Genomic DNA, 57,671 nt, shown 5'->3' on the forward strand with positions numbered 1-57,671 from the left:
TGATCCCCCTGGCGGCGGGAGACGGCTCCTCACGCACGGGACCACCGCTGCCGGCGACCACGGTGGCGGTGTTCCTCGTGGTCCCCGACGAGCCACGGGCTGCGGGAACCACGGCGAAGGCCACGTCCGGGGTTCGGGCCCGAGGCTGCCCGGCCCCGCCCGGGAGCGGCCCTCCGGGCCGCTCCCGGAGGGCCGGCTCACGCCGGGGGTTCACCGTCCCAGGCGGTTCACGGCGAACTCGAAGGGCCTGACCCGTCCCCCGGGGAAGTCCAGCGCCGAGCCGCAGCGGGCAAACCGCGTGCCACACCGTCCCGTGCGGCGGGCGAGCGCCGGACAGACGGCCACCGCTCCCGCGTCCGCGCCGCCGCAGCGGCCGACGACGTCGGCCCCGCCCCCGAACCGACCGCGGATGCCCGGCTGCCCCTCGACGCCGCGACACGGACCGTCGTCCCGCTCACCCACCGCGCTGCCCGGCCGGGCCGCAGGCGAACCGGGCGAGGACACCTTCACCCTGGAGGCGCGTGGACGCCGGCTTCGTGACCTGGGCGGTGCGCGGTACGGGATAAGCGGAGGCTGTCCCGGACTGTCCGGGACGTGTCCCGGACGCCGGGACGCTGGAGTCAGCGGTCCGGGCCTCCCTAGGATCCGGAGACGTCGCGAGCCGGACACGGCAGAGGCAAAGCCGACGGCTGCTCGCCGCTCCCGTGGAGCGGCACGCGCGACGTACCCCGACGCACCCCATCCCTGAGGAGGAGAACCATGTCCAAGGTGCTGGAGACCATGGGCGGCAGGCTGCTCGGCCTGTTCGTGCCCAAGGTGGAGGCCGCCGCTTCCGCCCAGGCGTGTCAGTGCTTCAACGAGTGCTGGCAGTGCGCGCGCAGCGCGTGCTGCGTCAACACCTACTGCGGCTCCATCAACTGCTGGCGGTCCTGTCCGGCCTGCTGATCCGGTGACGTGACCGGGGGCACCGGCGTGCGGCACCGGGCGGAACGCCGTGCCGTCTCCCACCGGTGCCCCCGGCTCCCGGTTCCGGGCTCCAGCTCCGCAGGAGGTTCCGTGCAGTACCTGGAATTCGGCATCCGCTGCCTGATCGGCACGGTGTTCCTGACCGCCGCCGTCGGCAAGACGGCGAGCGGACGTTCGTTCGCCGCGTTCACCTCGTCCCTGGAAGACCTCGGGCTGGTGCCGCTCCGGGCCGTCCGCCCGGTGGCGGTGGCCGTCGTCGCGGGCGAGGGGCTGGTGTGCCTGCTGCTCGCCGCGCCGTGGGCGCGTCTGCCGGCGCTCGGTCTGACCGGGGCGGCGGTTCTGCTGCTGGCCTTCGCGACGGCCATCGCCTGTGCCGTGGCCCGGGGCACCCGTGCGGTGTGCCGGTGCTTCGGAGGAGCGTCCACCAGCCCGCTCGGCGTGCGTCACGTCGTACGCAACGTCCTGCTCGCCGGGCTCGCCCTGGCCGCGGCCGAGGCCATGCCGCGCCCGCACACCGGTTCCGCGCAGCCGGCCGGGCTGCTCGTGGCGGCGCTCGGCGGGCTGCTCGTGGGCGGCTGTGTCGCCGCGCTCGACACCATCGCGAGCCTGTTCCGGCCCATGGGCCCCGTAGGTACCACCGGGTCCCGGCGCCCCGTCCGCCCGGGACGGTGAGCCGGGTCCGCGCCACCCCCCACCCACTCGCGCACAGGAAACGGAGAACCACCGTGCCCATCGTCATCGCCGTCCTCGTCCTTGTCGGGCTGCTGTGCCTCCTCGATCTGCTGCTCACCGTCGGTGTCGTCAAGCGGCTGCGGGAACACACCGAACTGCTCACCACCCGGGGCGGCGCCCGGCTCTCCCTGGCCACCGGGGACGAGGTCGGGGAGTTCTCCGCGGTCACCGTGGACGGGGAGCGGGTGCACGACGGCATGATCCACAGTGAGACCGTCGTCGCCTTCTTCTCCCCGACATGCGGCCCGTGCAAGGAGAAGCTCCCGAAGTTCGCCGAGTACGCGAGGAGCGTGCCGCGCGGACGCGAACAGGTCCTCGCCGTGGTGATCGCCGACAGCCCGGAGGAGGCGGAGGCGGCGACCCCGATGCTGACCGCGCTGCGCCCGGTGGCGCGCGTGCTGACCGGCCGGGACGCCGACGCCGTCGCCGGGGCCTGCAAAGTGCAGGGCTTTCCCGTCGTCCTCAAGGTCAACCGGAGCACGGACGGCCGTCTGCTGGTCATGACCGACCAGGTCGACGTGGACCGTCCCGCCGTCGCCGCCCGTTGACCGGCGTCGCCGTCCACCGCGCCATGACGCGCAAACGCCCCGCCGTGCCGCACCCACGCCCCGACCGGGCCACCGCCGCCGAGTCCCCCGACGACCAGCGCGCGCTCCGCCTCCGGCCGTCCCGTGTCCTGGACGCGGTGCGGATGGTGGCGCGGGCGGCACCCGGCGTCCTCGCGCTGTACACGGGGCCCGCGCTGGCCCTGGGGTTCCTACCGGTGGCGGCCGCCTGGTCGCTGAAACTCGTCGTCGACCGCCTCGCCGCCGGTGCCACCGTGAGCGCCCTCCTGCTCCCCGTGGCCGTGTTGACCGCGACCGGGGTGGCGACCGCGGCGCTGCCGCACCTGGCGCACTACCTGCGCACCGAGATGGACCGCCGGGTCGGGCTGTACGCCCAGGACCGGCTGTTCCTGGCCGTCGACCGGTTCCCCGGGCTCGCCCGCTTCGAGGACCCGCTCTTCCTGGACCGTCTGCGCCTCGCCCAGCAGACGGTGGTGGCCAAACCGGTCGCCGGCCAGGCGGTCGAAGGAGCCCTGGGTGTCGTCCGGTCCGCCCTCACCGTCGCCGGCTTCCTCGGCTCCCTGTTCGTGATCAGCCCGCCGACGATGGCGCTTGTCCTGCTCGCCGCGCTGCCCGTGCTGGCGGCCGAACTCCTGCTGTCGCGCAGGCGCGCCGCCGCCGTCTGGGAGATCGGGCCCGACGAGCGGCGCCAGTTCTTCTACATGGGTCTGCTCGCCAACGTCGAGGCGGCCAAGGAGATCCGCCTCTTCGGCACCGGCGCCTTTCTGCGCGGCCGGATGCTCGCCGGCCGGCGCAGCGCGGACGCCGCCCGCCGGTCGGTCGACCGGCAGGAGGTGCGGACGCGCGCCGGACTCGGCCTGCTGTCCGCGTCGGTGGCGGGCGCGGGGCTGCTGTGGACGGTCGCCGGGGCCCGGGGAGGCGGACTCACCCCCGGTGACGTGGCGGTCTTCCTGGCCGCCGTGGCCGGGGTCCAGACGGCCCTGACGGCGCTCGCGGGCGAGGTCGCGACCACCCATCACGCCCTGCTGCTGTTCGGGCACTACCTGGCCGTGGTGCGGGCCGGGCCCGAACTCTCCTCGCCCGCCGAGCCCCGCCCGCTGCCGGAGCTGCGGCGCGGCATCGAGCTGCGCGACGTGTGGTTCCGCTACGCGCCCGACCATCCCTGGGTGCTGCGGGGTATCGACCTGTGGATCCCCGCGGGATCGTCGCTCGCCCTCGTCGGCCTCAACGGCTCGGGCAAGTCCACGCTGGTCAAGCTGTTGTGCCGGTTCTACGACCCGGTCCGCGGGAGCATCCGGTGGGACGGCGTCGACCTGCGCGACACCGACATCGCCGAGCTGCGCCGACGCATCAGCGCGGTGTTCCAGGACTACATGGACTACGACATGACGGCTGCGGAGAGCATCGCGCAGGGCGACCTCGGCGCCCTGCGCGAACCGGAGCGCCTGCGAAGGGCGGCGCGGCGGGCCGGGATCCACGAGGTGGTGGCGGCGCTGCCGCACGGCTACGACACCCTGCTCTCCCGGATGTTCTTCGCCGAGGCGGACAAGCGGAACCCGGACACCGGGGTCATGCTGTCCGGGGGGCAGAGCCAACGGATCGCCCTGGCGCGGGCGTTCGTGCGCGACCGCCGCGATCTGATGATCCTCGACGAGCCGTCCGCCGGGCTCGACGCGGCGGCCGAGCACGAGATCCACACCTCGCTGCGCACCCACAGGCAGGGGCTCACCAGCGTCCTCATCTCGCACCGCCTGGGCGCCGTACGCGAGGCCGACATCATCGTCGTGCTCGACGGGGGACGGATCACCGAGCGCGGCAGCCACAGCCAACTCCTGTGTGCGGCGGGGCGGTACGCGGAGCTGTACGCCCTCCAGGCGGCGGGTTACCGCCACGAGGCGGACCCGGATCCGGCCACCGCCCCCGACGCCTCACCGCACATCGCCCGAGCGGTCCCCGTCCCCGCGCACCCCGCAGAGGAGAAACCACGATGAGTCCCGGCAGCGGCCCCGACGTCTCGCGGGCCCAGGCGTCCTGGGCGGAGACCGCCCCCGACCGGGCCCGTGTCCGCGCCCGGCGCGCGCGCCGCACCCGGACCGCTCTGCTCGCGTCGGACGTGGCCCTCTGGGCGGGCAGCGCCGTGCTCCTGTGGCCCGTGCACAGCCCCGGCTGGGGAGCCGGGTGCGGGGCGGCAGCCCTCCTCCTCACCGCCGGGCTCGCGCTGGCGCGGGCAGCGGAACTGCGGCTGGTGGCGGTCGTCGTCTCGGGCCGGAGCATGGAACCGGCCTACCACGACGGGGACGGCGTGCTGGTGCGTCGCGGCCGTACTCCCGTGCGCGGGGCGGCCGTGGTGGTGGAGCGTCCGCCGTACCAGGCGCCGTGGCCGGACCCGCCCGTGTCACGGACCGCGCCCGCGCACCGGATCTACGCACGGCAGTGGTTCATCAAACGGGTCGCGGCAGTACCGGGCGATCCCGTGCCCCGGTCCGCACTGCCCGCGCTCCGGGACACCCCGGAGCGGGCCGTCCCCGAGGGCATGCTGGTCCTGCTCGGGGACAACAGCGAGCAGAGCTACGACTCGCGCCACGTCGGCTACTTCCCCGCGGAACGCGTGCTGGGCGAGGTGGCCGGTCCGGATCAGCCCGCACGCCGGATGAGGAACAGCTGACGGCCCTTGCCCTCGCAGCGCTGCATCACCGCCTCCGCCCCGTGGGCAGAACTGGAACCGGCGATGCCCACACAGCCGCTTCCCTCGACCCGGAGCACGAATCGGCCACGCCTGAGCTCGCCCGACGGCTCGATGGTGAACAGGCTGCCGTCCGAGCAGACGTCCATCGGCTCCAGCAGTCCCGCGCCGTCTCCGTCGGTGAGCGCCTTCAGACAGCCCCTGCCGTAGTCGGGGTGGTACCACACGATGTGGTACCTCCCCTCGCCGGCCGGCTCCAGCAGGGTGCTCTGCGGCGCCGCCTCGGCACAGGGGCGCTGCACCGCGACGAGCGGTGTGTACCGCCAGTCGCGGACCCGGCCGTCGGTCAGACACAGCTCCGGGTCCTCCGCGATCCTGATGGTCACCCAGCCGCCGGGCGGTGTCGGCCGGCCTCCGGCCGGTACACCGGACGGCGGGCCGACGGCGCGGAGTTGCCGCCACGGCGCCTGGTCCTGACGGAAGGCCACGACGACCCCGAGGGCGATCGTCAGCAGCGCGGCGGCGACAACCGTCAGAGCCCGCCGGTGCCGGCCGAGGCGCGGGCGCCCAGGGCCGGTCCCCGGTCCGGGAGGCGCGACGTCACCGCTCCCGCCGTCCTCCCGCGTGCCCCGGTCCACCGGCGGCCGAGCAGCGTCGTCCACCGCGCCGGACGGCACAGCCGGCGCCTCCGCCGACAGCCACGACGCCTCCTCCGCGGGCGCCGAGGGCCGTACGACCCGGTCCCGGGCCGCGCACCACAGCGCGACCCGCTCGCCGTCCCCGCACGCGCGCACGAAGGCCGCGAGCAGCTCCGGCCCGGGCGGTCGGTCGCGGCTCAGCATGGTGCAGAGGCTGCTGCGCGGGAGTACGTCCCCCACGGCGGCGGCCCGCTCCTCGAGCCGCCGGTACGACAGCCCGGAGCGGGCCTTGAGTTGCCGCAGCAACGTCATGAAGTGGGCTACGTCCTGGACGTCCTCGAGTTCACCGGCGTTGTCCCGTTCCATGGGATGAATGGTCACGGTGGCCGCTGATCGCCCACAACGACCATGCCCGCCATTTATCGGCTTCCGCGCGAAGGGGCCTGTACAGGGCCACGGGGCGGGGTTGTCGGCCGGCGGTGCGGGGTTCGCCGTGGCCCGTTCCTTCCGGTCGGGGGCCTGCGTCAGCCGGCGGACGGGACGACGACGACCTTGCCGTGCACCGCGCCCTCCGCGGCACGCGCGTGCAGGGCCGGCAGTTCGGCCAGCGGCACCCGCTCGGCGACGTCGACGCGCAGCTCACCGCGGTCGATGAGCGACACCAACCGCGCCAGCTGGCCGGCGTCGCTGCGGACGAACAGGTCGACGCCCCGTACGCCGCGCTCCTCGTCGCCGGGGGCGGGCATCCACACCGTGGTGTTCACGACGACCCCGCCCGGACGGACCAGGGTGACCAGCGCGGCCAGCTCGGCCGGATCGACCGGTGCGAGGTTGAGTGCGACGTCGACCGGTTCGGTCACCGCCGCGGTCACGGCGGTCGTGGTGTGGTCGATGACCTCGTCGGCGCCGGCGGACGTGACCGCCTCGCCGCTGCGCGGTCCGGCCGTGGCGATGACGTGGGCACCGGCGTTCTTGGCGAGCTGCACGGCGTAGCCGCCGACCGCGCCGCCGGCGCCGTTGATCAGCACGCGTTGTCCGGCCGTCAGACCCCCGTGGTCGAACAGCGCCTGGTACGCGGTCAGGCTCACCAGCGGGAACGCGGCGGCGTCGGCCAGGGGGACGCTCTCGGGGGCCGGGACCAGGACCTCGGCCGGTGCGATGACGTATTCCGCCGCGGCTCCGTCGCCGTCCATCGGCAGGAAGCCGACGACGTCGTCACCGACCGCTGTGCCGTCGACGCCCTCGCCCAGCGCGTCGACCGTGCCGGCGACGTCGATGCCGGGAGTGTGCGGCAGCACGACCGGGATGGGCCCGCGCATGAAGCCGCCGCGGATGTTGCCGTCCACGGGGTTGAACGACGTCGCGGCGACGCGGACGCGGACCTCACCGGCTCCGGGGACGGGCAGCTCCACGTCCTCGTGACGCAGGACGCCGGGGTCGCCGTACTCGTGGAAACGCACTGCCTTCATCTCGGTTCTCACCTTCGCTGCGAGCCAAGTTACTTCGAATTCGAAGCAACTGGTGAGGACGATACATCTGCTTCGAATTCGAAGCAAGTGTTGCCGGTCACGGTCCGTACGAGCGCATCGCCGCGGCGAGTCGGGCGGCGGCCCGGTCGACGCACACGACCGCCCCACGTCGCGGCGCGTCACGGCCTGCCGGTCGGCGGGACCTGCGGCGACGACCGCGGGCACAGGGTGGGCCGGCACGCCGGTCAGGCCGTCCCCGAGGACGGTGAAGAACGAGTCGGACACCTCGCTCGGGGGACGCGGCGGGCACGGGGGTCTCCATCACCAGACCGCCGGCCGCCACTACCAGACGAGGCGGACGCGCATGGCCGGCGCCGGCGCTCCCGACGGCCCGGGCCACCGCACTTCACGCGGCGGTGCCCACCCCGCTTCCGTGGGCGCCGGCGTCGTCCCCCTCCCCGCGACCCCGCGCCGCACTCCCGCCCGGTCTCCGTGTCCGGTGGTGCTCAGTCGGGCCCGGCGCCGCCCGCACCGTGCCCTCGCGGGGGCACGGCACCGGGCCGACGAGACCCTCGCGTCCGCCCGGTCCATCCGCAGTAGACTCCGGGCATGCCCGATCCATCGCCGTCACTCGACCCCGTGCAGCTCGGTGCCTATTTCGACCTCATCGAAGTGACCAGCCTGCTCCGGCACGCGGTCGAGCAGCAACTGCGCGAAAGCGGCGATCTCAGCTACGTACAGTTCCAGCTGTTGGCCCGCCTCGGTGACTCGCCGACGGGCACCCACCGCATGACCGACCTGGCCGACGGTGTCGTCTACAGCCGCAGCGGCCTGACGTACCAGGTGGGTCTGCTCGAGAAGGAGGGCCTGGTCGTCCGCGCCCCCTCGCCGGACGACGAGCGGAGCATCACCGTCACCCTCACCGACGCCGGACGTGAGCTGCTTGCGAAGGTGCTGCCGGGTCACGTCGAGGTGGTCAGCGGCCTGTTGTTCGAGCCGCTTTCGCGCGAGGACGTGAAGACTCTCGCCGATCTGCTGGCACCGGTGCGCGACCACATGCGCTCGACGCCGCCCCGCTCGGCCGCACGTCGCCGCCGCAAAAGCGGAGCGTGAGGACTCCACGGGCGTCGCGGCCCCGGCGACGGAACCGCGCCCGTGTCGCCCGGTGCTCTCTGAAGGCACGGATGGCCGCCGCCGGTGAAGGGGCGGCGCGCGGCGGCCTCGGACACGGTGGCGCGTGATCCGGGGGCGGTGAGTTTCCGTGGCCGGTGACAGGTCGGCGTCGACGGGGCGGGCGCTCACCGGGTGACGACACCGGCAGCAGCCCGCGCGCGGTGATCCTGGAGGGCGGATCCTAGTAGCTGTCGTAGCTCGGCCTGCCGGTCGGCCGGTAGACGCCGATGACGGTGCCGCCCTTCGTCGTCGTGACGCCGACCGGCTGCAGCGCGGTGGGGATCGCTCCGTCGGCGAACAGCCGCTTGCCGGTGCCGAGGACCACCGGGTGGATGGTCAGCCGGTACTCGTCGACGAGGTCGTGCCGCATGAGGGTCTGGGCGAGGTCACCGCTGCCCACGACGTTGATGTCGCCGCCGTCGGAGGTCTTGAGCTTGCGCACGGCCTCGACGGTGTCGCCCTCCAGCAGCGTGGAGTTCTGCCACTGGAGGGATGCCAGGGTCCGGGAGGCCACGTACTTGTGCATGGCGTTCATCCGGTGGGTGAACGGGTTGCCGGGGTCGGCTGTCGGCCAGTACGACGCGAAGATGTCGTACGTCTTGCGGCCGAGCAGCATCGCGTCGGAGGCCTCGTACCAGTCGGCCACGGCCGTGCCGACCTCGTCGTCGGACGCCGGCTTCTGCCAGCCGCCGTGCTCGAAGCCGCTCTGGGTGTCCTCGTCCGGACCGCCCGGTGCCTGCATGACGCCGTCCAGCGTCAGGAACGTGCAAACGATGATCTTGCGCACGGTGCGCTCCCTTCGTCGACGGGTAGACAACGCGCTCGCCGGAAACTCATCGGCGATGTCCGGCCGGCGGCCACGTCGGCCGGGATTGCCTCCGGCCCGGGGCCGGATCGCGTGACTCCCCAACCTTTCCAGCCCGATACCGCAGTGGGTCGCAACTGACCGATGAGTCAGTGCGGGAAGCAAAAGTTGGCCGGAAGTGGTCCGACGTCTGCGGTTCGGACCATTGACCGACGAACCGTGGGCCGCAACGCTGGACCGAACCAGGCGAACGAGTCACTGAACTCAGTCCATGGCTGTGAACAGATATCCGCTACTCCTCCGATGTTTCCGGGCTTGCCGTCCTATCGAGAGGGAGGAACATGAGACGCCGTCGTCTTCGAACGGCACTGACCGGGCTGGCGCTCGCCGGTGCGGCCCTGACCACCCTGCCCGCGGCCGTACCCGCGCCGCCTGCCCCCGTCGGCCCCGCCGCGGACCGTCCGGCCGTCGCCACCGACTGGTCCACGGCCGTCGTCGACTCCACCATGGCCCGCTACACGCCGAGCACCATCGGCGGCTGGTCCTACCCCGTCGGTCTCTACCTCTACGGTCAGTACCTCACCTACCGGCGCACCCACGACGCCCGCTACCTCACCTACATCAGGAGCTACGTCGACCGGTTCGTGAAGAGCGACGGCTCCGTCGACCAGTCCTTCAACAGCCTGGACAGCATGCAGGCCGGCCGGTTGCTGGTGATCCTGCACCACGAGACCGGGCAGGACCGCTACCTGAAGGCCGCCAGGAAGATCCGCGACCGCCTGAACACCTACCCGCGCACTGCCGACGGAGGCTTCTGGCACGCGGACACCTCCAGCCGCGCCCACCAGCTCTGGGCGGACGGCGTCTACATGGTGAACCCGTTCCTCGTCGAGTACGGCGAGGAGTTCGGTGACAGCGCCTACACCGACCAGGAGGCGGCCCGGCAGCTGTACGTCTACGGCACTCGTCTGCAGGCCGCGAACGGGCTGCTCAAACACGCCTACGACGAGTCCAGGAGCGCCGGCTGGGCCGATCCGCGGACCGGGCTCGCCCCCGAGCACTGGTGCCGGGCCGTCGGCTGGTACTCCATGGCGCTCGTCAACGTCCTGGACGCCATACCGGCGAACCAGTCCCGGCGCCCGCAACTCCTGTCCATCTTCAGCAAGCTGGCCGTCGGACTGGAGAAGTACCAGGACCCGGCGACCGGCCGTTGGTTCCAGGTGATGGACAAGGGCGGCCGGTCCGACAACTGGACCGAGACCTCCTGCTCCAGCATGTTCACCTACGCCCTCTCCCGGGGCGTACAGCAGGGCTACCTCGACCCGCACTACGCCGCCGTCGCGCGCCGCGGCTACCAGGGCGTGCTGGCGAAGCTCTCGGTCGGCCCGGACGGCCGCACCGGCCTCGCCGACATCTCCATCGGCACCAACGTCGGCGACTACGCGTACTACGTCGGCCGCTCCCGGGCCACCGACGACTTCCACGGCCTGGGCGCCTTCCTGATCATGAACGAACAACTGCGAGGTGATTAGTGTCATGAACACGTCCAGAAGGGCGCTGCTGGGCGCTGCGGTCGCGGGCGCGGCCGGGGCGGCCCTGGGGCTGCCGGCCACCGCCCACGCCGCCTCCTGGCAGCAGAAGTGGGCCCCCTCCGCGAGCAGCGACGGGCTCGGCGCCTTCGAGACCGTCGAGGACGACCGGGCCGATTCCCACCCCGCCGGCCATCCGCACATCCTCGCGACCGGTGACAACTGGCGCTTCACCATGCACATGGTCGACCGGGACACCTCGACCGACCGCCAGCGCCAGGAAGTCACCGGGCTGCGCACGAGCTCCGGCAGCTACCTGAAGTGGAACGAGGGCCAGACCTGGCGGGTCACGTACTCGATGTACATCCCGAGCTCGCTGAAGGCGACCACCACCTTCACGCACATCATGCAGATGAAGCAGCCCGGCAACGGCACCTCCCCGATCGTCACGCAGTCCCTGCGCAGGGTGAGCGGCCGGCAGACCATCGAGCTGACCCTGCCCGTCTCCGGCACCCTGATCGGCCGCACCGACCTGGATTCGCTGCACGACACGTGGACCGACGTGGACTTCCAGATCAAGGTCGGCAACGGCTCGGCGGGCTCCGTCCGCTGGATCCTCAGGTCCGGCGGACGGACCCTCATCGACGCCTCGAAGGCCGGCGTCGACACCTTCCTGGCCGACCGGGTGCGCCCGAAGTGGGGCATCTACCGCTCCCTCGGCGACACCTCCGGGTCGCTGCAGGACACCTATCTCCTGCTCACCGACCTCCGCGGCTACCAACTCGTGTGAGGAGCCACCACATGAAACCCCCCACCGGTCCGTGCCGCCGAGCCGCGGCCGTCATCCTCTTCGTGCTCGCCGTCGTCCTCGGCCTCAGCCACCCCGCGGCCCCCGCCGCGCCGCGCACCGCAGCCCGCGCCGCCACCGAGTACGACGTGCGCGACTACGGCGCCAAGGGCGACGGCTCCGCCAACGACAGCCCGGCCATCGACAAGGCGATCACCGCGGCGAACGCGGCGGGCGGCGGCACCGTCCGCTTCCCCGCCGGCACCTACAAGTCCAAGAACACCCTGCACATGAGGAGCCATGTGACGCTCCGGCTCGACAAGGGCGCCACTGTCCAGGGCTCCAGTGCCGACAGCTACGACAAGGCCGAGTCCAACCCGAACGACGCCTATCAGGACTACGGGCACAGCCACTTCCACGACGCGATGATCCACGGCGACAAGCTGACCGACATCGGCTTCGTCGGCCAGGGCGTCATCGACGGCGGGGGCAACCTGATCACCGGCAACCCCAAGTCCGGCGAGGCCGACAAGATCATTTCGCTGACGCGCTGCGACGGGCTCAGGATCGGCGACGGTCTCACCCTGCGCCGGGGCGGTCACTTCGCGGCCCTCGTCAACGGCTGCACCAACGTGACCTCCGACCACCTGACGATCGACACCGCGAGCGACCGTGACGGCTGGAACGTCATCTCCACGACCAACGTCACGATCACCAACGCCACCATTCACGCCAACGACGACGCTCTGGTCTTCAAGAGCGACTACGCGCTCGGCGCGAAGCTGCCCAACGGCCGTGTCCGGGTGAGCGACTCGACCCTCGGGGCCAAGTGCTGCAACGCCCTGATGTTCGGCTCGGAGACCTGCGGCGACTTCTCGGACTACCAGTTCGAGAAGATCCGCATCGACGGCGCGGACAAGTCCGGCCTCGGCATGGTCTCGATGGACGGCTCGAAGATCTCCGACGTCCACTACCGCGACATCACGATGACCGGCGTCCACTCGCCGATCACGCAGAAGATCGGCACACGAAAGCGGTGCGGCAACGGTCCCGGCGTCGGGTCCATCAGCGACGTCACGTACGACGACATCACGGCGACCGGCAGCAGCCCCTCCTTCAGCCCGACCCTGTGGGGCGAGTCCGGCCACCGCATCAAGCGCGTGACCTTCACCGACGTCAACATCACGGTCCCCGGTGGCAACGGCACCATGTCGACGGGCGTGCCGGGCAACGACCCCGAGGACTACAACCCGAAGAGCATCGGCACCCGGCCCGCCTACGGCTGGTACCTCCACAACGCCGACGACGTCCGGTTCACCGACAGCTCGGTGAGGTCCGCCTCGGACGACGGACGGCCCGCGTTCATCGCCAACGCGGCCGACGGCATCCGTCTGGACCGGTTCACCGCGCGGAAGGGCGGCGACTCCCCGTTCGACGCGGGCCTCCAGGACGTCAGCGGCTACTGCCTGACGGACAGCCACAACACCTCCGGTGGTGCCCTGCGGGTGTCGGCGAGCGGTTCCAGCCAGGACTGCACGAGTACGGCGGTGGAGCCGCCCGACCTGGAGAACTCCCGGCAGGACTTCCTCCGCAACTCCGTCGGCGGGCTCTTCCTGCACTGGGGCCTGCGCACCGCACCCGCCCACACCAGCTGCACGGCCTGGGAGAACGACGTCACCGACGGCGGCTGGACGCCCGGTTACTGGGTCGACGAGGCGCAGAAGCTGCACACCCAGTACCTGGTCCTCGCCACCTTCCACAGCCGCCTCGGCTACGCCCGCCCCTGGCCGTCCAAGATCCCCGGATCCTGCTCCACCAAACGGGACTTCCTGGGCGAACTGATCACGGCCGCCAAGGCCAAGGGCATGAAGGTCATCCTCTACATGACCAACGACCCCCAGTGGCACGACGAGGGCGGCCACGAGTGGCTGGACTCGGCCGCCTACTCCGCCTACAAGGGCAAGAACACCGACCTGACCACCAACGACGGTTTCGGTCAGTTCAGTTACGACAACTTCTTCGAGGTCATGGACCGCTACCCCGACCTCGGCGGTTTCTGGATCGACAACGACAACCCGTACTGGGAGAGCCACGACCTGTACCAGCAGATCTACGACAAGCGCCCGGACTACACGCTCAGCAACAACAACGAGGACACGCCGATCATGGACATGATCAGCAATGAGCAGAAGACGGGCATGACCCCGGCCTACGACTACCCCCAGGCCCTCTACACCGCTCAACCCCGCCTGACCGAAGCCGACTTCAAACTGCCCTCGACCGGAGCCTGGTGGTACGACGGCTCCGACCCCTCCGTCGACCGCATGCTCACCCTCGGCCGCCTCGTCACCAACGCCGGCTCGTCGGTCAAGGCGCTGATGGCCGAGACGGCCCAGGTCAACGGCAAGTTCCCGTCGAACCAGGCGTCCTTCAACACCTTCGCCAACACCTACCTCGACCCCATCTGGGAGTCCCTGCACGGCACCGAGGGCGGCGGCTACATGTACGGCGGCCTCAAGCCCGGCGCCTGGAACGACGGCGCGTACGGGGTGACCACCATCGCCAGGAACGACCCCGGCCGGCAGTACGTCCACGTCCTGACCCCGCCCAGCACCAGCACCCTGCGTGTCCGGGACAACGGCTACCGCATCGCCTCCGTCACCAACCTCCGCACCGGCAGAGCGGTTTCGTGGTCGCAGTCGGGCGGTGTCCTGACCCTGACGGGGCTCGGCGACTGGGACCCGTACGACACCGTCCTCAAGGTGACCACGGCCGGCCGCCAGGGCATCGTCACCGGCGTCAAGGTCAGCGCGAGCGCCTCCGCGAGCGGCCACGGCGCGTCGGCCGCCGGTGACGGCGACTACCTCACCTACTGGGACAACGACAAGACCCTGCCCGTGAACCTCACCTTCGACCTCCGCTCGGCCAAGAAGGTGCAGTACATCGGGCTCAACCAGCGCGAGGACTCCGTGGCCTACGCCCGCTCGGACACCGAGCAGTCCGCGCGGATCAAGGACTACAAGGTCTACCTGAGCAACGACGGCTCCACCTGGGGGAGCCCGGTCAAGTCCGGCCAGTTGCCGAGCCGCCGCGGAATCCAGGGCATCGACCTGACCGCGGCCAACGCCCGCTACGTCCGCCTCGAGGTGGACACCACCTGGGCCGCCTCCAGCGACTCCGCCCGCTACAAGCGCCTGCGGGTCGACGAGGCGTGGATCGGCACGGCGTACGCCACACCGGCGAACGGGGGACGGTCATGATCCGTGTCAGGTCGCTCACGGCCGCGACGGCGGGCCTGCTGCTCGCCGCGGCGGTGCCGCTCGTGGGCACCGCCCACCCGGCGGCCGCCTCCGACAACGGCCAGTCCGTCCGGCCCGCCATGGGCTGGTCCAGCTGGAGCTTCGTGCGCCGCCGGCCGACCGAGGCGAAGATCAAGGCGCAGGCCGACGCGCTGGTCTCCAGCGGTCTGAAGGACCACGGGTTCCTCTACGTCAACCTCGACGACTTCTGGCAGAAGTGTGACGGCGACGGCTTCGTCGTCGACACCTACGGCCGCTGGGCCGTCGACACCGCCAAGTTCCCGGACGGCATCGAGGGGCTCGCCGACTACGTCCACTCCAAGGGCCTGAAGTTTGGCTTCTACGTCACCCCGGGCATCGCGAAGAACGCCGTCACCAAGAACACGCCGATCGAGGGGACCTCCTACCACGCGAAGGACATCGCGGACACGTCCAGGACCGAGAAGAACTACAACTGCAAGAACATGTACCACATCGACTACTCCAAGCCGGGCGCGCAGGAGTTCGTCAACTCCTGGGCCAGGCAGTTCGCGTCCTGGGGTGTCGACTACCTGAAGATCGACGGGGTGGGCAGCGCCGACATCCCCGACGTCCAGGCCTGGGACAAGGCGCTGCGGGCGAGCGGACGGCCCATCAACTTCGCGCTGTCCAACAACCTGCCGGTCGCCGACGCCTCCACCTGGCGGAAACTGGCGAACAGCTGGCGCACCCAGGGTGACGTCGAGTGCTACTGCGGGCCGGGGAGCAACGGCAGCGGCTATCCGCTGACGGACTGGTCCCACGTCGCCAAGCGGTTCGACTCGGCCGCCTCCTGGCAGCCCTACGCGGGTCCCGGCGGCTGGAACGACCTGGACTCGCTGGAGATCGGCAACGGCGACCAGGTCGGCCTGACGGCCGACCAGCGCCGCTCGCACCTCACGCTGTGGTCGATGGCGGCGGCGCCACTGCTCCTGGGCACCGACCTCACCCGACTCGACCCCGTCGACAAGGCGATGCTGGCCAACGACCGGCTCATCGGCGTCGACCAGGACGGCGTCGCCGCCAAGCGGATCGTGAGCAACGGTGTCCAGCAGGTCTGGAGCAAGAGGGAGAGCGACGGACAGTACGTCGTGGCGCTGTTCAACACCGGTACCTCGGACAAGGCCACCGTCGCCGTGAACTGGTCCCAGGTCGGGTTCGGCGGCTCCGGCGACGTGACCGACCTCTGGTCCGGTTCCCACAAGGGCGTGATCGCGGACTCCTACAGCGCGACCCTGCGCCCGGGCGAGACCCGGCTCATCCGGGTCGAACCCGTCGGCTCCCCGGACGCGAGGGCGTTGCCGCTCGCCGGTCCCGGCCGGGGCAGCGCGCCGGCCGGGACCGACTACCAGGCCGAGGACGCCCTGATCTCCCAGGGCACCGTCGCCACCAACCACACCGGGTACACCGGCACCGGCTTCGTCGACTACACCAACGGGCGGCTGCGGTGGCGATGCCGGCCAGGCCTGTCCCCGGAGTTCGCCACGGCGGGCTGTTGCGGTGGTCGTTCACGGGATCACCCGAGGCCGTTCCAGAACGCGCAGTGGTGGTGGAGCTGTGTCGTGCCGAGGGCGACGACGTGGTCCGGCGCCAGGGAGAGCACCGTGTGCCGGGGCCAGTGCGGTGAGGACGGGCCGTTCGGGTCGGCGCCGCGGGCGAAGCGTGTCCAGTATCCGATCATGGTGTTGGCCAGCCGGTGCTGCGCCGCGGTCAGGGCCCGGGGACGGCCGCCCAGGTCGAAGAGGTACGGCAGTTCGCTCGCGTGCGGTGCGCCGAGCGGGAAGGGCGGCGTGCCCGGGGTGAGCGGCGGGGCGTGTTCGTCGGCGAACTCGTAGCGCCACACGGGCACCCGGGCGGCGAGCAGCCCGCCGGTGCGCGCCGTCGGGCAGGCGAAGTTCGCGTCGCCGATGACCGCGCCGAACACCGGGCCGCCGTCGGTGCGGTGCACCGGGTACTCGCGGACGATCGCCCTGGCCCCTCCCGGTTCGGGGAAGAAGGAGGCCACGACGTCGGGCCAGGTGCGCGGGGTGACGGGATGGCCGGCCTGGATGATGCCGGCGGCCCACCCGTTGCCCTCGTCATGGGTGTGGCCGATCAGCACGGGGACGCGGTGGAAGCGGCCGTCGGCGATGGCCGCCGCGGGATCGCGGGGCAGCAACGGGGTTCCCGTCGCGGGCTGTTGGTCCGCGCTCTGGGCGGCGAGCAGACGGGCGACCTGCACGTGCCGCAGGCAGGTCAGGACGTCGTGTGCGGAACCGCAGCCGGCCTTCGCCGCGAAGCGCGCGCCCGCCGCACGTGCCGCGGGCAGCGGGACGGAGGAGGGCGCGAACGGTCGCTCGGGACGCCCCGTGCAGGGACCGCTCTCGATGATCGCCCGGTCGAAGAGCCCTGCCGCTGCGGGTGAGACGAGCTGGGCGCAGACGCTGTAGCCGCCCGCCGACTCGCCCGCCAGGGTCACGTGGTGCGCGTCGCCGCCGAAGGCGCCGATCCCGGCGCGCACCCAGCGCAGCGCGGCCTGCTGGTCGGCCAGGCCGAAGGTGCCGGAACCGGGCAGCCCCGCATGGGCGAGGAACCCGAGTGCGCCGAGGCGGTAGTTGACGGTGACGACGACCACGTCACCGCGGACGGCCATGCGATGTGCGTCGTACGAGCTGCCCGCTCCGGTGGTGAACCCGCCGCCGTGCAGCCACACGACGACCGGCCGGGGGTGTGCCGGTCCGGCGCCGTCGGGCGTGGTGACGTTCAGGTGGAGGCAGTCCTCGCCGGTGCTGCCGGCGGGCACCTCGCCGGCCGGTTGCGGGCAGGCGCTCGCGGGACGGGTCGCGTCCCGTGTGCCGGACCAGGCCGCCGCGGGCGCGGGTGGCGCCCAGCGCAGGGGCCCGACCGGAGCCGCCGCGTAGGGGATGCCCTCGAAGGTGCGGTAGCCGTCACGGTGGACACCCCGGACCAGGCCGTGATGGGTGCGGACCACCGTGGCGGTCGGGTGGGACGGCGTGGGTGGCGCCGGGGACCAGGCCGTCGTGAGGACGGCGGTCAGGGCGCAGACCAGGGCGGTCAGGACGCGGTGCGTGGTCATCGTCTCCCCGTTCGGTCAGCTGCCGCCCATGCCGCCCCGCGCGGCGATCATGGTCATGGGAAGGGTGCGTACCGCCTTCTCCAGGCCCGGCGCGAGGGTGGCGAGCGTTCCCGTGCAGGTGTCGATGCGGGCCCGGAAGACCTTCCGGTCCCGCCGGGACACCAGGGACCGGACCCCGCCCGCCGCGGCCAGCGCCAGCAGCGCGGCGTCCGCTGCGGGGACGTCCCGCACCGGGCCGCTTCCGTGCAGGACCGCGGACAGGCGGGCGCGGAGCGCGTCGGGCGCGCCGCGGTCCGTCACGCTCAGACGGCGTGTGCCCAGGCGGGTGCGGGGCGCCTTCGCGGTGAGGAGTCCCGCCGCGACGAGCCGGTCCTCCACGTCCGTCAGGGTGCGTGCGCGGTGCCGGCGCACGAGGTGTTTCCAGCCGTGGCCGTCGGCGGCGTCGCGCAGAACGCCGTCCAGGACGGGGTTGCCGGTCGGGTCCGTCCCGGAAACGGTGACCGTGCCGTCGTGCTCCTCCAGTCTGCCGCGCAGCGCGAGGTCGATCAGGGCGGCGGCACGGACCAGCAGAGCCGCGCGGGAACGGTCGCGGGGACCTCCGGCCGCTTCGTCGTGGACCAGCAGGTACAGGGTGTGGGGCAGGTCGTCGATCACAGCTCGACGGTAGGGCCGGCACCGTCGGTGACACATCGGCCGTGGGAGGGGGGCGGCACTGGGAACACGGGCGGAGTGCGGCCCGGGTCTCCTCCCTGAGGAGGAGGCGGTCAGGGGCGTCGTGGCCGTACGAGGCCGTGGTCGTAGGCGGCGACGACGGCCTGGACGCGATCGCGCAGGCGCAGTTTGCGCAGCACCGCGGTGACGTGATTCTTGACGGTGGCCTCCGACAGGCCCAGCCGCTCGGCGATCTCCGCGTTCGACAAGGCCTGCCCGATCAGGGTGAGCACCTCCCGTTCGCGGACGGAGAGGTCCTTCAGGGAGGGCGGCGGCGCCGGGTCGGGGGTCGTGCGCAGGAACCGGTCCAGGACACGGCTGAGGACGCTGGGGGCCAGCAGCGCGTCGCCCCGCGCGGTGACGCGGATGGCGTCGACGAGCTCACCGGGGCGGATGTCCTTCAGCAGGAAGCCGCTCGCCCCGGCCCGCAGGGCGGCCACCACATCCGCGTCCACGTCCCAGGTGGTCAGCACCAGGACCCGGGTCCGGCTCCCGCTCGCCGCGATCTGCCGGGTCGCCTGGATACCGTCCAGGACGGGCATGCGTACGTCCATCAGGACCACGTCGGGGGCCAGTTCGCGCGTCAGCCGCACCGCTTCCCGGCCGTCCGCCGCCTCACCGACCACCTCCAGGTCCTCACGGGCGTCGATGATCAGGCGGAATCCGGTACGGACCAGGGCCTGGTCGTCGGCCACCACCACCCGCAGTGTCATCAGGCACGCTCCACCGGCAGCCGCGCCGTCACTTCGAACCCGCCGCCGGGCCGTGGGCCGGCGTGCAGGCTGCCGCCCACGAGCCGAGCGCGCTCCTGCATGCCCACCAGTCCGCGCCCCGCTCCGGCCCCGGCCGAGAACACCTGAGCCGTACGCCCGTTGTCGACCACCGTGATCCTCACGCAGTCCCCTTCGTCCGTCACGCGCACGCTGACCTCGTCGGCGCCGGCCGCGTGGCGCAGCGCGTTGGTGAGGGCCTCCTGGACGATCCGGTACGCCGCCAGGTCCACCGCGGCCGGCAGCCCGTCGGTGGGCCCCTCGTGGTGCACGTGTACGGTCATCCCCGTCGCGCGCACCGTGTCGGCGAGCTCGTCCAGGCGCGCGAGCGAGGGCCCCGGCCGACGCGGCTCCCCTGCCCGGCCCTCGTCCGCTTCGGGGCCCAACGCCCGTAACGTCAGGCGCAGTTCACCCAACGCCGAGCGGGCAGCCGTCTCGACGGCCCGCAGCGCCTGGCGGGCCTGGTCCGGCCGCTCGGTGAACACGTCGTCCGCGGCGGCGGCCTGTACGACCATCACCGACAAGGTGTGCGCCACCACGTCGTGCACGTCACGCGCGATCCGCGCCCGCTCCTCCGCCACGGCCCGGCGCGCCTCCGCCCTCACCCGCTCCTGCTGCGCCCTGCGCCACTGCCCCAGGGTCCACGCCAGGACCACCGTCAGCACGTAGACCGCCGGTCCCGCACCGCCGCCCGTCCCGAACGCCAACGCGACCGGCAGGCACATCGCCGCGAGCGCCCCCGACGACACCCGCCGTGGCCTGGTGGCCGACAGCACGCACAACGTGACCTGCGCCGCGAGCAGCGCCCCCGTCAACGTCACCGCGGGCAGCAGTGCCCACACCGCGATCCCCGTCACCGTGTTCGCGGCCAGTACGAGGACCGGGGCGCGTGTCTGCCACCTCAGGGCCACGATCTGTACGAGGACCAGTGCCGTGGCCGCGATCAGCCGGCGGCCGTCCTCCGCACCGGCGACGGACACCGGGATGCCCAGAGCGGCGACGACCACGCCTGCCGACCCGCCCCACAGCGCCCGGGCCGTCCTGGGCGGCAGCTCACCCCGCGTCTCCCCGGCGAACGCGTCGTTCTGCCGGCCTGTGCTGGCGTCCACATGCCGACCTTATCCAGCGATGCGGCGATGACAGCGCTTCCGGGTCGACGCGGGCGTCCGGCGGACGCCGGGCTCAGGCCAGCAGAATCTCGAAAACGATCACCGCCGCCAGCACCACGTAAACGACACACGCGATGTAGTTCAGTACGGCCGTCGCTTTTGCCGAGCCGGTGAGTCGTGCGTGAAAGAATCCGGACAACACTCCGATGCAGCCGTAGAGAATCACCTCCATCAGGACGTTGACTGCACCGAGAACCGCCATCTGTAACTCCGCGTTCTCCGCATTTCCCGTGAACTGCGGGAGCACCGCGAGGTAAAAGAGGATTATTTTCGGGTTCGTCAGGCTGACCAACATGCCGCGCAGGTACCACCTGCCTGCCGTGACATCGCCGTGCCCGTCGATCGCACGCCGCGCGCTGCGCATCGTCACGTACGCCAGCCACAACAGATAGGCTGCACCCAGTATTCTCACCGCATCAAGCACCGGTGGGTGCGATTGGGCTATTTCCCCCATCCCGGCAACGACGGCGGCGGCGTAGACACTCATACCTGTTCCTATACCGAGGATGGCCCTCAGCGCGGACAGGCGACCACCTTCAAGGCCCACTGCGAGCATGTAGGCCATATCGGGCCCGGGCGGAGCGAGAAAGAGCAGGATCACCGCGGTATAGCTCGGCAGTACCGTCGGATCCACCATCGTCAACTACCTCCGGCTTCGGCGTGGCGTGCCAGGAGCCCCTCGACGCCGGCAGTGCTCGATCCGCGCCTGGTCGCCCCCATCGCTGGCCGGAGGCCTGCTGCCGCTCCCGCTTCCATGAGCGTCGGTGGAGGAGGGCCGGTGTTCGTTGCCTACCAGCCCTCCCACCTCTTCGTGCACGTCAGCCGGACCACGTTCCACAGTGCGGTGGGCGGCGCCGGCGCGGCCGGCGGCCGCTCCGGCTCCGGCGAAGACCGCACCCTGGAACCTGGCGGCGAGGTGCACCTCGCGTCGGGAGCGGTCCTCGCCGGTGGCGTCCCGGGGCGCCCCCGTGGCGGCCCAGCATCGTCACGTCTGCCTGAACAGCGCTCCCGCGGCCGTGCCGCCGACGACGCCGGGAGCGGGATCGACCCGCCTGTGGGCGATCTTCGACGCCTTCACCGGCTCAGCCCTTCCGGCGGCGGCAGGCCAGCCACACCCCGACGGCCGCACCCGCTGCCGCCAGCAGCACCTTGCGGTTGTCCCGCGCCAGCCGCGCCCCCTGGGCGGTCTTCTCCCGCACCGGCTCGGGTGCCTTCTCCTCCCACAGCCGACCGGCCTGGGCGGCCTTGGCGCGGGCCTGCTCGGCGGCCTGGGCGGCCTTGTCCCTGACCGGATCGGGCAGCCGGTCCTGTGCCTGGTGGGCCAGGCCTGCGGCCTTCGCCTTCAGTTCCCCGGCCTTGAGGACGGCCTGCTCCTTCAACTCGTCGGCCTTGAGGACCGCCTGTTCCTTGACCTCGGCGGCCTTCTCCTGGGCGCGGGCCTTCACGTCGGTCTTCGCTGCGAGCGCCTCGACCGTCTCCCCGAGCTCGGCGCGGGTCTGTTCGACCTGCTCGCGCAGTTCCTCGGGGCTGGTGGCGGTGGGCTCGTCGTGCGGCGGCTGGGTCATCGGTGCGCACTCTCCTTGATCTCGGCCACGTCGGCCTTCACGTTCTCGACCGTCTGCTCGGGCACGGGCGGCGCGGCCTGGTCGACCTGCTTCTTCCCACTCATGGCCAGCGCCGCGGCGATCACACCCAGCACCGCTGTGACGATCAGCCCGGCTGCCCACACCGGCAGCGCCACGGCCAGCGCGGCGATCACGGTGGCGACCAGCGCCTGCGCCATCAGGAAGCCGACCACGCCGGCCCCGCCGAACAGACCGCCACCCTTGCCGTAGCGCCTGCCCTTCGCCTTCATCTCCGCCTGCGCCAGGCGCAGTTCGCCTCTCACCAGCTCGGTCAGCTGCTGCGAGGCCCGCTGCACCAGCTCGCCCACCGGCTCCTGGTCCAAGCGGTCCCCGCTCAGGCCGGACCCGGCGTGATGCGGCTGCGTGCTCGACACGGCGGTCACCTCCCGTTCCTCTGCGTTCCTGCGGGCCGGACCGTACGGGTCCGCCCGTCCTCCGGGCCCGGGAGTACCCCGGCCCGGCGAGTTCAGGGCATGGCTGTGCGGACTGATCGCATCCCGAGACGATCAGCGTGCCGCGGGGCTCGCCCCGCTCGTACGCACGTTTGCTCGCAGGTGGTGGCGGCTACCCGGACAGGTAAGCCTGCGTCGCGGCGAGGGACGGCGTCGTCGGGACCGCGAAGTGACAGACGGACAAGGGGTTGGTCGTGATGACCGTCGCGGCACAGGGCGGCGGGGGCGGTTCCAGCGGCCTCTACGACGTGCTGGAACTCATTCTCGACCGCGGGCTGGTGATCGACGCGTACGTGCGCGTCTCCCTTCTCGGGATCGAGATACTCAAGATCGAGGTACGGGTCGTCGTGGCCAGCGTCGACACCTACCTCCGCTTCGCCGAGGCGTGCAACCGCCTCGACCTGGAAGCGAGGCCGGGGAAATCCGCCGGACTCGCGGAACTCACGCAGTCCGGCGCCCGCGGCAAGACCGGACAAGCCCTGCCCGGCGCCGAGAAGTCCGGCACCTTGCAGGGTGCCCGTGACGAGGGCCGGGAGCGCCGGGGCGACCGGGTCGCGCGCGGGAAAGGGGAATGACGGGCGCTGGGCCAGGGTGAGGCGGCCGCCGTTGTCGGGGGCGCCCCCGATCCTCGACGCGGTCCGTCCCGTACAGCGACACGCCCGCCACAGGCAGCGGCGGCGCAGCAACGGCCATCACGGCGACAGGTCCCTCCGGTCCCCGGGGCCGACGGCACCTGGGCGGGTGCCACCAGGTGTCCGATCACCAGCCGCCTCTTGTGAAGGTCTGGTGTGCGGAGGGCTCACGGGAGCGGGTCTCGCACTTCCGAGCACATAAATCGGGCCGGCCGAAGCATCCGAAAGGGCATGGAGTGCGTGATTTACCAGGAGCGGACGGGTGAGTACGAGCAGATCGACTGCCGACAGGCGGACGCCGGGTGCGAGGCCACCCTGGACCGTCTCGCGGGCTTGAAGCCGGACGAGTTCGCCTGGATCCGCGTGCACGATCCGGGCCAGGAGGAGCTGCAGCGGCTGGGCGAGCACCTCGAGCTGCATCCACTGGCCATCGAGGACGCGGTCCAGGCCCACCAGCGGCCGAAGCAGGAACGCTACGGCGACGTGCTGGCCGTTGCGGTGAAGACCTTGTGGTTCGTCGAGCGGACCGCGGACGTGGAAACCGGCGAAGTGATGATCTTCCTCGGACCGTCCTTCGCGCTGACCGTGCGGCACGGGGAGAACGATCCCACCGTGGAGGCCGCGCGCCGCCTCGCACAGCAGCCGGACATGGCACGGCTCGGACCGGTCGGTGTCCTGCACGCGGTGACCGATGTGATCGTCGACGCGTACGCCGAGGCCGCCGCCCAGGTACGCACGGACCTGACGGAACTGGAGCGGTGCGTCTTCTCACCCGCACGGGACGACCTCACGGAACAGATCTACTCGCTCAAACGCGAGGTGGTGGAGTTCCGCGACGCCGTCCAGCCGCTCGTCCCTGTCATGCAGCCCTTCACCACGGCGGGGGGCGACTGGCCACGGCGGGTCGTGCCGTACTTCCGTGATGTCGCCGACCACCTCACCCGCACCGACACCGAAGTCCGGGCGATGGACGACCTGCTCGCCTCCGTCCTGGACGCCCACCTCGCGAAGGTGAGCACCTGGCAGAACGACGACATGCGTCGCATCAGCGCCTGGGCGGCCATCTTCGCCGTTCCCACCATGGTCGCCGGGATCTACGGCATGAACTTCGCCCACATGCCCGAACTCGACTGGCGCTACGGCTACCCGTGCGCGCTCGCCGTGATGGCCCTCGGCGCCGGACTGCTGTACCGGGCCTTCCGCCGCAACGGGTGGCTGTGACCGTGGCGCGCCGCGTCAGCGTCAACCGGCTGGAGGAGACTGTCGCCAGGTGAGAGGTGGCCGCAGGACCGTCCCACGGGGCGGGCCGGCCCCGCACATGCGTGCTCGCGGTGGACCGGCTCGCCGGACGCCCGGAGACCGCAGGAGGCCCCGCTGGCGTCCGGTGCCTTGTTCGTTCACGCCACGCCACCCGGGGTATACGAACCCGTGCGTCCCTGCGGCCACCTGGCAAGAGGAGGTTTCCGATGGACCTGGCCGAGCTGCTCGCGGATGCGATGCGCCGGGAGTGCCTGAGTTGCGAGGCGCTCGCGTATGCGGCCGGAATCCGCATCCCGCGGATCAAGGCGTTCGTCGAAGACGGAGCCGCAGGGCCGATCCGCCCGACACCGGAAGAACTCACGGAGCTGGCCCAGGTGCTGTCCCTGCCGCTTCCCGACGTGCTGGCGGCGAGCCGGGGCCGTCGCACCGCGGCCTACGCGGGCCACCCCGTGTGACGGGCGAGCCAGGCGCCGGGGCCGCACGGTTACCGCGCCGAGACGGTTACCGCGCCGAGGCCGTCATCGGGTACTCGATGCCGTACGGGACGGCGGACGAGACGCGGTCACGCCTCTTGCACCACGTCCGCGTCGGCCGTGGTCTTGCCTCGCCTGCCGCTGCTCCGTCACATCCGTCACAGGGATGACGCGCCCGCGCGGTCGACCAGGCCACCGCTGTCCCGACCGTGCCGGGCCGGACCGCCGACGGACGCACGGTACTGCGGAACGCCTCCGCGCACACCACGTCGCTCTACAGAGGCCGGCGTCCGGAGACGGTGCCGGTCGGGTCGTCGGCCAGGGCGATGCGGGCGGTGATGCGCTTGCCGACCGGCTCGCGCTGCGCCTCGAACCCCTGGGCGACGGCCATGACGATCTCCAGGCCGTGCTGGCCGACCCGGCCGACGTCCGCGGCCCGTGCGATCGGAAGGGTCGGGTCGGAGTCCCACACGGCGACCTCCACCGTGTCACCGGTGACGCGCAGGTCCAGCAGCACCGGCCCGGGGGCGTACTTGTGGGCGTTGGTGACCAGTTCACTCACCACCAACTGGGTGAGGTGCATGGCACGCTCCGAGACGGGCAGGCCGTGCCCGGCCTGAACCCGAGTGAGGAAGCGGGCGGCCAGGTGACGGGCGTGCGCGATGTCCGATCCGTCTCCGACCAGGGCCACGCTGGTCTGTATGACCGGCCTGTCCGGTGCCGTACCGCCTGCCGCCACCGGGTCTGTTTCCATCACGGCTGCCATTCGCTCCCCGTTCGTGTCTCCGCCCGTTTACCCCGGCCTATCGGGATCACACCGTCCTCTTCCTGTTGGATCGGCCACACGCCGGTATCGCCCCTACCACGCCGGGCGGCGCTGCGCCGAGGGCCGGAGTGTGTCAGGATCACCGGCATGTCTGAGGCAGAGATGACGGGTACCGAACACGCCGGACAGACCGGGCAGCTGTCGGTCGGGACCACCGTCACCGACGGCATCCGCGTGCTGGCCCTGGCCGGGGAAATCGACCACCACACCGGCGACACCCTGCGCCATGCCCTGGACGCCTCCGGCACTCCCCGCCCCCGCGTCGTCGTCGACATGCGCCAGGTCACCTTCATGGACTCCAGCGGCATCAACATCCTCATCGCCGCCCACCAGGCCCTCGGCGAGGCCGGCGGCTGGCTGCGCCTGGCCGCTGTCGGCGCATCCGTGATGCGCACCCTCACCCTCATCGGCGTCGACGCCGTCATCGACTGCCGCGAAACCCTCGGCCAAGCCCTCACCGACTGACCGCCGACCGGTCCCCGGCCGGCGAAGTCGTCCGTGCGGCCTGGCTGGTGTGCAAAGACGGCGCCGGCCGAGCCGGCCTCTGGGGCGGCCCGACGCTCAAGCGACGGCGTGCGCAGGACATCTGACGGGCCGTGGCCGCCCACCGGGCCCGACTCGTCGCTGCCCGTGGGCTAGGTTCCGGTTCCCTACGTCCGCGTCGACGCCTCCGTCCGGTGAATCCCGTCCTGGGCGCATGTGGGGCACCTCCTCCCCTGCTCCGCCACGTGCCGGGGCCGCTCTGTACAGCACGCACGGCGCCTGGAATGCCCGCCCTGCTCCCCCACCACCCGTGCCGCACCCGTAACCGCCCCGACTCACTGGCGCGACCTGGGTTTACCCGGCGTAACATCCGGTGCGGTGATCACGCTGATGGTAGGTGACAGCTCCGCTCGCCCGTTGCGGACTGTCCGGCCACGGGCGCCTGCCTCCACTCGTCCGAGTGCGAACTCCGCCCCTGCGCCCCGTGCCCGCCATCGACCTCGCTCTCGCAGGAACGGAGTGCACTCAGACCTACCTGCCTTGTGGGAACTTGCGCCTCTTCTCGCCCGGGTCGCTCCTCTGACCGCCGCCACGGTTCACAGAAACAACACGTGCTTTTGATACCCACGAAAGTCCGGTCCGCCGGACCCCGGCACGCCCGCACCGTGACCCACGGTCGGGTTCGCGGTGTCTATCTGCCGCGCCTCGCGGATGCCCTCGCCTCCTCCATGGCCACCTACGGCATTCCCCTGCTGGTACTGGGCGCGACCAAATCGTCGTCGCTGACCGGGATCGCCTTCGTCATGGCCTGGGCTCCGCGGCTGTGCACGTTCGCCCTGGCCGGCCTGGCCGTCGACCGTTTCGGGCCCACCCGGGTCTTCCGGCTGGCCGCCACGGCGCGTGCGCTCGTCACCGCTCTCGCCGTGCCCGCCCTGGCGACGGCGGACGACGCCACCACCCCGGGGCTGGTCATGCTCCTGGCGGCGTGCGCGGGCTGCCTCACCCAGTTCAGCTTCATCGCGGCCGAGAGTGTCGGCGCCGTCGCCAGCCGGGACGCCGGCGACACCGCGCACCGCCTCCAGTCCGTGCTGCTGGGCATCGACCAGGCAGCGGCCCTGGCCGGCCCCGCGGCAGGCGGTCTCCTCCTTCAGTGGGCCGGGTTCAGCGGCATGCTCACGGCCATCAGTGGCTTGTCGGTGGTGTCGGCCGCCATCACCCCTGCCATGCACCGGCCGTCCGCGCAGGCAGGGGAAGCGGCCGTACCGGCCGCCAGGGGATGGCGCACCGGCTGGGCGACCCTGCGTGCGCTGCCGGCGCTCACCTGGCTGGTGGTGGGGCTCGCACTGTCCAACCTGGCGCTCGGCCTGCTGGAGGCGGCGACCCCGGTCATCGTGGTGCAGCGACTCGGCCGGTCCAGCGCCCTGGTCGGGGTGGTGTGGTCCTGCGCGGCCGCGGCCTCGCTGCTCGCGGTCGCCGCCGGCCGCGTCGCGATCGACCGGTGGGGGCTGCAGGGGGTGGGCCGCTGCGCCGCCCTCGTGACCGTGGTGCCGTGCTTCCTGATCGCGCACACGGGCTCGTACCTGACGTACCTGGCCCTGATCGCCCTCTTCATGGCAGGTGACAGCGTGCTGGCCGTCGTACTGCGCACTCTTCGCTCCCACCTCATCCCCGCCGAGGTGTTCGGCAGCACGCTGTCCGTCACCGTGCTGATCCTGCTCGCGCCCTACCCCGTCGCCGGCATCCTCATGGCCCTCATCGACCCCGCCGCCCTGCACACGACGATCACCGTCTGCGCCGCCCTGCAATGCCTCGGCCTGGCCTGCGCCTTCACCCGCGGCACCCGCCCCCGGCCGCGCCACGCCAGGCATCGGAAATGAGGACGACCTGAACTCCTGCCGCGGAGGGCGGCCGGCCGATCGGCAGCGGAGTGGTGTGCCGGTGTCCCCTTGGGGCCGGCGCGGGACGTGCGGGTGTTCCCCGGCACGGCGCGCCCGCGGCCGAGACGGCGCCGCCATCGACGTGGCCGGTACGGGCCGAGGCAGTCCGCTTGCCGTCAGGCGGCAAGTGCACGGCAGGTGCTGGGGTAGCAGCCCATGATCTCGTGCAGGCCGACCAACTCGATGATGCGCAGGACCGGTTCGACGGGGCCGGCCAGACGCAGCCAGCCTCCGGCGCGCTGTGCGGCGTGGTGGGCGGTGATGAAGGCGTTGATGCCGCTGGAGTCGATGAAGGTGACGGCGCTGAGGTTGATCACGGTGCGGGCCGTGGCCGCACCGCGGGGGAAGAGGAGGGTGTCGCTGAGGTCGTCGACGTTGTGGTGGTCGATGGCGCCGTGCAGCGTGACGATGCTGACGTCCTCTGCGGCGGCGGTCTGTTCGGATGGCAGGTGACGGGGACGGGCCCCGGGGTGGGATGGCATGGCGCCTTCGGTGAGCTGTCGCGGGTGAGGGGGCTACTGCCTGGTCCGGACAGGATCGGCCGGCATCTGTCGAGGATAAGCGGCATCTGTCCGTGGCGTCTGCGATGCACCGAATCCGGTCGGCCTGGCGGGTATACGCGTGATAATGCTTCGCCGTCGGCCGCGCCGCCCCATGCCGGCACCTGACGCGAGCGGTGCGGGTGTCAGGCGGTGAAGGAGCGGACGTAGGCGAGGGGGCGTTCATCGAGGCCCGCATCGGTTCCGCGGTGCGCAGGGGCTGGCATTCGCAGGGCTGGCTGCCGCAGGGTCCGGCTCAGGAGGCTGCCGCCCTGCGGGGCGGTGAGCAGGGCCTATGACAGCGCGTCGAGGTCGGCCTCAGGCCTTCCCGAGCCTGCTCGTCGGTGGGGCTCGGTTCGCCGGCCAGGGAGGTCAGCGCGCAGCTGACGGTGGTGTCGACGTGACTCACCCGGACCGCGTCGCCGGCGCGTCCGCCGGCGCGGCTGTGGCGGCGCGGGTATCCCGAGGAGTCCCGTTCGGCGCGGTACGCGCGGCGCAACGAGGGTCGGCCCCGGCGCGGAGCGCGCACGCTCTACGCGGACCGCGGCTGCGACGCCGACACGACGGCTACCGCGAACAGGTCAGCGTGCCCGCGGTACCGTGCGCAGGGCCCGCATGACCGGCCGGCCGCGCGTGAGGAGGGCGGGCGCCGGAGGTCCGGCCGCCGGACCACTCGTCGTACGAGTCGGCCTACGACGGGCCGACCGGCACACCCACGCCTCTCTACGACACGGACCGGATCGCGGAGATGTCGAACTGCAGTCGGACCTTCTCGCTGACCATGGCGCCGCCCGTCTTGAGGCGCTGGTTGTAGGCCAGACCCCATTCGGTGCGGTCGATGGTGGTGGTGCCGTCGAAGCCGGCTCGCTCGTAGCCGAACGGATCCAGGACCGACCCGAGGTAGTCGAGTTGCAGGTGGACGGGCCGGGTGACGTCGCGGATGGTCAGGTCCCCGGTCATGCGGAACGTCCCCCCGCCCTCGTGGCTGGTGGAGGTGGAGCGGAAGGTCATGTCCGGGTAGCGACGCGCGTCGAAGAAGTCCGGCCCGATGATGTGCGCGTCCCTCTGCTCCACGCCCGTGTCGACGCTGGCGACCCGGATGACGAGCTCGGCCCGCGACTCGGAGGGCCGGCCTCCGTCGAAGTACAACGTGCTGTCGTAGTCGGTGAAGGCCCCCCGGACCGTGGTCACCATGGCGTGCCTGACGGAGAACCCGATGCGGCTGTGGGCGTGGTCGATGGCCCACAGCCCGGTCAGCGCCTGGAACGCCGGATCGAGCGCGACACTCCGGGGTGCGGCCGCCGTGTCCGGGGCGCCCGGCCCGGCAGGCGTCGTCGGGTCGATGACAGCGCTCTGGCGGCGACTGAAGATTCCCATATGCGTGAGCCCTTTCCATCAGACCGCTCCGTGCTATCACGGCTTCGCCGGCACTGCCCGGCCGGATGGGCGGTCTCGTCTGGTTTCCATGCGGTCCACTGCAAAGCTCCACAGGAACAGCATGTTGTGGGGGGGCGCTGCCGGGCGGGCCGTATCGGCACACCGCGAACGGCTCGGAGGCGTCTGCCGGGCCGCGGTCCGCGTCTCGCGTGCCCCCCGTGAGGCGCTACTTCGGCGGCGTGGGGGTGTCGTGGGTGTGGTACATCGCCTGTACGTCCAGCTCCAGTTGGACGGTCGGACCGACGACGGCGATGCCGCGGGCCAGCATGGAGCGCCAGTTGAGTGTGAAGTCCTCGCGGTGCAGCTCCGCCTTTGCGAGAGCCGCGCAGCGCAGTTCCTGCTCGTAGCCTCCGTTGACCGTCCCGAGGTAGGTCGTGTCGAGTCCGACGGAGCGGCTGGTGCCGTGCATGGTGAGCGTGCCGTGCAGGGTCCACTTGGAGCCGCCGCGGTAGGCGAACCGGGTGCTGGTGAAGTCGATGTACGGGAAGCGTTCGACGTCCAGGAAGTCGGCGGAACGAAGGTGGTTGTCGCGCGTGTTGTTGCCCGTGGAGATGCTGGAGGCGTCGATGCGCACCGAAACGTGTGAGTCCGCCATATTCGGTGCGATACGGATGCCGCCCTCGAAACGGGTGAACCGCCCATGTACATGGGCCATGCCCACGTGCTTGGCGATGAACCGGATCGCGGTGTGCGGAGGGTCGAACAGCCAGGTCCCCGCCGTGGGGAGTTCCAGCTGTCGCGCGGGCTCGAGCGCGACGCGCCTCTGGGGCAGCGCCACCCCGGCGGCGATGTCCAGCTCCTCGCGGGCGGGCGACAGACCCTCGGCCACGGTCAGCACGCTGTAGGAGCCCGGTGACAGCGTCGCCATGAAGTAGCCGTGGGGGTCCGTGGTGCCCCGCGCGGCCACCCGGTGGCTGTCGAGCGCGGTCACCGTGACCTCGGCTCCGCCCATGGGCTGCCCCGTGGGATCCACGACCACGAAGCCGAACGCCCCGGCATCGGGCGGCAGCGGGACCGAGAGGCTCGGCACGGCACCGGCCGCGCCGCGGGAACGCCGACGCTGGAGCAACCTGAGAGCCATTGAGTTCACCTTTCTCACATGCGTTACCGCCAGACGGTCCGCTCGGCTGCTTGCGTTCGCGGTCGCCAAGAATCACCTGCGGCAGCGGGACGGGCGCGAAGCGAACAGTTCATTGGCGATCATAGAGCCGTCCCTGCGCGGGTTCCGGGCCACAGCATCGAGGCTGCTCAACGCCCTGCGGGGGGCTGTCAGGCCAGCATTCAGGTCTCCGACCGGCCATATCGCGGTAGCCCGGCTTCATCTCTTTGCGACAACGCTGTGGTGAAGGGCACAGAAGCGGACCGCGATGTTCACAGGCAGTCTGCGGTTTCACCACGGACCCCACACCGGCGGCACGTGCAGCCCGGCCGTTCGGTGCTCCCTGCGAGGTGGCGACGGCGGTCCGTTGTGCCGAGCCGTCATCGAAGACCGACGGCCTCCGGCAGGCCGGTGTGAGCGTCGGGTGTGACGGAGCCTGTGGGGGTGCCGACCGGGGACGACCCCGGGTGTGACGGATCCGCTCGCCAGGCGGTGGGCCGTCGAGGACTCGTGACACGGGCACCCCGCGCAGCGGACCGGCCCCGAGCAGTCGGGCGGCGGCCTTCTCACTGCGCACCCCGCCCCCGGCGCCGGGGCACGTCACTGCCCCGGCACACCTGTCTCCGTTCCTCCGCCGTGGACGTCGGGAGCCGTGCGTCAGAAGCACTCCCGACCGCCCCCGCTCCTTCTACAGTCCTGTAGATTCAATCGGGAACGTCATCGTCTCACCGAGGAGGAGAGCAGTGGGAGTTTCCCTGTCCAAGGGTGGCAACGTCTCGCTCAGCAAGGAGGCGCCGGGTCTGACCGCCGTCCTGGTCGGACTGGGCTGGGACGTGCGGACCACCACCGGTGCCGACTACGACCTGGACGCTTCGGCCCTGCTGCTCGACGCGTCCGGCAAGGTGCTCTCCGACCGGCACTTCGTCTTCTACAACAACCTGACCAGCCCCGACGGGTCGGTCGAGCACACCGGCGACAACCTGACGGGCGAGGGCGAGGGCGACGACGAGACCGTCAAGGTGAACCTCGCCGCCGTACCCGCCGAGGTCGACAAGATCCTCTTCCCCGTGTCGATCCACGATGCCGAGAGCCGCGGTCAGAGCTTCGGCCAGGTCCGCAACGCCTTCATCCGCATCGTCAACCAGGCCGACGGCGCGGAGATCGCCCGCTACGACCTCTCCGAGGACGCCTCCACCGAGACGGCGATGGTCTTCGGCGAGCTGTACCGGAACGGTGCCGAGTGGAAGTTCCGTGCCGTCGGCCAGGGATACGCCTCAGGGCTCGCCGGCATCGCCGCCGATTTCGGCGTCAACGTCTGACGGGCGGCCCCTCCGTGTTCGGACTGAGCGAACTCGCGATCATCCTGATCGTCGTCATAGCCGTCCTGGCTGCCAAGAAGCTGCCCGAACTGGCCCGTTCGGCGGGCAAGTCGGCACGCATCCTCAAGGCCGAGGCCAAGGCGGCGAACGACGGACGGCCGACGGCGCAACCGCGCGTGATCCGCGGAGAGACCATCACCCGCCAGGACGCCTCCGCGGCTCCCGACGCGGGCCACCGGCCGGCCACACCGCCCGCCGACGGGAAGCCGGAGCGGCACTGAAGCGATGGGCAGGCGGTCGGCACCTGACGGGTGACCGCCTGCCCATCGCACCGGGGCCGCTGTCGCCACGATGGACCCGCCGCCCGAAACAAGGATCATTCCCAGCGAATTACTCATCAGGGACCCGCTTCGTACCATCACCGCGCTGAACAGGATCAAGACGCGCCATGAACATCCGGCCGCCGCTCCGATAGCATGTTCGAACTCGCGCCGACTGCCCCTCCTGCCGACACCTGAATCCATGCCACCCAGCGCGAAAAGTGACCCTGTATAACTACCCACCGCATCGGCCAGACAGTTGACAACTAGAACATCGCGGAAGTTTCCCCGAATAAACGGGATAACGACACCCGCCGCGTGGCGTCAACCACGCGCGATACTGTGGGCCACGGTTGGTGTGGCGGCACTCGGTTTCCTCATCGCCCTGGAGATCTTCGCGCGTCGCCGCGCCGGCATACCGGGGCCGTTGACCGAACAGGCGAAAGAGACGATATTCGCGCCCAAGCCGGGGCCGCTGTACGCCGGTCTGGCCCTGACGATGGTGGTGCTCACCTGGCGGCAACGGTTCATCGCGGCCGGCGCCGCGATCGGCATCGACGTCGTCTTCGTACTGGTGCGTCGGGCGGTCGACGCCAAGGTGGCCGACGGTCATCTCTTCGGCAACGGCGCGTTGTGGGTGATGTTGGGCTACGCGGTCATCGCCGTCACGCGCCGCAGCGGCCCGGAACGTGTCCTGCTGCTGAAGGGCGTCGGGCTGGGCCTGCTGCTGGCAGTCGGCCGTAAGACGGGTGACATCTGGCTGCTCATCACGGCGAAGACCCGCCCGGTCGTGCTCGATCAGTACGTGGCGACCGCCGATCAAGCGCTGGGCAATCCCTCGTGGCTGCTGGGCCGGATACTCCAGGCCACCGACCCGATCGGCACACACGTTCTCGGTCTCGTCTACGCCCAGCTCGCGGTGGCCGCGGTCGTCGTCGCGCTGTACCAGCTGCGCGGCGTCGGGGTCGAAGGCCGCTTCCCGCGCCACCATCTGGTGCGCACCTTTCTGGTGATCGGCCTCCTCGGGCCGGGCATCTACATGCTCTTCCCGGTGGTCGGACCCGTCTTCGCCTACGGCCCGGGCGCCTCCGGAACCGGCGGCGTGCACTGGGCGGTGGCCGACCTGTGGCCCCACACGCCACCGCCCGTCACCGCCCCGCACCCGATGTCCTACGACGAGATCACCCCTCGTAACTGCATGCCCAGCCTGCACACGGCGTGGGCCACCGCGATCTTCATCCACACCCGCAAGGGCCCGCGGACCCTGCGGTACGCGGGCACGTTCTGGCTGGTCGCCACGCTCGGCGCCACGCTGGGCTTCGGCTACCACTACGGCACGGACCTCATCGCCGGCGTGGTGTTCGCGCTCACGATCGAGGTGGCCCTGCGCTCGCTGGACCGCGGCTGGGACCGCTCAGGCGTCCGGCTGGTCGCTTACGGGACGGCGGTCTTCGCCGTGCTCCTGGTGTCCTACCGGTATCTGCCGACGGAGATGGCCGGACGCCCTTGGCTGTTCGGGCCGCTCCTCATTCTGGCGATGGCGTCAGTGATCCACCGTTACGTACGCATCACCGAACTCTGGGAACCGAAAGCCGCGCCGGCACCACGGCCGGACCCGCGACCCGAGCTGGTCTGAGGCACCGGTCCAGCCGGCTTCGGATCGAACGCGTTGCCGCCATTGCCGTACGTCGGCGTTTCGGCCAACCCTGTCGTATCGACGCTTCCTTGCGTACCAAGGGTCGGTGCACTGCGCACCTTCACCGATCCGCTCGATTCCGGGCTCCGCACGACGACCGAAAGAGCAGGTGTTCGAAAGCGCGTCGGCGTCGTTGAACCCGACGACACCGGCACGACTTCCCAGAAGGGGGCACGTTGACATCAGCCCGACCCCCCAGGACCCGAGACCTCGTTCACCGGCACGCGGCCGAGAACGCACCGACCGCGGCCCCTCCCCCGCCGGACAGGGGAAGCCCGACCGTGCCGAACGGCGCCGCCGCCGTCCATGGTCACACGCAAGGCGGTCCTCATGCGCCTTGATCCCCAGGCCACCGACACGAGCGGCCTGCGTACCGCCCTGGTCGGCCGCCTCGTCTCCGCGGGGGTCCTCACCGACCCCCGCCTCCGTGCCGCCCTGCTCCGCGTGCGCCGTGAGGTCCTGCTCCCGCACGCGTACGTGCGGGTCAGCGACCCGGGCGCCGATCCGGTCGACTGGCGCCTCCTCGACGGCTCCCACCCCGAGGACCGCGAGGAGTGGCTCGCCCTGATCCACGGTGACGAGTCGATCCTGCTCCAGCGCGACGGTGAACCCCTCGACTCGCTCGCCCGCGGGCCGGTGACCGGCGGTCACATGACCTCGATGTCCTCGTACACGCCCGCCACGGTCGAGGCACTCCAGGTCCTGGGGCTCGCGCCGGGTCTGCGCTACCTGGAGCTCGGGACCGGTCCCGGCGTCTGCCTCGCGCTCGCCGCCACCATCACCGGCCCCGGGCTCGCCACCGGCGTGGAGCGGGACGCGCACATGGCGGCCTTCGCGCGGCGCAACCTCGACCGGCTCGGCGTGGGCGCGACGATGGCCGAGGGCGACGCGCTCGACGGGCTCGAGGCCCGGGCGTCGTACGACCGGATCCACTCCGGCATCGGCGTGCCGTGTGTCCCGCCCGCGTGGGTGGAGCGGCTGGCGCCCGGCGGACGGTTGCTGACGACGCTCGCGACCCGGACGCCGAGCTGGCCCGGACAGCTCCTCGTCACCCGCTCGCACCGGGGCCGGGACGAGGCCGTGCTGCGGGGCCGGCCGCGGGGCTACCGGCCGATGCTGGGATACCGGTGGCTGTCCGCCCTGGACCACCGCGCGCGGATCAAGGCCGACCCCGGCACTGCGCGGCCCACGCCGCTCGCCCCGCCGCCCGACGACGCCTACGGCTTCTGGCTCGCCGCCGCCTACCTCGCGCCGGGCCTGGTGCGGGACTTCCAGGCCCGGACGATGACGATCGTCGCCCCCGAGGACGACTCCTGGGCCGTGGCCGGCCCCGCCGACGGGACCGTTCGCGTCCACGGACCGCGCGATGTGTGGGCCGACCTCGAAGACCTCCACGCCCGCTGGGAGGAGGCCGGCCGGCCGGAGACGTACCGGGTCGACCTCACCGACGCTGCCGGAGACCAGCACGTCGCCTCGGGCACGGGGCCGAGGGCACTGACCTGGACGCTGCCACGCCTCGCCTCCGTGCCCCGGCCGGTGCCATGACCTCGCCCGCACAAATCGCCGTTGCGTCCTTTTCGGCTCGCTGCTGGGAAGCTGCCTGTCGACGACTGAAGTTGAGCTTGCCGGCCTTGACCGCGGTGGTGTCCGCGCCATGCAGAAGGTCATCCGTTCGACAGGGGCAACAGTCATGCCGGGCCCGGGGGCCGGCGGTCCTCTCGCTTGGAGCCCGTCCGGCCTGTCACGGACGTATGTCTCATCCGGTCATGCTGAGCAGAGACTTCAGGAAGAGATGTGGTCATGACGACGTTGCACGTCACTTTGCTCAATGCGCTCCGCGAGGTTCCGGCCGTGGAGCTGCCGCCCTTCGGCCCCGTTGCCGGTGGCCGCCCCTCGCGCCACTTCGCCCTGGAACTGCACGTACCGCACGAGCGGCACCAAGAACTGGAGGCCGAGCTGCGTTCAGCCTCCGCACCGGACGGGGAGCCTCTGCAGGGACGTGATGCAGCCTGGCGTGTGGTGGGCGGTTGGACAGTCACCTCACACGGGCGCAGCCCCGAGCTCTACACCTATCGGGTGCAGATTCAGGAGGCGGAGAGCCCTGCGCCCGCTCAAACGGCTGCGGTCGTCGCCGAAGGTGGCGAGCCACTCGTGGGGTTCAGGCTGGAGCTGGTCGTCCTCCCGGTCTCCGATGTCGATCGCGCCAAGGCCTTCTATCAAGCGGTGGGGTTCCGCCTGGACGGAGACCACATCAGCGACGAATCATATCGAGTGGTACACATGACGCCTCCCGGATCTCCGTGCTCGATCCTCTTCGGAACCAGGGTGACAACGGCCCTGCCCGGCACGGTCCGGGGACTCCATCTCGTCGTGACCGACATCGAAAAGGCGTCCTTGTACCTTCGTGAGCGGGGGGTCAAGACGGGTGAGATCTTCCACGACACCTGCGACATGTTCCACCGTTGCACCGGCGAGACGCGGCGCAGCGGCCCTCATCCCCAGCGGCTCGAATACCGCTCGTACGCCACGTTCGACGACCCGGACGGAAACGAGTGGGTACTGCAAGAGGTGCCTGCGTAGCCCGGCCCTCTGAGCAGCGTCTTCGAGGGCACCCCGGACCCGGTGACACCACCCCCAGCTCAACGGTGGAGGAGGTCTGTCATGCCGGGCCCGCAGGACGGCGGCCCTCTTGCACGACCGCGAAGAAGACAACGGGGGCGGCGCCGACCCTATGAGGCCTACTTGCCGAGCCAGAGGTCGGGGCCGAAGACCTCGTAGTGGATGGCGGACGGGTGCAGGCCCTTGGCCAGGAGCTGGCCCCGCACCGCGCGCATGAAGGGCAGGGGACCGCAGAGGTAGGCGGTGGTGTCATCGGTGAGGTTCAGCTCGTCCAGGGCGACGCGCCCGCCGTAGACCTGGGGGCCCGCCGCGTGGTGTGTGTCGTTCTCGTACCACACGTGCAGGTCGGCGCCGGGCATCCGGTCGACCAGGTGTGCCTGCTCGGCGCGGTGTATGTGGTGATGCGGGCTGCGGTCGGCGTGGATAACCGTGACGCGGCGCGCGGCGTCGGTCCGGCCGAGGTGGTCCAGCATCGAGAGCATGGGGGTGATGCCGATGCCGGCGGAGGCGAGCAGGAGCGGCGTGCGGGCGTCGGGCAGGGTCAGGTCGCCGGCGGGCAGCGACACGTCGAGAACGTACCCCTCCTTCGCGTTCGCGTGCAGCCAGGAGGAGACCTCTCCGTCCGGGACGGTCCCCTCGGCGGAGCGTTCGCGCTTGACGGTGATCCGCCAAGCGCCGCGGCCGGGAGCGGTGGAGAGGCTGTACTGCCGGATCTGACGTGCGCCGTCGGGCAGTTCCACCCGGACGCTGACGTACTGCCCTGGCTTGAAGGGCCGGACGGGCCCGCCGTCGGCGGGGCCCAGGACCAGCGAGACGGCGTCGGGGGACTGCTCGTGGCGCTCGGTGACGACCATCTGGCGCCAGACGTCACCGTCCGCGACGCCGGCGGCGGCGTAGAGGCGGGCTTCGGCTGCGATCAGCGCATTGGCCATCAGCCAGTACACCTCGTCCCAGGCGGCGGCCACCTCGGGCGTGACGGCGTCGCCCAGCACCTCCGCGACGGCGGCCAGCAGGTGACGGCCGACCAGCGGGTAGCTGCCCGCGGTGATGCCGAGGGAGACGTGCTTGTTGGCGATGCGGGACAGGACGGCGTCCGGACGTTCGTCGGGCCGTTCGACCAGGAGGGTGGCGAAGGCGGCGACCGCTCCGGCCAGTGCCTCCCGCTGCACTCCGTTGACCTGGTTCGTCCGGTTGAACAGGTTGAGCAGCAGCTCGGGGCGTTCTTCGAACAGCCGCTGATAGAAGCGATCGGTGATCGTGGTGAGGGAGGCTCCCACGGCGGGGAGTGTCGCCCGGACGACAGGGACCGACTGCGCAGACAGCATCAGACACACTCCTGTGTTCGATGTTCCGAATATTGGTATATGAGATGCATATTCAAGGTCGCTCCCGGTCCTCTGCGGGCCCCTGCCGGGAGCCCTGCGGGCAGAGGAGGCGCCTCGCTTGGTCAGCCGACGGGTGCGGCGCCGAGGGTGAGCAGCACGGGCCCGGCCGGCGACTTCACCAGGTCCGCCACGGTCACGGCGTCGAGCGAGGCGTAGAAGGCCATCTGTGCCTGCCGCAGCGCGTTACGCAGACGACATGCGCCGGAGAGGGGGCATGGGGTGTCGCCCTCGCACACGACGACCTCTCGGTCGTTCTCCAGTGTTCTGATCAGTTCGCCGACACCGGTGTCCCGGCCCGCGGCGGTCAGCGACAGTCCGCCGTGGCGTCCGCGCCGCGCCTCGACCACCCCGAGGTGCCGCAACTCCGCCACGGCTTTGGCCATGTGCGTGTACGGCACGTTCATGGACTCGGCGATCCGCCGCGTGGTGACCAACTGGTCGCCGTCCAGGACGGCCAGCCGCATCACTGCCCGGAGTGCGAGATCCGTGTATCTGGTCAGCCTCACGAGAATCACCTTAACATTGTTTCATCTTAGATTCGTATTTAGATGGTGTGATCCGGACCTCTCCGTCGGGCCCCGGTTGCCGACGTGCCCGCCGCACGCGGGGGCGATCGATGGCTTCTGGCGGCGTCCCGACCCGCAACACCGCACGAGCCATCGGCGAGGGCGTGCGCAAGGCCCGCGAGGCGTTCGGCGCTCTCTGAACCACCCCGACCGACAAACGGCCAGGCCAGCTCGACGGCGCCACCGTCAACCATCTGCTCGCCTGCGAAATGATCATTGTCGACGGCCGCAGAATCCGCGCCGGCCAGAGCGAGAACCCCGGCAGCGCCTCGTTCTGCCCCCCGACGGGAAGCTGACCCGTACGGCACTACACTCACCGAGCCCCCCGTCAGAACCCGCGAAACAAGAAGGCCGTGTTCATGATGCATGCAGCAAGGGCGATCGACACACGACACGGTGACCGGACGCAAACCCGGGAGACTGCCCGCGACTCCGGACCGACGGCGTCGGTGTTCGCCAACTTCCGCCAGTACCTGATGGGATGGGACGCGGAGAGCCACCCGGGGCCCGAGGTCGATCAGTTCCGCAGCGGGCTCGCCACCCCGCAGTTCAACGGTGTGGTGCGCCTGCGGTCCACGTCCGGGGTGGGGCCGGCCGTGGCGGCCGTTCGCAGGGGCCTGGCGGATCTTCCCTGGTGGTGGTGGGTCGGGCCCGACAGCCCCGAGGACACCGCCGAGGCCCTGCGGCGCCACGGCGGACAGGAGCTCGCCGTCCTGCCGGTGCTGGCGAGGCCGCTCGGCCACCCGGTCGAGACGTTCGACGCGACCGGTCACGACGGTGCACGCGGCAACCTGCGGGTGGAGACGGTGCGGGACGCCGAACGACTGGAGGAGCTGGTCCGGACGTACCGGACGTCGATGGGTATCGCGCCCGGCCTGGAAGCGGAGATGGTACGCATCGAGTCGCAACGCGAGGACAACGCGGACATCGTCCGGCTGGCCGCGGTACTGGACGGCCGGGTGGTCGGGTCGACGGTGGTGATCAACGCTCACGGGGTGGCCGGGATCTTCCTGGTGCACGTTGCCGAGGCGCACCGCCGACGGGGCATCGGTGCGGCGTTGACGGTCGCCGCGCTCCGGACGGCGCAGGAGAGGGAGATGCGCTCCGCCGCGCTCGTGGCGAGCCCGGCGGGGGAACCGCTGTACCGGCGTTTCGGCTTCACGACGCTTACCGAGTACCGCCTGTTCGGCTTCCCGGCCTGAGCCGTCCCGCCCGCGGTGCGCAGCAGTGCCGCCGCACACAGGTCGAAGACGTGGTAGGCGCGTCCGTGTCACGGATTCACCCGACGCCCGGTCATGGTGGGAGAACCCTGTCACCATAGTGTTGGTCGATGGTGGGAAGCCGCCGGACCGTGTCGAGGACTCCAGTGAACGCATTACGTCACCGCACGATGCCGGCCGCTCGCAGGCGCCCCGGACGCACATCGGCTGCCACGTGGCCGGTCTGTGCCGTCCTGACCCTGGTCGTCCTCGGCATCTCACTCCCGCACGACGACGCCGACAAGGGTGTCAATCGTGTCGGCGCCGGGCGTACGTGCCGTTCCGTCCTCCCCGTCGACCAGGAGCTGTCCTGCGGCACGTACGGTTTCGGTGACCTGCGTTACGTGTGCCCGGCGCCCGACGAGCCGTGGCACTGTTCGAGGACCACACAGGTGCAGATACGCAACACCGGCCCGTCGACCGTGTACGTCACCGTCATCCACGGCCCGCGTCCCGGCGAGCGTCGGCAAGGCCCGGAGCGGGAGATCGCCCCTGGTCACACGGCTGGCTTGCGTCCTGGGAAGGGAGACCTGTTGTTCGATCTCACCCTGCGTGGCGCCGGCCCGGTCAAGACCGTGACGGTCGTCTCCGCGCGCTGACGCCCGTCCGCGTCCTCGCCGCAGTGCCGTGTGTCGCCGGGACCCCGCGGTTCAGGAGGCGGACCGGTCGGGCGGCCCCGGGCGCCCGTCGCCGACAGGGTGGCCGGGGCGACGCCCGGGCCCGCGTCGGCACTGACGGCGTCCAGCCGGCCGAGACTGCGGGCGCCCCGCGGCGGGTAGGCCGGTACGCCACGACACCCGCGAGCGGGCACGGGCGGAACGCGGTGAGGAGAGGATGACGAAGTGCCCGGGCCACGCGCCATCGGGTACGACACCGGGACGGCCGGTCGACGGTACGAGGTGATCCCTGCACAGTCAGCGCTGCGGCAACGCCCGGAACGACGCCCAGGGGGTGCGGCCGTGCAGGGTGAAGTCGGCCCGGACGGCCACGCCGGCCTGCATCAGGTCGGCGCTCAGCCGACGGCGCCACCACGGTCGAGGGCTCGCCGGGCACCGGCTCGGCGTCTCTCGGCGCCGGGCGCAGGCGGTCAGACGCAGGGAGCGGGATGCCGCCGCCGACCAGCCTCCGTGTGCACCCCGCCCCGGCAGTCGCCGGATCAGGCCCGGCGCGGACGACTCACGGATTCCCGCGCGGAGCTCCCCGGCCCCCGCGAGAGCCTGGAGATCGTCAGCGGCGGGCCGGGGCAGGGGAATCAGATGAGTTCCAGCCCGCCGTCGACGGTGATCACCTGACCGGTCGCATGACGTCCGGCGGGATCGGCCATACGAAGGATCCAGTAGGCCACCTCATCAGCGCTCGCGATGTGGTGTGTGGGGATACGGTCGCGCTCGTAGGCGTACATGTCCTCGGCGGCCTCCGGCGTCAGGCCGGCGTGCAGCATGACGTCGGTCCGGGTGGGGCCGGGAGCGACCGAGTTGACCCGGACACCTTCGCCGGCGAGTTCGAGGGCCCAGCTCCGCGTCATCTGCTCGACGGCCGCCTTGGTGGCCGAGTAGTGCGCGCCACCCGCCATGGGGCGATGGCCGTAGGTACTGGAGAGGTTGATGATCGAGCCGGAAGTCCGCCGTAGGTGAGGCAGGGCCTCGTGGGCCAGCAGGCTCGGAGCGACGACGTTGAGTGCGAGCAGATCGACGATCGTTTGCTTGTTGGTCTCCGCCAGTGGCATGACCGCCGTCGCGCCGGCGTTGTTGATGAGGTGGTCGAGGCGGCCCCAGCGTCCCACGGCGGTACTGACAACCTTGGCAGGTGCTCCTTCGCCGCAAATGTCGATCGCCAGGACGTCGATGTTGTCATGGGCCGCGGCCGTCTCGTTCAGCGGCGCCTCACGTCGCCCCACGCCCAGTACGTGGGCGCCGGCCTCGGCGAATGCGATGGCCGTGGCCCGGCCGATGCCGGATCCGGCGCCGGTGACGATCGCGACATGGCCGGAGAGGTTTCGGTCGAGGGGGTCGGCAGGCATGAAGCCCTCCTTGTTCGATGTTCGTTGTACATAGAACACTATGGAAAAGCATTGTGTGCTCGTCAAATGGCACATGGCGGGGTAACGACCACAGTCGTGGGTACCGCGGCGGTCCACCCAGGTCAGGAAGGACATTCGCCGGGCGATGGACTCGTGGTGTGTCACACGCGACAGAGACTGGAGCATGCTTGACACCGAACGACGCGATCGTTCGGCACCGTGGCACACGGCGCATGAATGCCGCCACACACAACGTCCAGCGCGCCAGGCGCCGGGTCCGGCAGCAGCGGGCGCCGCAATGCGTACGGCAAGGGGCTACCCGCCCCTGGGTGCACAGCTCGTTGAGCGCGGCGCGCCGACAGTGGCGTCGTTACGCCGGTTCGTCACGCTCGGTGACATGCTCCCCAATGTTGTCGCCGACGGCGGCGGACAGCAGTGCACGCAAGAGGCCGGGGAAACGGGCCTCCAGGGCGTCACGCCGCAGCTTCACATAGCAGCGCGTACCCTCTTGACGGGTCTGCGTGACACCCGCCTCGCGCAGCATCTTCAGATGATGACTGAGAGTGGACTTGGCGACGGGCGCGTTGAATTGGCCCCATCCGCGCTCGGCACCGTCGGACAGGATACGCACGATCCCCAGCCGAGTCGGGTCGCTCAGCACTCCGAGCAGGCGCGGCAGGGCGATCTCGCTGTCGGCAGGGGACGAGTGGTCCGTCATGCCGACCATCGTACCGGACGTTCGGTACATGTCGAACATTGTTCGCGGTCATGGAAGCACCGCTGAGGGGACCTACCGATGCCGCCGGCCACCAGCGGGGTCGACGGCACCCCGCACGCTCACCCGGCCGACGCGCCGTGTAGGACTCGTCCCCCTCTCACGCAGCGTGCCGGGCGATCGGTGACCCGGGACGAGGCGATCCGGAGGCCTGCGACGGGAGGCCGTGCACGTGGCTGTCGGGGACGAGCAACCGGATCAGGTCTTTCAGGTCGCCGGTGCCGGCCGCGGTCCGGAACGCGGCCACGAGACGACGGTGCGCCTCAGCGGTAATCGGCCGTTCGCGGACGCCCTCGAGGCGGGCCTGCGCCCGGTGGACCACCACTCGTGCGTTCTGGACGCTGATCCCCAGCAACCCCGCCAGATCGGCGTAGGCGTAGTCGAAGCCCTTCCGCAGCACATAGGCGGCCAGCCGGTCCGGGGTCAGTCTCGCCATCAGCAAGGCCAGGGCCGCCTCGACCGCCACGGTGCGCTCGGCACACAGCACGGGATCCTCGGCGGCCTGGTCGCCCAGGTCGGCCAACTGTGGCTCGGCCGGTGTTTCGTGACGGTGCCGCGCGGACTGGACGACGTTGATCGCCAAGCGGGTCGTGGCCGTGATCAGAAAAGCGGCCGGATTGTTGACCTCCATGCGGTGGGTGAGCTGCCAGCGCAGCCACACCTCCTGCATCACGTCCTCGGCTGCCTGCACGTCACGGAGAATCTGGTAGGCGATGCGGAACAGCCGTGTCCGCTGGCCCAGGAAGATGTCGAGGGCGGTGTCCAGGTCGTCCACACCCGGCCGGGCGACCGGGCTTTCGGTCGGCTTCGTCGTCTCCGGGCTGGGCGCGGGCATTCGGGAACCTCTCTTCGGCGGTCGGCCGCCCTCCGGGGGCGTTGCCTTCCACCCTCGGCCCGAGGCACCGCTCACCGCGCCCTTGGTGCCCGTGGTCGAGTCCGTAGGGACCCCGTGGGTTCACCAGGGGCCCGGCACCGGCTCTCAGCCGGACGGCACTTCGTTCCCGAGGTCCCCGACCGGGGTACTCGCCAGGGCACCGGGCAGTTCGCGACGCGATTTGATACCGAGCTTCGTGTACACCTTCCGCAGATGCCACTCCACGGTGTGCGGACTGATGAACAGCTCCGCGCCGATCTTCGCGTTCGTCATGCCGTCGGCGGCAAGAGTCGCAACCTGCGACTCTTGGGGGGTGAGGGCGCTCGTCGGGCTGCTTTCCCGCACCCTGACGTGCTCGCCCGTGGCGAGCAGCTCGCGGCGGGCTCGCTCGGCGAACGCGCGCGCCCGCATCCCGTCGAACATCTCGTGAGCCGTACGAAGGTGCTCCCGGGCCAGCGAACGAAGGTTGCCTCGGCGCAGCCACTCGCCGTACAGCAGGTGGGTGCGTGCCACCTCCACGACCACACTGCCGCGGCCGAACTCCTCGATCGCGACCCGGTACAGCCGGTCGGCCTCGTCACCGTCGGTGAGAAGAGCCTGGCTGCGGGCGCCGGCACCGCGGGCCCACCCGGAGTCCGCGGCGCGGGTGAGCTCGATCAGCCGCGCCAGCGAGGCGCGGGCCTGGTCGAGCCGACCGCACCGGGTGGCAGCTTCGACGTGTTCGACCAACGACAGGCCGGTGAAGTTGAAGCCGTCGTGTTCGATGCCCGTGCGGGCGGCCTCCAGCGCCTCCTCGTAGCGTGCCAGGCCGTTGAACAGCACGCCCTGGATGTAGCCCATGGCGCCCAGCAGGCCTACCTCGCCGCGCTGTTCGGCCCTCTGCCGGGCTTCTTCGATGATGCCGGCGGCTACGTCCGCCTCGCCTCGCCATGCGGCCAGGACGAGTGTCGCGTACTTGTGCGGGGCGTGGCCGGTCGCGGCGGCGATCGCGTCGGCTTCGTCGATCATGCGGGCTGCCTCGGCGAAATCACCGTAGTGGATGTGCACGCCGCCTGCGTAGATGAGGGCCGGTGGCAACACGCCCAGCGCCCCGATGTCGCGGGCCAGGCGCACCGCGCGACTCGACAGGGTGTCCCACGCGTGCAGGTCCCAGGCATAGTGGATGAAGGCTTCCAGCGCGACCGGGGCCAGCAAGAGCCAGCGCACGGTCGCCTCCCGGGTGCCGAGCTCCTCGTGTGCGAGCAGCTCCAGCGCCTCGTACAGTGCCGGGACACCGGTCTCACAACCGTCCGCGAGGAGCGCGACCATGCCGTCCAGGAGCATGTCGGCGGCCTTGGAGCCCGAGGAGGGCGCGCCGGATCCGCGGGCCGCGATCGCGGCGGCGCGGGCACCCGTCGGACCGTGGACCCGGCCCGCGAAGATGGTCGCGCTGATCGCCTCCAGGTACGTCTCCCGCGCCAGTGGCGACCCGGCGGCGGTGAACTGCGCCGCGGCCTCCAGAAGCAGGGGTGCCGCCTCGTCGCTGCGGCTGCGGGCGAACAGGATCCTGGCCCGCAGGCGCGCCAGGCGGGCGCGGTCCAGAGCGCTCAGCGGACACAGTTCGGCCACTGTCGCGAGCTCCGTCGCCCGATCGGGTGCGGCGGCGGAGAAGTGGGCCTCGGCGGCCGCGAGGGCTCGGCGGCCTCGCGGCCACGGGTCCGGCGTCACCTCGGCCGCGCGCTCCAGCAGTACCGCCTCGGCCGCGATGCCACCACGCTGCCGCGCGCGGTCGGCGGCCTGCTCCAGCCCTGCGGCGACCTCCTCGTCCGGCCCGTCGGCGGCCTGGGCGGCGTGCCAGGCGCGCCGGTCGGGATCGAGAACCGGGTCCGTCGCCTCGGCCAACGCCCGGTGCACCGCTCGGCGTTCTTCCGGCGCGGCTCCATGGTAGACCGCCGAACGGACCAGCGGATGCCGGAACCGTACGGACTCACCGAACTCGATCAGGCCGGCCGCCTTGGCCGGTGCGGCATTGGGAGTGATCTCGAGAGAGGCGGCCGCACGGACCAGCAAGCGCGCGTCACCGACCGGTTCCGCCGCGGCGATCAGCAGCAAGGTCCGGGTCGCCGGCGGCAGCGAACCGAGCCGGCTGGCGAAATCCCGTTCGACTCGGCTCGCGACCGGCCCCTGGACGCTGCGGTATGTCGACGAGTCCAGGCCGTACGCCAGCTCGGCAGCGCTGCGGCCTCGGGAGAACTCAAGCAGCGCGAGTGGGTTGCCGTGCATCTCGGCCACGAACCGGTCCCGGACCCGCTTCTCCAGCCGCCCGCCGACGGCACCCTCGAGGAGCTGTCCGGCCGCCACGGAGTCGAGACCGCCGAGCCGCAGTTCCGGCAGACCTTTCAGTGCGGCCTGTCCCTCCGGGTCGCGTACCGCGAACGCCATCGCGACGGCCTCGGCGAGCAGTCGCCGGGCCACGAACTCCAGAGTCTGCAACGACACCTGGTCAAGCCACTGGGCGTCGTCGACCAGGACGAGGACCGGTCGGCTCTCCGAGGCCCGGGTGAGCAAGGTGAGCACGGCGAGGCCGACCAGGAAGCGGTCGGGCGGATCTCCGGCCGCCATCCCGAACGCCACGCGGAGGGCGTCGCGCTGGGGGGCCGGCAGCTCTTCGAGCCTGTCCAGGAACGGCGCACACAGTTGGTGCAGACTCGCGTAGGGCAGCTCCATGTCGGCCTCGATGCCATGGGCCCACGTCACCTTCACCCGTGACGCCTGTGCGGCCACGTACTCCAGAAGTACCGACTTCCCGATCCCGGCCTCGCCACGGACCACCAGCACGCGGGACCCGCCTTCACCCAGCCCGGCCAGCAGGTCGTCCAGCGCCGCGCACTCGCGGTGCCGACCGACCAGGTCGGTGAGCGGGCTGGCGATCATGCGACGCGGCTCCTCGATGTCGTCCAAGGGGGTCATTGCTCCCACAACGGCTGTCGGAGCAATTTTCATAACGATACCCAGGACAATCTCACACCTTGTGTCGGATTGTTGTGACGGAGTCCACTGCGAAAGATGCTCCGACACTGTCACACACGATGCCGCTGTCCGGTCTAGCACTGCCTATGATCTCGCCAGCCCCCTGCCGCAGGAGGTCCCATGTCTTCGCTCGGACACCAGCTCGCCACGTCCGTTCTCGTGGTCGGAGCCGATGGAGCAGGCCTCAGAGCGGCCATCGAAGTCGCCGAGGCCGGAATCGCGGTCATCGCGGTGACCAGACGCACGGCCGACGCTGTCCACGACGTCATGACATCGGGGCCCCCGGCCGAGGAGCCCCCTGTCCGGCCCGAAGACACGTGGGAACGGCACGCGGCCGACACACTGCGCGCAGGGCACCTGCTGGCCGACCCACGCGCCGCGCAGATCGTGGCCCGCCGCGCCGCGCACGCGTTCCACGACGTGGGACGCTACGGCATGCTTCTCGACGGCCAGGACCGCGGCGGCACTGCCCGGCACCGCTTCGGCGACCACAGGTACCGGCGTACCGCGTTCGCCGACGAGCGCACCGGCTTGGAGGTGCAGCGAGTTCTTCGCGAACGCGCCGGGCAGCTCGCGGTTCCCGTCCTGCCGAACCTGTACGTCACCCGGCTGCTGGTCGACGACGGGGCGGTGTTCGGTGCCTACGGGTTCGACCTCGTCGACGGCTCGCGCTACCTCGTACACGCCGACTCCGTGATCCTGGCGACCGGAGGGCACACGCGCATTTGGCGGCGTACGTCGTCGCGCCGAGGTGAGAACACCGGGGAGGCCTTCCGCCTCGCCGTCGAGGCCGGCGCCCGGTTGCGTGACCCCGAGCTGGTGCAGTTCCACCCCTTCGGGCTCGTCAGGCCGGAGAACGCGGCGGGCACGCTGGTCAGCGAGGCGGCACTCGGAGCGGGCGGGGTCCTGCTCAACAACCTCGGTGAGCGGTTCATGACGCGCTACGACCCCGAGCGCATGGAGCTCTGCGGCCGGGACGGGATCGCGCCGGCGTCCTACACGGAGATCAAGGAGGGCCGAGGCACCCAGGCCGGCGGCGTGTGGCTCGACCTGTCCCACCTGCCGCGTGAGACAGTCCTGACGCGGCTGCCGCAGGTGCACCAGACGCTGCTGACCCTGCAGACACTCGACATCACCCGTGACCCGATCGAGGTCGCGCCGGCCGCACAGTACTCCCTGGGCGGTGTCCATGTACGGCCCGAGGACCACAGCACCGATGTCGACGGACTCTTCGTGACCGGGGAGGCGGCCAGTGGTCTGCACGGTGCGGACCGCCTGGAGGAGAACCCGCTGATCGAAGCACTCGTCTACGGCCGGATTGCCGGCCGGGCCGCGGCGGAGTACTCGGCCAGGCTCACCTCCCGGCGTCGGTCGCCGGCGGCGGTTCGCGCCGCGGAGGCTGACGTGGACCGGCTCGGGGCGGCCGACGGCGACCAGAACGCCCGCGCACTGCAACGATCGGTGCGCCGGCTGATGACGGAGCACGCCGGTGTCGTCCGGGACGAGGCCGGGCTCGCCGCCGGGCTCGCCGAACTCGACACGATCGAGGCCCGCATGGCGTACATGGGCGTGCACGTCGACATCGGCGGCTTCCAGGACCTCGCGTACGCCTTCGACCTGAGGTCCGCCGTCCTCGCCGCTCGTGCGACCCTTCTGTGCGCGCTGGAGCGCCGGGAGACACGGGGCTGTCACAACCGGTCCGACCACCCCGGCGTCGACCCCGACCTGCACGTCAATCTGGTGTGGTCCCCGGCGACCGGGGTGCGCCGCGAACCCGTCCCGCCCATCCCCACCCACCTCGCCGAGTTGATGCACGGCGTGCCGGCCGACGCGAAGTCGCTCCAGTAGCAACCAGGGGAGCCGGCGGGTCGGCGCAGCAGCCTTCTGCCGCCGCCCACGACGCCGACCCGGCCGGCGACCTGGTGCCGGACGCGGGGATGGAAGGCACCCCGGCAACGGCCGCCACGCTCCTCACGGCCCGTCCGGTGGGTACGCTCCCCCGGCGTTCGGCAGGAGGCCCAGCAGGCGCAGGTTGGTGTGGCTCTCGGTGCCCGGTGTCGCGGTGTAGACCACGAGCCGCTGGGACTGGTCCGGGTCGACCAGCGTCTGGCAGTGCAGTTGCAGCGTTCCGACCTGAGGGTGCAGGAAACGTTTGGAGGCGCAGTAGGGCCCCAGTACGGGGCGCTCGCGCCAGATCCCGGCGAACTCGGGACTCTCCCTGTTCAGCGCGTCCACGAGTGCGGCGGCACGGGAGTCGCCGCCGTCGCGGATGTAGGCGCCGTGGAGGTCCGCCACCATCAGACGGCTGTGCTCGGCGTGGTCGTCCTCGGGGTGGACCAGGCGGGCGACCGGGTCGGTGAACCAGCGATAGTGGGCACTGCGCGCCAGCCCGGTGTGGGCCGTCTCGTCACCGAGGAGCGCCACCGCCGGGCGCGTCTGTCTCAGTGTCTCGCCCAGGTGGTTCATCACCTGGGCAGGGGTGTCCTCCAGCCGGTCCAGGATGCGCATCATCCCCGGGTTGATGTGGTCGCCGCGCCGTACCCGGCGAGGCCGGGCGTGACCGGCGAGCTGGAAGAGGAGATCACGCTCCTCCAGTGACAGGTGCAGTCCGCGGGCCATCGCGGCGAGCATCTGTTCCGAGGGGCGGGGACCCCGTGGCTGTTCGAGCCGGCTGTAGTAGTCCACCGACATGGCGCAGAGTGCCGCGACCTCCTCGCGGCGCAGCCCTCCGGTACGCCTGCGGCGCCCACGGGGCAGTCCGACGTCCTCCGGCTGGAGGGCCTCACGGCGTGCCCGGAGGAAGGCCGCCAGTGCTGCCTGATCCGCCATGGCTTTCCTTTCTCACAGGACGGTGTCGTCTGGCCGGGAGCACCGGTCCGCGGATGCTCTGACCGGGGCTCGCGGGAGGAAACCGCCGCCTCGACCGCGGCCCGCACCGTGTGTTCCGGTCAGGTGAGCAACGCGGCCGGGATCACTCATTCCCCGCGACAGTGTGCCGTCCCGCACCCTGGCGAGCGCGGGGACGGCATCCCTGACGGGCGTCGGCGGCCGAGAGAGGGGGCGTCCCGCCACGGCCACGCGGCCCCGGGAGGAGGGTCGGCGTCCCGGCTCGCCTTCCAGGATGTCGGCGAAGCGGTGTGTCAGCGTGTGATCGCCTTGGTCTCGAGGAACTCCTCGAGACCGGCACGGCCCATCTCCCGGCCGTTGCCGGACTGCTTGTACCCGCCGAACGGTGCCTGGAAGTTGTGCGCTCCACCGTTGACATCGACCTGGCCGACGCGCAGGCGCCGGGCGATCGCCATGGCGTGGTCCTCGTCACCGGTCACGGCACCGTTGAGGCCGTAGATCGTGCCGTTGGCGATCTCGACGGCGTGGTCGTCGTCGACGTAGGGAATGACGACGAGGACAGGGCCGAAGATCTCCTCCTGGGCGATGACGGACTCGGGGTCGACGTCGGAGAAGATCGTGGGCCTGACGTAGGCACCGGTCCCGAAGCCCTCCGGCCGGCCGGGGCCGCCGACCACGAGCGTGGCACCGTCGGCGATGCCACGCCGGATGTAGTCGTCGACGCGCCGGCGCTGGGTCTCCGAGGCCAGCGGGCCGATCCGTGTGCCCTCGTCGGCGGGGTCACCGACGGCGTACTCCTTGGCCGCGTCCCGCAGTTTCTCGACCACTGTCTCCTGAAGGCTCTCGGGCACCAGCATGCGCGTGTAGGCGCCGCAGGCCTGGCCGCCGTTGGCCCAGGCATAAGCCAGACCGCGAGGGACCGCGAAGTCGAGGTCGGCCTCGGGAAGGACGATGTGGGCCGCCTTGCCGCCCAGTTCCAGCGCGACGCGTTTGACGGTGCCGGAGGCGGCGACGGAGACGTCTTTGCCGGCACGGGTGGACCCGGTGAAGGAGACCATGTCGATCCGCGGATGGCGGGAGAGCGCCTCGCCTACGACCGGACCGGTGCCCTGCACCACGTTGAACACCCCGTCCGGCAGACCCGCCTCGGTGGCGATCTCAGCGAACATACGAGCGCTCAGTGGGCTGTTCTCCGATGGCTTGAGGACGACGGTGTTGCCGGCCAGCATCGCGGGGACGACCTTGGTCACCAGTTGCTGAAGCGGGAAGTTCCACGGGGTCATGGCCCCCACCACGCCAATGGGTTCACGGATGACGAGCGAGTTCTCGACCGCCTCCGTCCATTCGAACCGCTCGGCCGTCGTGATCGCGGCCAAGGTCGACGCGATCGGGAATCCCACCTGTGCCTGCCGGGAGAACCCGATCGGGGCGCCCATCTCCAGGGTGATGGTGGCGGCCAGTTCCTCGGAGTGCCGCTGAAGGCCCTCGGCCAGGCGCCGCATCAAGGCCGTTCGGTGCTGCGGGGACGTCGAAGCCCATCCCGGGAAGGCGGCCCGCGCGGCGTCCACCGCCCTGTCCACGTCTTCGGCCGTACCCCCGGGCACCACGGCGATCACCGACTCGTCGGCGGGATTCACCACGTCGATCAACGGCCCGGAACCCCGGAGGGGGCGGCCGTCGATCCAGTGAGACGGTGCGGGAAAGGGAGTTGCGGGGTTGTCGTTCATGCCGCCAAGAGAACACCGGCCGTCACGAGGCATCCATGCCTTCCCATGCCCATGATCCGTGTCACTTGCACGTCGTGCCGCGCTCGCATCGGCCGGGAAGGTTCTTCTGCTGCATGCCGACCCAGCGGGCGGCGGAGCGAGGGCGAGGTGCCCGACCGGCTGTGCACCGTGGTGAAGGCCGGGCGCAGCGCCGTCCTGATGTTGCGGAGCGAGGCCGGCATCGGCGCGTCCGCGCTTCCGGATCATCTCGCGGGGCGTGCTAGCGGCCACCACGTCGCCCGCCGGGGTGGCGGTCGAGACCGAGATGGAGCTTCCGTTCGGCGGCTTGCACGAATGGTGCGCCCCGTTCCCCGGGCGCATCGAGCGGCTTCCCGGTCCGCAGGGCGAGGCCCTGGCCACGGCGTTCGGATCGGATACCGGCCCGCCGCCGACCGATCCAGCAGTGCGAAGGCATCAAGGGGTGCTGGGCATCGGAGCCCGCGCACGGGCGCTGCTCGCCGAGGGTGACGCGGGGGTGTCGTTCTACCGCGAGGTGATCGAGCGAGTCGGTCGTACCCGCATCCGCGGGGAGCCGGCCCGGGCGCATCTGCTGTACGGGCAGTGGCTCCGCCGCGAGAACCGTCGCGACGACGTGCGCACCCAACTACGGCGAGGTCATGCGGCGTTCACCCGGTTCGCGGCCGGTGCCTTCGCCGAGCGCACCGGCCGCGAACTGCGGGCCGTCGACGAGGCGGTGACCAGACGTGTCATCACCGCTTCCGCTGAACTCACCGCTCCTGAAGCACAGATCGCGGGTCTGGTCCGGGACGGGCTCACCCATCCGCGAATACCACCGATCGTCCCTCGGCCACGCCGGCCTGGACAGGTGGGGAGCGCCGTCGGCCGTCCACCTGGGCTGTTCGCTGCCCCGCGCCACATCGACCACGAGGGCGCCACCAGGTCAGCGGCAGCCGTCCAGGCTTATGCGCCCCAGGACGTCCAGCAGGATCCTGCGCACCTCGATGTGCTCGGCTTCCACCGGCACACCGCCTCGCGCGCGCCGCTCCTGAGGGCTGTTGGCGCGTTCCATGGCGACGTGCACGGCGTCGGCGACGTCCAGGTCCTCGTCGACCAGGTAGTACATCCGGATCACACGGGTTCCGCCGGCCCGGAACGGCACGCCGATCAGCCATTTGACGGGCTGCGTGAGCACAGAGTCCGGGGAGGTCCGGGGGCCGCGCGCGGACTGGTCAGCCTCGCGGAGAGCGGAGCCCGCGTCCGGGGCGCCGTCCCCTGCGGCGAGACCCGCACAGTCGGCCTCCGGGATGCTGGGGTGGTCCCTTTCGAGCAGCATGTGACCTCCTCTCCGCGTCCGATGTCACGCCGGTCGGTCCTCAGCCGGAACATCGGCGCGGATGCCCGAAGATGTGGCCTTCTCCTATGTGACTGAAGAGGGCCGGCTTGTGTGACAAGCCGCGGACAGCGGGCGGCGGCCGGTCAACGTCGCGATGGGCTCGCCCACGGAGCGTCCGAGCGTGATCCGTCGCTGATCCGCCAAGGGGCACCACGGACCACTACGAACCCGCCCACGGCCTCCGCGGGGTGCGATGGGTCACACCCAGGTGTGACCTTGGGTCTGCCGCCCTTCGGGGCGCCATCCCGTCGAGCGAAGGAGCCGGTCGTGAAGCCCTACCCGACCAGAGCGAGGCCGGTCCGGGACGTCCCGGGCATGGTGGTCCGCCCAGCCGCGGACGAACTCGGTGAGGCCGTGTCGGTGTTCGTGCGGGCCCGGCCCGGGCTGCTCAGAATCGCCCACCGCATCACCGGCGACGCGGTCGAGGCCGAGGACGTCCTACAGGAGACATGGGTTCGGTGGCAGGGAACCGATCGGACGGTCGTGCTCAACCCACCGGCGCTGCTCAGGACGACGACGATCCGGCTCGCCGTCAATGTCGTCCAGTCCGCCCGCAGACGCCGGGAAACCTGCGCCGGCACCTGGCTGCCGGATTCGACGGACCACCAGTCCGGTCCGGACACGGTGGCCGAGTTGCAGGACGCCGTCGAACGAGCCGTCCTGCTGCTGATGGAGACGCTGACCCCGAGCCAACGCGCGGTGTACGTCCTTCGGGAAGGGTTCGGCTACCCCTACTCCCGTATCTCCCAGATCCTGCACGTCAGCGTCCCCAGTGCCAGACAGCAGGTCTTCCGTGCACAAGAGCGTCTCACCGGCAGCCGGCGGCCGCGGCCGGTGGACCCGGACGCGCACCGACGGCTCGTGGGGGCCTTCCGCACGGCGGCCCGGTCGGGTGATCTCGTGCCCCTGGAGAGAGCGCTCGCCGCCGACGGCGCCTCCACTGCCGTGCGCGGCGAGCGTGTGGAGACGCGCCCTTGAGAAGCGGGGAAGACGGCCCGCTTCTCGCCCCGGCCACGGCCGGGTGAGCCGCTCGTGGCGTTGTTATGCTCCCCCGCGTGCAGGGGTCAGGATGAATAGGGACGATCCGGCGCGGCTGCGTGGTCGGCGCCGCGAGTGTGACGCGCTCGAAGAGCTGATCTCACAGGTGGCGGGCGGACGCAGCGCCGTGCTGGTCCTGCGCGGTGACGCCGGAATCGGGAAGTCGGCTCTGCTGGATCACCTGGCGGCACGCGTCGTCGGACACCGCATCGCCCGTGTGGCGGCCGCGGAGTCGGAGATGGAACTGCCGTTCGCGGGGCTGCACCAGTTGTGCGCCCCGTTCCTCGGCCGCGTCGGCTCCCTTCCGCCCCCGCAACGAGAAGCGCTGGCCACAGCGTTCGGGCTCAGCACGGGACCGCCTCCGGACCGGTTCCTGGTCGGTCTGGCCGTACTCGGACTGCTGACGGACGTGGCCGCCGAGCAGCCGCTGTTCTGCCTCGTGGACAACGCCCAGTGGCTGGACCCGGTGTCCGCCCACACGCTGGCGTTCGTAGCGCGGCGAATCTACGCCGAACCGCTGGCACTGATCTTCGCCTCCCGTGAACAACGAGGACGCGACGAGTGGGCCGGTCTGCCCGAGCTGAGACTCGACGGCCTGGACGACGCCGACGCGCGCGCACTCCTGGACGCGGCGGCCGACGGTCCCATGGACGAGCGCATCCGTGACCGCGTCCTCGCCGAAGCGCGCGGCAACCCCCTCGCCCTGCTGGAACTCCCCCGCGGCCGCATCGGGACGGGGCCGGCCGACGGACTCGACCTGCCCGATCCCGGACCGGTGACCAGCCGTATCGAGCGAAGCTACCTCACGCGGGTCCGCTCGCTGCCGGCCGCGACGCAGCGCCTGCTGCTTCTCGCCGCCGCCGAGCCCGTCGGTGACGCGGCGCTGCTCAGGCGCGCCGCCGAGCGACTGGACATCGACTCCGGCGCCGCCCGCCCGGCGGTGGCGGCGGGACTGCTCGACATCGGGGCTCTGGTGCGTTTCAGGCATCCGCTCCTGCGCTCCGCGATCTACCGGTCGGCCGGGCTGACGGAGTTGCGGGAGACCCACCGCGTCCTGGCGGAGGCGACCGATCCCGGCCTGGACCCGCACCGCCGCGCGTGGCACCTGGCGCGGGCGACGGTGCGGCCGGACGAGGCGGTCGCCGCCGAGCTGGAGTCGTCGGCCGGGCAGGCGCTGACCCGAGGCGGCACCGCCGCCGCAGCGGCGTTCCTCGCACACGCGGCCGTACTGTCGCCTGACCCGCGGCGCAAGGCGACGCGCGCCCTCGCCGCGGCTCGGGCGAAACTCCGCGCCGGTGCGCCCGCCGCGGCGCGCGAACTGCTGGCGCTGGCCGGGAGCGGCGTCCTGGACGCACTGGACCGCGCCCGCGTGGATCTCCTCCAGGCCCGGATCGCCTTCGCCTCCAGCCGGGACAAGGAGGCGCTCCACCTCCTGCTGGCCACCGCGCGGCGACTCGTGCCACTCGATGCGGATCTGGCTCGCGAAACGTTTCTGGAAGCGCTGTCGGCCGCCATCTTCGCCGGGCGCCTGGCCACCGGCACGCACGTACGTGAAGTGGCGGCGACCGCGCGGAAGACGTTGCCGCCCGTCACGAGACCGCCACGCACCGCAGATCTGCTTCTGGACGCCTTGGCCCTCCGCTTCACCGCCGGGTACCGCGAGGCGGTCGCCGCTTCGCGCGAAGCGGTACGGGCGCTGCGCCGTGAGACCGATCCGGAGGAGGTCCTGCGCTTGTCGTGGCCGGCTTCGGCGCTGGCGGCCGAGATGTGGGACGACGAGGGCTGGACGGAGCTGGTGACACGTCAGGTCCGGACCGCACGGGCCGTCGGTGCGCTGGCGGAGCTGCCCCTCGCGCTCAACTCGCGGGTCGTCCTTCACACGTACGCCGGTGAACTGGACGCGGCGGGACTGCTCATCGCGGAGATCGCCCGGGTGCAGGAGGCGACCGGGACCAGCTTCGCGCCGTACGGCACGATGACGCTCGCCGCGTGGCAGGGCCGCGAACGCGAGGCCGCTCCGCTGATCGAGGCGGGCACGGAGGAGGCCGTACACCGCGGTGAGGGCCTCGGCGTGGCCATCGGACTACGGGCGGCGGCCGTGCTCGACAACGGCTTGGGCAGGTACGAGGGAGCCTTCGACGCGGCCCGTCTGGCGACCGCGCACCGGCAGGAGCTGATCGCGGCCAACTGGGGACTGGTCGAACTGGTGGAAGCCGCAGCGCGCAGCGGTCGGCACGACGCGGCCGAGGCCGCACTGGACCGGCTGGTCCGGGCCACGGACGCCGCCGGCACGAACTGGGCACTGGGTGTCCAGGCACGTTCCCGGGCGCTGCTCGGTCGGGGCCACGCGGCCGAGGAGCTGTACCGCGAGGCGATCGAACGACTCGGAGGTACCCGGACCGCGATGGAGTCGGCGCGGGCTCATCTGCTCTACGGGGAGTGGCTGCGACGGGAGGGCCGTCGCGTGGACGCACGCGAACAGCTGCGCGAGGCGCACGCCCTCTTCAGCCGCTTCGGTGCGGGCGCGTTCGCCGAACGCGCCGTCCGCGAGTTGCGGGCCACCGGTGAGACGGTGATCCGGCGTGACGGTGCCGCCGCGCAGACGCTGACCGCTCAGGAGACCCAGATCGCACTGCTGGCCCGGGACGGTCTGACCAACTCGGAGATCGGCGCGCAGCTGTTCCTCAGTCCGCACACCGTGGAATGGCACCTGCGGAAGGTGTACGCCAAGCTCGGCGTCACCTCCCGGCGGCACCTGCGCACGGCGCTGTGACCCGGCGTCCCGACGCTGAGAGCGCCGGCATGGCGGCCCCACGGAACGACAGGCCGGGGGCCTGCTCGCCACCGGCGGGCGACGGGGCCTGCCGCCGCTCACGAGGGCGGCCCCGTGGGGTCCACATCCGTCGCCGGTCACCGACCGGCGAGCGTGACTTGCCTCAAGGAGGCGAGGTGTTCGTCGAACGTCCGGCGGCACTGGACGTACTCCCCATGGGGCAGCAGGCCGCCTCCTGTCATGGCCTTGCCCACCTTGCCGGGAAGTGTCACGGGCACGACGAGCCGCCGCCGGCCCCGGGTGCGCAGGATACGGCGCGTCATCTCGACCGTGTCGAGCCGGGCGGGCCCCGCGATCTCCCGTGCCGTACCGGAAGGGCCCTGCACCGCGTGCTCCACGAGTTTCTCCGCGACGTCCTGGGCGGCGACGGGCTGGGTGAGCATCCTCGGCATCATGACCACCGGTGACCGGGTGTCCAGCAGCGGCTCGGGGAACTCGAAGAACTGGGTGGCACGGAGCACCGTCCACGGCACGCCTCCGTCGCGGACCAGTGCCTCCTGGACGCGCTTGCCGAAGTAGTACCCGAAATCCACCTCGTCGCTGCCGACGATCGACAAGGTGACCAGATGCCCGATCCCGTTCGACCGGGCGGCGGCAAGCAGGTTGCCGGTGGCCCGGGAGAAGAAGTCGACCGCGGTCTTTCTCCTCGTCGTGACGATGTTCGTCACATCGATCACCACATCACTGCCGGACAGTCCCTCTTCCAGGCCCACGCCGGTGGCCAGGTCCACGCCGTGCGAACGTGCGAGGATCACAGGTCGGTGTCCCGCGGCCCGCAGCTCCGCGACGACGAACTTCCCCACCATGCCGGTTCCTCCGGCAACGGCCACCCGCATC

General features: G+C 71.3%; 49 protein-coding genes and 1 pseudogene. 25 read left to right on the forward strand and 25 right to left on the reverse strand.

Annotated features, from left to right (window positions below; translation table 11 throughout):
* Window positions 1–759: 759 nt before the first annotated feature.
* The 5 genes from LG395_RS30650 (at window position 760) to LG395_RS30670 (ending at window position 4,929) form a co-directional block, all read left to right on the forward strand.
* A complete protein-coding gene (locus LG395_RS30650) occupies window positions 760–945 on the forward strand; it encodes a hypothetical protein (RefSeq protein ID WP_225811917.1) in 186 nt (61 codons plus the stop codon).
* 111 nt (window positions 946–1,056) lie between these two features.
* Window positions 1,057–1,638: a MauE/DoxX family redox-associated membrane protein gene (locus LG395_RS30655; protein ID WP_225811918.1), complete on the forward strand. Its 582-nt coding sequence runs from the start codon at window positions 1,057–1,059 to the stop codon at window positions 1,636–1,638.
* 53 nt (window positions 1,639–1,691) lie between these two features.
* Entirely contained in the window at window positions 1,692–2,246 is a 555-nt protein-coding gene (locus LG395_RS30660; protein WP_225811919.1) for a thioredoxin domain-containing protein, read from the forward strand.
* A 23-nt stretch (window positions 2,247–2,269) separates the two neighbouring features.
* Window positions 2,270–4,255, forward strand: coding sequence for an ABC transporter ATP-binding protein (locus tag LG395_RS30665; protein ID WP_372463488.1), 1,986 nt, complete (start codon window positions 2,270–2,272; stop codon window positions 4,253–4,255).
* Window positions 4,252–4,929, forward strand: coding sequence for a S26 family signal peptidase (locus tag LG395_RS30670; RefSeq protein ID WP_225811920.1), 678 nt, complete (start codon window positions 4,252–4,254; stop codon window positions 4,927–4,929). The genes LG395_RS30665 and LG395_RS30670 overlap by 4 nt, the downstream gene beginning before the upstream one ends.
* Here LG395_RS30670 and LG395_RS30675 read toward each other — a convergent pair.
* A complete protein-coding gene (locus LG395_RS30675; RefSeq protein ID WP_225811921.1) occupies window positions 4,899–5,951 on the reverse strand; it encodes an RICIN domain-containing protein in 1,053 nt (350 codons plus the stop codon). The genes LG395_RS30670 and LG395_RS30675 overlap by 31 nt on opposite strands.
* Window positions 5,952–6,109: 158 nt before the next feature.
* On the reverse strand, window positions 6,110–7,054 hold the full coding sequence (locus LG395_RS30680) for an NADP-dependent oxidoreductase (protein ID WP_225811922.1): 945 nt from the start codon (window positions 7,052–7,054) through the stop codon (window positions 6,110–6,112).
* Between the two features lie 609 nt (window positions 7,055–7,663).
* Here LG395_RS30680 and LG395_RS30685 point away from each other — a divergent pair.
* A complete protein-coding gene (locus tag LG395_RS30685) occupies window positions 7,664–8,167 on the forward strand; it encodes a MarR family winged helix-turn-helix transcriptional regulator (RefSeq protein ID WP_225811923.1) in 504 nt (167 codons plus the stop codon).
* A gap of 241 nt (window positions 8,168–8,408) precedes the next feature.
* Here the strand turns inward: LG395_RS30685 and LG395_RS30690 are convergent, their stop codons facing one another.
* Window positions 8,409–9,014 (reverse strand): dihydrofolate reductase family protein, encoded by a 606-nt coding sequence (locus LG395_RS30690; RefSeq protein WP_225811924.1) that lies wholly within the window; start codon window positions 9,012–9,014, stop codon window positions 8,409–8,411.
* A gap of 359 nt (window positions 9,015–9,373) precedes the next feature.
* Between LG395_RS30690 and LG395_RS30695 the strand changes: the two genes are divergently transcribed.
* From LG395_RS30695 to LG395_RS30710, 4 genes and pseudogenes are all read left to right on the forward strand, one after another.
* On the forward strand, window positions 9,374–10,564 hold the full coding sequence (locus tag LG395_RS30695) for a glycoside hydrolase family 88/105 protein (RefSeq protein ID WP_225811925.1): 1,191 nt from the start codon (window positions 9,374–9,376) through the stop codon (window positions 10,562–10,564).
* Between the two features lie 4 nt (window positions 10,565–10,568).
* Entirely contained in the window at window positions 10,569–11,351 is a 783-nt protein-coding gene (locus LG395_RS30700) for a polysaccharide lyase family protein (RefSeq protein WP_225811926.1), read from the forward strand.
* 11 nt (window positions 11,352–11,362) lie between these two features.
* On the forward strand, window positions 11,363–14,608 hold the full coding sequence (locus LG395_RS30705; RefSeq protein WP_225811927.1) for a glycosyl hydrolase family 28 protein: 3,246 nt from the start codon (window positions 11,363–11,365) through the stop codon (window positions 14,606–14,608).
* Window positions 14,609–14,727: 119 nt separating this feature from the next.
* Window positions 14,728–15,921 (forward strand): annotated as a pseudogene (locus tag LG395_RS30710) (glycoside hydrolase family 27 protein); the annotation flags it as partial.
* Between the two features lie 260 nt (window positions 15,922–16,181).
* Here LG395_RS30710 and LG395_RS30715 read toward each other — a convergent pair.
* From LG395_RS30715 to LG395_RS30745, 7 genes are all read right to left on the reverse strand, one after another.
* The gene (locus LG395_RS30715; RefSeq protein WP_225811928.1) at window positions 16,182–17,741 is read right to left on the reverse strand and encodes a carboxylesterase/lipase family protein; all 1,560 of its coding nucleotides are present in this window, start codon (window positions 17,739–17,741) and stop codon (window positions 16,182–16,184) included.
* Window positions 17,742–17,756: 15 nt separating this feature from the next.
* Window positions 17,757–18,395, reverse strand: a complete 639-nt coding sequence (locus LG395_RS30720; protein WP_225811929.1) for a GOLPH3/VPS74 family protein — start codon at window positions 18,393–18,395, stop codon at window positions 17,757–17,759.
* Between the two features lie 110 nt (window positions 18,396–18,505).
* Window positions 18,506–19,165 carry a response regulator gene (locus LG395_RS30725; protein ID WP_225811930.1) on the reverse strand — a complete coding sequence of 220 codons (660 nt, stop codon included), beginning with the start codon at window positions 19,163–19,165 and terminating at the stop codon, window positions 18,506–18,508.
* A complete protein-coding gene (locus LG395_RS30730; RefSeq protein ID WP_225811931.1) occupies window positions 19,165–20,331 on the reverse strand; it encodes a sensor histidine kinase in 1,167 nt (388 codons plus the stop codon). The genes LG395_RS30725 and LG395_RS30730 overlap by 1 nt, the downstream gene beginning before the upstream one ends.
* 73 nt (window positions 20,332–20,404) lie before the next feature.
* Entirely contained in the window at window positions 20,405–21,028 is a 624-nt protein-coding gene (locus tag LG395_RS30735) for a LysE family translocator (protein WP_225811932.1), read from the reverse strand.
* Between the two features lie 445 nt (window positions 21,029–21,473).
* Window positions 21,474–21,956: a DUF3618 domain-containing protein gene (locus tag LG395_RS30740; protein WP_225811933.1), complete on the reverse strand. Its 483-nt coding sequence runs from the start codon at window positions 21,954–21,956 to the stop codon at window positions 21,474–21,476.
* On the reverse strand, window positions 21,953–22,324 hold the full coding sequence (locus LG395_RS30745; RefSeq protein ID WP_225812077.1) for a phage holin family protein: 372 nt from the start codon (window positions 22,322–22,324) through the stop codon (window positions 21,953–21,955). Before LG395_RS30745 ends, LG395_RS30740 begins: the two co-directional genes overlap by 4 nt.
* A 332-nt stretch (window positions 22,325–22,656) precedes the next feature.
* On the opposite strand from LG395_RS30745, the gene gvpJ reads away from it, so the two are divergent.
* From gvpJ to LG395_RS30760, 3 genes are all read left to right on the forward strand, one after another.
* Complete coding sequence (gene gvpJ / locus LG395_RS30750) at window positions 22,657–23,043, forward strand: gas vesicle protein GvpJ (protein ID WP_372463489.1); 387 nt, start codon at window positions 22,657–22,659, stop codon at window positions 23,041–23,043.
* Window positions 23,044–23,331: 288 nt separating this feature from the next.
* Entirely contained in the window at window positions 23,332–24,321 is a 990-nt protein-coding gene (locus tag LG395_RS30755) for a magnesium and cobalt transport protein CorA (protein ID WP_225811935.1), read from the forward strand.
* Between the two features lie 245 nt (window positions 24,322–24,566).
* Complete coding sequence (locus tag LG395_RS30760; RefSeq protein ID WP_225811936.1) at window positions 24,567–24,815, forward strand: XRE family transcriptional regulator; 249 nt, start codon at window positions 24,567–24,569, stop codon at window positions 24,813–24,815.
* 292 nt (window positions 24,816–25,107) lie between these two features.
* On the opposite strand, the gene LG395_RS30765 is transcribed toward LG395_RS30760, so the two are convergent.
* The gene (locus LG395_RS30765; protein ID WP_225811937.1) at window positions 25,108–25,587 is read right to left on the reverse strand and encodes an ATP-binding protein; all 480 of its coding nucleotides are present in this window, start codon (window positions 25,585–25,587) and stop codon (window positions 25,108–25,110) included.
* Window positions 25,588–25,746: 159 nt separating this feature from the next.
* Between LG395_RS30765 and LG395_RS30770 the strand changes: the two genes are divergently transcribed.
* Together LG395_RS30770 and LG395_RS30775 are read left to right on the forward strand one after the other, a co-directional pair.
* Complete coding sequence (locus LG395_RS30770) at window positions 25,747–26,124, forward strand: STAS domain-containing protein (RefSeq protein WP_225811938.1); 378 nt, start codon at window positions 25,747–25,749, stop codon at window positions 26,122–26,124.
* A gap of 683 nt (window positions 26,125–26,807) precedes the next feature.
* Window positions 26,808–28,019, forward strand: a complete 1,212-nt coding sequence (locus LG395_RS30775; RefSeq protein ID WP_225811939.1) for an MFS transporter — start codon at window positions 26,808–26,810, stop codon at window positions 28,017–28,019.
* A gap of 176 nt (window positions 28,020–28,195) precedes the next feature.
* Here LG395_RS30775 and LG395_RS30780 read toward each other — a convergent pair whose 3' ends face one another.
* From LG395_RS30780 to LG395_RS30790, 3 genes are all read right to left on the reverse strand, one after another.
* Window positions 28,196–28,561: an STAS domain-containing protein gene (locus tag LG395_RS30780; RefSeq protein ID WP_225811940.1), complete on the reverse strand. Its 366-nt coding sequence runs from the start codon at window positions 28,559–28,561 to the stop codon at window positions 28,196–28,198.
* A 780-nt stretch (window positions 28,562–29,341) separates the two neighbouring features.
* On the reverse strand, window positions 29,342–29,995 hold the full coding sequence (locus LG395_RS30785; RefSeq protein WP_225811941.1) for a YceI family protein: 654 nt from the start codon (window positions 29,993–29,995) through the stop codon (window positions 29,342–29,344).
* Between the two features lie 226 nt (window positions 29,996–30,221).
* Window positions 30,222–31,136 carry a YceI family protein gene (locus tag LG395_RS30790; RefSeq protein ID WP_225811942.1) on the reverse strand — a complete coding sequence of 305 codons (915 nt, stop codon included), beginning with the start codon at window positions 31,134–31,136 and terminating at the stop codon, window positions 30,222–30,224.
* Between the two features lie 761 nt (window positions 31,137–31,897).
* Between LG395_RS30790 and LG395_RS30795 the strand changes: the two genes are divergently transcribed.
* From LG395_RS30795 to LG395_RS30815, 5 genes are all read left to right on the forward strand, one after another.
* Entirely contained in the window at window positions 31,898–32,473 is a 576-nt protein-coding gene (locus LG395_RS30795) for a TerD family protein (RefSeq protein WP_225811943.1), read from the forward strand.
* Between the two features lie 14 nt (window positions 32,474–32,487).
* Complete coding sequence (locus tag LG395_RS30800; protein WP_225811944.1) at window positions 32,488–32,754, forward strand: twin-arginine translocase TatA/TatE family subunit; 267 nt, start codon at window positions 32,488–32,490, stop codon at window positions 32,752–32,754.
* 340 nt (window positions 32,755–33,094) lie between these two features.
* The gene (locus tag LG395_RS30805) at window positions 33,095–34,429 is read left to right on the forward strand and encodes a phosphatase PAP2 family protein (protein ID WP_372463491.1); all 1,335 of its coding nucleotides are present in this window, start codon (window positions 33,095–33,097) and stop codon (window positions 34,427–34,429) included.
* A 390-nt stretch (window positions 34,430–34,819) separates the two neighbouring features.
* Window positions 34,820–36,034, forward strand: a complete 1,215-nt coding sequence (locus LG395_RS30810) for a methyltransferase domain-containing protein (RefSeq protein WP_225811945.1) — start codon at window positions 34,820–34,822, stop codon at window positions 36,032–36,034.
* 606 nt (window positions 36,035–36,640) lie between these two features.
* Window positions 36,641–37,069, forward strand: coding sequence for a VOC family protein (locus LG395_RS30815; RefSeq protein WP_225812079.1), 429 nt, complete (start codon window positions 36,641–36,643; stop codon window positions 37,067–37,069).
* Window positions 37,070–37,227: 158 nt separating this feature from the next.
* Here LG395_RS30815 and LG395_RS30820 read toward each other — a convergent pair whose 3' ends face one another.
* Window positions 37,228–38,433 (reverse strand): globin domain-containing protein, encoded by a 1,206-nt coding sequence (locus LG395_RS30820; protein WP_225811946.1) that lies wholly within the window; start codon window positions 38,431–38,433, stop codon window positions 37,228–37,230.
* A gap of 122 nt (window positions 38,434–38,555) precedes the next feature.
* Window positions 38,556–38,999, reverse strand: coding sequence for an RrF2 family transcriptional regulator (locus LG395_RS30825; protein WP_225811947.1), 444 nt, complete (start codon window positions 38,997–38,999; stop codon window positions 38,556–38,558).
* 419 nt (window positions 39,000–39,418) lie between these two features.
* On the opposite strand from LG395_RS30825, the gene LG395_RS30830 reads away from it, so the two are divergent.
* On the forward strand, window positions 39,419–40,261 hold the full coding sequence (locus tag LG395_RS30830) for a GNAT family N-acetyltransferase (protein WP_225811948.1): 843 nt from the start codon (window positions 39,419–39,421) through the stop codon (window positions 40,259–40,261).
* A gap of 128 nt (window positions 40,262–40,389) precedes the next feature.
* The gene (locus tag LG395_RS30835) at window positions 40,390–40,917 is read left to right on the forward strand and encodes a hypothetical protein (protein WP_225811949.1); all 528 of its coding nucleotides are present in this window, start codon (window positions 40,390–40,392) and stop codon (window positions 40,915–40,917) included.
* 653 nt (window positions 40,918–41,570) lie between these two features.
* Here LG395_RS30835 and LG395_RS30840 read toward each other — a convergent pair.
* The 4 genes from LG395_RS30840 to LG395_RS30855 all read right to left on the reverse strand — a co-directional run bounded on the left by LG395_RS30840 (window position 41,571) and on the right by LG395_RS30855 (window position 46,900).
* The gene (locus LG395_RS30840; RefSeq protein WP_225811950.1) at window positions 41,571–42,338 is read right to left on the reverse strand and encodes an SDR family NAD(P)-dependent oxidoreductase; all 768 of its coding nucleotides are present in this window, start codon (window positions 42,336–42,338) and stop codon (window positions 41,571–41,573) included.
* Window positions 42,339–42,708: 370 nt separating this feature from the next.
* Entirely contained in the window at window positions 42,709–43,056 is a 348-nt protein-coding gene (locus LG395_RS30845; protein ID WP_225811951.1) for an ArsR/SmtB family transcription factor, read from the reverse strand.
* Window positions 43,057–43,213: 157 nt separating this feature from the next.
* On the reverse strand, window positions 43,214–43,888 hold the full coding sequence (locus LG395_RS30850; RefSeq protein WP_225811952.1) for a sigma factor: 675 nt from the start codon (window positions 43,886–43,888) through the stop codon (window positions 43,214–43,216).
* 204 nt (window positions 43,889–44,092) lie between these two features.
* Window positions 44,093–46,900 (reverse strand): helix-turn-helix transcriptional regulator, encoded by a 2,808-nt coding sequence (locus LG395_RS30855; protein ID WP_225812080.1) that lies wholly within the window; start codon window positions 46,898–46,900, stop codon window positions 44,093–44,095.
* Between the two features lie 216 nt (window positions 46,901–47,116).
* Here LG395_RS30855 and LG395_RS30860 point away from each other — a divergent pair, with 216 nt between their 5' ends.
* Window positions 47,117–48,844, forward strand: coding sequence for an FAD-binding protein (locus tag LG395_RS30860; protein ID WP_225811953.1), 1,728 nt, complete (start codon window positions 47,117–47,119; stop codon window positions 48,842–48,844).
* A gap of 123 nt (window positions 48,845–48,967) precedes the next feature.
* On the opposite strand, the gene LG395_RS30865 is transcribed toward LG395_RS30860, so the two are convergent.
* From LG395_RS30865 to LG395_RS30880, 4 genes are all read right to left on the reverse strand, one after another.
* Complete coding sequence (locus LG395_RS30865) at window positions 48,968–49,825, reverse strand: helix-turn-helix transcriptional regulator (RefSeq protein ID WP_225811954.1); 858 nt, start codon at window positions 49,823–49,825, stop codon at window positions 48,968–48,970.
* Between the two features lie 311 nt (window positions 49,826–50,136).
* Entirely contained in the window at window positions 50,137–51,603 is a 1,467-nt protein-coding gene (locus tag LG395_RS30870; protein ID WP_225811955.1) for an aldehyde dehydrogenase family protein, read from the reverse strand.
* A gap of 610 nt (window positions 51,604–52,213) precedes the next feature.
* Window positions 52,214–52,390, reverse strand: coding sequence for a hypothetical protein (locus tag LG395_RS41510; protein ID WP_308071429.1), 177 nt, complete (start codon window positions 52,388–52,390; stop codon window positions 52,214–52,216).
* Between the two features lie 120 nt (window positions 52,391–52,510).
* Window positions 52,511–52,903 carry a hypothetical protein gene (locus LG395_RS30880; RefSeq protein ID WP_225811956.1) on the reverse strand — a complete coding sequence of 131 codons (393 nt, stop codon included), beginning with the start codon at window positions 52,901–52,903 and terminating at the stop codon, window positions 52,511–52,513.
* A 327-nt stretch (window positions 52,904–53,230) separates the two neighbouring features.
* Here LG395_RS30880 and LG395_RS30885 point away from each other — a divergent pair, with 327 nt between their 5' ends.
* Window positions 53,231–53,941: a sigma-70 family RNA polymerase sigma factor gene (locus LG395_RS30885; RefSeq protein WP_225811957.1), complete on the forward strand. Its 711-nt coding sequence runs from the start codon at window positions 53,231–53,233 to the stop codon at window positions 53,939–53,941.
* A 91-nt stretch (window positions 53,942–54,032) separates the two neighbouring features.
* Window positions 54,033–56,774 (forward strand): ATP-binding protein, encoded by a 2,742-nt coding sequence (locus LG395_RS30890; RefSeq protein ID WP_225811958.1) that lies wholly within the window; start codon window positions 54,033–54,035, stop codon window positions 56,772–56,774.
* Between the two features lie 137 nt (window positions 56,775–56,911).
* Here the strand turns inward: LG395_RS30890 and LG395_RS30895 are convergent, their stop codons facing one another.
* Window positions 56,912–57,670 (reverse strand): SDR family oxidoreductase, encoded by a 759-nt coding sequence (locus tag LG395_RS30895; RefSeq protein WP_225811959.1) that lies wholly within the window; start codon window positions 57,668–57,670, stop codon window positions 56,912–56,914.
* Window position 57,671: the final 1 nt, after the last annotated feature.

The sequence above is a fragment of the Streptomyces spinosus genome (assembly GCF_020400655.1).
Taxonomy (GTDB): domain Bacteria; phylum Actinomycetota; class Actinomycetes; order Streptomycetales; family Streptomycetaceae; genus Streptomyces; species Streptomyces argyrophylli.

What these genes read in the sequence shown, in the direction of transcription:
- LG395_RS30770 (WP_225811938.1), top strand. Translation starts at nt 25,747, where the DNA reads ATGTCTGAGGCAGAGATGACGGGTACCGAACACGCCGGACAGACCGGG.
- LG395_RS30830 (WP_225811948.1), top strand. Translation starts at nt 39,419, where the DNA reads ATGATGCATGCAGCAAGGGCGATCGACACACGACACGGTGACCGGACG.
- LG395_RS30675 (WP_225811921.1), bottom strand. Translation starts at nt 5,951, where the DNA reads ATGGAACGGGACAACGCCGGTGAACTCGAGGACGTCCAGGACGTAGCC.
- LG395_RS30755 (WP_225811935.1), top strand. Translation starts at nt 23,332, where the DNA reads ATGGAGTGCGTGATTTACCAGGAGCGGACGGGTGAGTACGAGCAGATC.
- LG395_RS30670 (WP_225811920.1), top strand. Translation starts at nt 4,252, where the DNA reads ATGAGTCCCGGCAGCGGCCCCGACGTCTCGCGGGCCCAGGCGTCCTGG.
- LG395_RS30880 (WP_225811956.1), bottom strand. Translation starts at nt 52,903, where the DNA reads ATGCTGCTCGAAAGGGACCACCCCAGCATCCCGGAGGCCGACTGTGCG.
- LG395_RS30680 (WP_225811922.1), bottom strand. Translation starts at nt 7,054, where the DNA reads ATGAAGGCAGTGCGTTTCCACGAGTACGGCGACCCCGGCGTCCTGCGT.
- LG395_RS30790 (WP_225811942.1), bottom strand. Translation starts at nt 31,136, where the DNA reads ATGGCTCTCAGGTTGCTCCAGCGTCGGCGTTCCCGCGGCGCGGCCGGT.
- LG395_RS30760 (WP_225811936.1), top strand. Translation starts at nt 24,567, where the DNA reads ATGGACCTGGCCGAGCTGCTCGCGGATGCGATGCGCCGGGAGTGCCTG.
- LG395_RS30705 (WP_225811927.1), top strand. Translation starts at nt 11,363, where the DNA reads ATGAAACCCCCCACCGGTCCGTGCCGCCGAGCCGCGGCCGTCATCCTC.
- LG395_RS30725 (WP_225811930.1), bottom strand. Translation starts at nt 19,165, where the DNA reads ATGACACTGCGGGTGGTGGTGGCCGACGACCAGGCCCTGGTCCGTACC.
- LG395_RS30765 (WP_225811937.1), bottom strand. Translation starts at nt 25,587, where the DNA reads ATGGAAACAGACCCGGTGGCGGCAGGCGGTACGGCACCGGACAGGCCG.
- LG395_RS30740 (WP_225811933.1), bottom strand. Translation starts at nt 21,956, where the DNA reads ATGACCCAGCCGCCGCACGACGAGCCCACCGCCACCAGCCCCGAGGAA.
- LG395_RS30700 (WP_225811926.1), top strand. Translation starts at nt 10,569, where the DNA reads ATGAACACGTCCAGAAGGGCGCTGCTGGGCGCTGCGGTCGCGGGCGCG.
- LG395_RS30785 (WP_225811941.1), bottom strand. Translation starts at nt 29,995, where the DNA reads ATGGGAATCTTCAGTCGCCGCCAGAGCGCTGTCATCGACCCGACGACG.
- LG395_RS30715 (WP_225811928.1), bottom strand. Translation starts at nt 17,741, where the DNA reads ATGACCACGCACCGCGTCCTGACCGCCCTGGTCTGCGCCCTGACCGCC.
- LG395_RS30685 (WP_225811923.1), top strand. Translation starts at nt 7,664, where the DNA reads ATGCCCGATCCATCGCCGTCACTCGACCCCGTGCAGCTCGGTGCCTAT.
- LG395_RS30820 (WP_225811946.1), bottom strand. Translation starts at nt 38,433, where the DNA reads ATGCTGTCTGCGCAGTCGGTCCCTGTCGTCCGGGCGACACTCCCCGCC.
- LG395_RS30780 (WP_225811940.1), bottom strand. Translation starts at nt 28,561, where the DNA reads ATGCCATCCCACCCCGGGGCCCGTCCCCGTCACCTGCCATCCGAACAG.
- LG395_RS30695 (WP_225811925.1), top strand. Translation starts at nt 9,374, where the DNA reads ATGAGACGCCGTCGTCTTCGAACGGCACTGACCGGGCTGGCGCTCGCC.
- LG395_RS30735 (WP_225811932.1), bottom strand. Translation starts at nt 21,028, where the DNA reads ATGGTGGATCCGACGGTACTGCCGAGCTATACCGCGGTGATCCTGCTC.
- LG395_RS30840 (WP_225811950.1), bottom strand. Translation starts at nt 42,338, where the DNA reads ATGCCTGCCGACCCCCTCGACCGAAACCTCTCCGGCCATGTCGCGATC.
- LG395_RS30855 (WP_225812080.1), bottom strand. Translation starts at nt 46,900, where the DNA reads ATGATCGCCAGCCCGCTCACCGACCTGGTCGGTCGGCACCGCGAGTGC.
- LG395_RS30845 (WP_225811951.1), bottom strand. Translation starts at nt 43,056, where the DNA reads ATGACGGACCACTCGTCCCCTGCCGACAGCGAGATCGCCCTGCCGCGC.
- LG395_RS30865 (WP_225811954.1), bottom strand. Translation starts at nt 49,825, where the DNA reads ATGGCGGATCAGGCAGCACTGGCGGCCTTCCTCCGGGCACGCCGTGAG.
- LG395_RS30895 (WP_225811959.1), bottom strand. Translation starts at nt 57,670, where the DNA reads ATGCGGGTGGCCGTTGCCGGAGGAACCGGCATGGTGGGGAAGTTCGTC.
- LG395_RS41510 (WP_308071429.1), bottom strand. Translation starts at nt 52,390, where the DNA reads ATGGGTGAGCCCGTCCCGGACCAGACCCGCGATCTGTGCTTCAGGAGC.
- LG395_RS30810 (WP_225811945.1), top strand. Translation starts at nt 34,820, where the DNA reads ATGCGCCTTGATCCCCAGGCCACCGACACGAGCGGCCTGCGTACCGCC.
- LG395_RS30650 (WP_225811917.1), top strand. Translation starts at nt 760, where the DNA reads ATGTCCAAGGTGCTGGAGACCATGGGCGGCAGGCTGCTCGGCCTGTTC.
- LG395_RS30870 (WP_225811955.1), bottom strand. Translation starts at nt 51,603, where the DNA reads ATGCCTCGTGACGGCCGGTGTTCTCTTGGCGGCATGAACGACAACCCC.
- LG395_RS30860 (WP_225811953.1), top strand. Translation starts at nt 47,117, where the DNA reads ATGTCTTCGCTCGGACACCAGCTCGCCACGTCCGTTCTCGTGGTCGGA.
- LG395_RS30890 (WP_225811958.1), top strand. Translation starts at nt 54,033, where the DNA reads ATGAATAGGGACGATCCGGCGCGGCTGCGTGGTCGGCGCCGCGAGTGT.
- LG395_RS30835 (WP_225811949.1), top strand. Translation starts at nt 40,390, where the DNA reads ATGGTGGGAAGCCGCCGGACCGTGTCGAGGACTCCAGTGAACGCATTA.
- LG395_RS30665 (WP_372463488.1), top strand. Translation starts at nt 2,270, where the DNA reads ATGACGCGCAAACGCCCCGCCGTGCCGCACCCACGCCCCGACCGGGCC.